General features: G+C 63.0%; 41 protein-coding genes (1 of these 41 running past the window's edge). 24 read left to right on the top strand and 17 right to left on the bottom strand.

Translation table 11 applies throughout. From position 1 onward, the window contains the following. Positions 1–178: 178 nt before the first annotated feature. The 5 genes from mscK to betI all read right to left on the bottom strand — a co-directional run bounded on the left by mscK (position 179) and on the right by betI (position 9,478). Positions 179–3,487: a mechanosensitive channel MscK gene (gene mscK / locus ACIPZG_RS16150; RefSeq protein ID WP_400715372.1), complete on the bottom strand. Its 3,309-nt coding sequence runs from the start codon at positions 3,485–3,487 to the stop codon at positions 179–181. Positions 3,488–3,522: 35 nt separating this feature from the next. Continuing rightward, positions 3,523–5,265 carry a potassium/proton antiporter gene (locus ACIPZG_RS16155; protein WP_400715374.1) on the bottom strand — a complete coding sequence of 581 codons (1,743 nt, stop codon included), beginning with the start codon at positions 5,263–5,265 and terminating at the stop codon, positions 3,523–3,525. A 271-nt stretch (positions 5,266–5,536) separates the two neighbouring features. Further along, positions 5,537–7,234, bottom strand: coding sequence for a choline dehydrogenase (betA, locus tag ACIPZG_RS16160; protein ID WP_400715376.1), 1,698 nt, complete (start codon positions 7,232–7,234; stop codon positions 5,537–5,539). A 76-nt stretch (positions 7,235–7,310) separates the two neighbouring features. Then, the gene (gene betB, locus ACIPZG_RS16165) at positions 7,311–8,783 is read right to left on the bottom strand and encodes a betaine-aldehyde dehydrogenase (RefSeq protein WP_400715378.1); all 1,473 of its coding nucleotides are present in this window, start codon (positions 8,781–8,783) and stop codon (positions 7,311–7,313) included. A gap of 38 nt (positions 8,784–8,821) precedes the next feature. Further along, a complete protein-coding gene (betI, locus tag ACIPZG_RS16170; RefSeq protein WP_400640218.1) occupies positions 8,822–9,478 on the bottom strand; it encodes a transcriptional regulator BetI in 657 nt (218 codons plus the stop codon). Between the two features lie 534 nt (positions 9,479–10,012). Here betI and ACIPZG_RS16175 point away from each other — a divergent pair. Both ACIPZG_RS16175 and ACIPZG_RS16180 read left to right on the top strand, forming a co-directional pair. Next, complete coding sequence (locus ACIPZG_RS16175; RefSeq protein WP_400715716.1) at positions 10,013–11,959, top strand: BCCT family transporter; 1,947 nt, start codon at positions 10,013–10,015, stop codon at positions 11,957–11,959. 123 nt (positions 11,960–12,082) lie between these two features. Beyond that, positions 12,083–16,696 carry a dermonecrotic toxin domain-containing protein gene (locus ACIPZG_RS16180; protein WP_400715380.1) on the top strand — a complete coding sequence of 1,538 codons (4,614 nt, stop codon included), beginning with the start codon at positions 12,083–12,085 and terminating at the stop codon, positions 16,694–16,696. Positions 16,697–16,730: 34 nt separating this feature from the next. Here ACIPZG_RS16180 and ACIPZG_RS16185 read toward each other — a convergent pair whose 3' ends face one another. The 4 genes from ACIPZG_RS16185 to gpmI all read right to left on the bottom strand — a co-directional run bounded on the left by ACIPZG_RS16185 (position 16,731) and on the right by gpmI (position 21,967). After that, positions 16,731–17,495 (bottom strand): divergent polysaccharide deacetylase family protein, encoded by a 765-nt coding sequence (locus tag ACIPZG_RS16185; RefSeq protein ID WP_400715382.1) that lies wholly within the window; start codon positions 17,493–17,495, stop codon positions 16,731–16,733. 8 nt (positions 17,496–17,503) lie between these two features. Next, entirely contained in the window at positions 17,504–18,823 is a 1,320-nt protein-coding gene (locus ACIPZG_RS16190; RefSeq protein ID WP_008093166.1) for a S41 family peptidase, read from the bottom strand. A gap of 80 nt (positions 18,824–18,903) precedes the next feature. Further along, positions 18,904–20,190, bottom strand: coding sequence for a peptidoglycan DD-metalloendopeptidase family protein (locus ACIPZG_RS16195; protein ID WP_400715384.1), 1,287 nt, complete (start codon positions 20,188–20,190; stop codon positions 18,904–18,906). A gap of 241 nt (positions 20,191–20,431) precedes the next feature. After that, positions 20,432–21,967, bottom strand: a complete 1,536-nt coding sequence (gene gpmI, locus ACIPZG_RS16200) for a 2,3-bisphosphoglycerate-independent phosphoglycerate mutase (protein WP_400715386.1) — start codon at positions 21,965–21,967, stop codon at positions 20,432–20,434. Positions 21,968–22,172: 205 nt separating this feature from the next. On the opposite strand from gpmI, the gene ACIPZG_RS16205 reads away from it, so the two are divergent. Genes ACIPZG_RS16205 through secB form a run of 3 tightly spaced genes read left to right on the top strand, consistent with a single transcriptional unit; the run spans position 22,173 to position 23,367 of the window. Further along, entirely contained in the window at positions 22,173–22,586 is a 414-nt protein-coding gene (locus ACIPZG_RS16205; RefSeq protein ID WP_400715388.1) for a rhodanese-like domain-containing protein, read from the top strand. A 1-nt stretch (position 22,587) separates the two neighbouring features. After that, a complete protein-coding gene (grxC, locus tag ACIPZG_RS16210; protein WP_317660782.1) occupies positions 22,588–22,842 on the top strand; it encodes a glutaredoxin 3 in 255 nt (84 codons plus the stop codon). 39 nt (positions 22,843–22,881) lie between these two features. Continuing rightward, positions 22,882–23,367, top strand: coding sequence for a protein-export chaperone SecB (secB, locus tag ACIPZG_RS16215; protein ID WP_400715390.1), 486 nt, complete (start codon positions 22,882–22,884; stop codon positions 23,365–23,367). Between the two features lie 66 nt (positions 23,368–23,433). Here secB and trmL read toward each other — a convergent pair whose 3' ends face one another. Continuing rightward, complete coding sequence (gene trmL, locus ACIPZG_RS16220; RefSeq protein ID WP_008093177.1) at positions 23,434–23,895, bottom strand: tRNA (uridine(34)/cytosine(34)/5-carboxymethylaminomethyluridine(34)-2'-O)-methyltransferase TrmL; 462 nt, start codon at positions 23,893–23,895, stop codon at positions 23,434–23,436. Between trmL and ACIPZG_RS16225 the strand changes: the two genes are divergently transcribed. Beyond that, positions 23,894–24,331, top strand: a complete 438-nt coding sequence (locus ACIPZG_RS16225; protein WP_400715392.1) for a hypothetical protein — start codon at positions 23,894–23,896, stop codon at positions 24,329–24,331. The two genes, trmL and ACIPZG_RS16225, sit on opposite strands and share 2 nt — an antisense overlap. A 384-nt stretch (positions 24,332–24,715) precedes the next feature. Here ACIPZG_RS16225 and ntrC read toward each other — a convergent pair whose 3' ends face one another. The 4 genes from ntrC to glnA all read right to left on the bottom strand — a co-directional run bounded on the left by ntrC (position 24,716) and on the right by glnA (position 29,589). Beyond that, positions 24,716–26,152, bottom strand: a complete 1,437-nt coding sequence (ntrC, locus tag ACIPZG_RS16230) for a nitrogen regulation protein NR(I) (protein ID WP_400640224.1) — start codon at positions 26,150–26,152, stop codon at positions 24,716–24,718. Then, a complete protein-coding gene (gene glnL / locus ACIPZG_RS16235) occupies positions 26,149–27,234 on the bottom strand; it encodes a nitrogen regulation protein NR(II) (protein WP_008095435.1) in 1,086 nt (361 codons plus the stop codon). Before glnL ends, ntrC begins: the two co-directional genes overlap by 4 nt. Positions 27,235–27,487: 253 nt before the next feature. Further along, positions 27,488–28,030 carry a chorismate mutase gene (locus ACIPZG_RS16240; protein ID WP_400715393.1) on the bottom strand — a complete coding sequence of 181 codons (543 nt, stop codon included), beginning with the start codon at positions 28,028–28,030 and terminating at the stop codon, positions 27,488–27,490. A gap of 152 nt (positions 28,031–28,182) precedes the next feature. Continuing rightward, a complete protein-coding gene (glnA, locus tag ACIPZG_RS16245) occupies positions 28,183–29,589 on the bottom strand; it encodes a type I glutamate--ammonia ligase (RefSeq protein ID WP_008095432.1) in 1,407 nt (468 codons plus the stop codon). A 410-nt stretch (positions 29,590–29,999) separates the two neighbouring features. Here glnA and thiI point away from each other — a divergent pair, with 410 nt between their 5' ends. The 3 genes from thiI (at position 30,000) to ACIPZG_RS16260 (ending at position 35,005) form a co-directional block, all read left to right on the top strand. Beyond that, positions 30,000–31,454, top strand: coding sequence for a tRNA uracil 4-sulfurtransferase ThiI (gene thiI, locus ACIPZG_RS16250; RefSeq protein ID WP_400715395.1), 1,455 nt, complete (start codon positions 30,000–30,002; stop codon positions 31,452–31,454). A 126-nt stretch (positions 31,455–31,580) separates the two neighbouring features. Continuing rightward, positions 31,581–33,401, top strand: a complete 1,821-nt coding sequence (gene typA, locus ACIPZG_RS16255; protein WP_016395395.1) for a translational GTPase TypA — start codon at positions 31,581–31,583, stop codon at positions 33,399–33,401. Between the two features lie 200 nt (positions 33,402–33,601). Next, positions 33,602–35,005: a PhoPQ-activated pathogenicity-related family protein gene (locus ACIPZG_RS16260; RefSeq protein ID WP_400715397.1), complete on the top strand. Its 1,404-nt coding sequence runs from the start codon at positions 33,602–33,604 to the stop codon at positions 35,003–35,005. Positions 35,006–35,421: 416 nt separating this feature from the next. Here the strand turns inward: ACIPZG_RS16260 and ACIPZG_RS16265 are convergent, their stop codons facing one another. Continuing rightward, complete coding sequence (locus ACIPZG_RS16265) at positions 35,422–35,826, bottom strand: YkgJ family cysteine cluster protein (protein ID WP_400715718.1); 405 nt, start codon at positions 35,824–35,826, stop codon at positions 35,422–35,424. Positions 35,827–36,013: 187 nt separating this feature from the next. On the opposite strand from ACIPZG_RS16265, the gene ACIPZG_RS16270 reads away from it, so the two are divergent. The 5 genes from ACIPZG_RS16270 to ACIPZG_RS16290 all read left to right on the top strand — a co-directional run bounded on the left by ACIPZG_RS16270 (position 36,014) and on the right by ACIPZG_RS16290 (position 41,298). Further along, positions 36,014–38,464, top strand: coding sequence for a glycogen/starch/alpha-glucan phosphorylase (locus tag ACIPZG_RS16270; protein WP_400715398.1), 2,451 nt, complete (start codon positions 36,014–36,016; stop codon positions 38,462–38,464). A 169-nt stretch (positions 38,465–38,633) separates the two neighbouring features. After that, positions 38,634–39,644: a class 1 fructose-bisphosphatase gene (locus ACIPZG_RS16275; RefSeq protein ID WP_008100945.1), complete on the top strand. Its 1,011-nt coding sequence runs from the start codon at positions 38,634–38,636 to the stop codon at positions 39,642–39,644. Between the two features lie 3 nt (positions 39,645–39,647). Then, positions 39,648–40,244 carry a DUF924 family protein gene (locus ACIPZG_RS16280; RefSeq protein WP_400715400.1) on the top strand — a complete coding sequence of 199 codons (597 nt, stop codon included), beginning with the start codon at positions 39,648–39,650 and terminating at the stop codon, positions 40,242–40,244. 230 nt (positions 40,245–40,474) lie between these two features. Then, positions 40,475–40,729, top strand: coding sequence for an outer membrane protein assembly factor BamE (gene bamE, locus ACIPZG_RS16285; RefSeq protein WP_008094623.1), 255 nt, complete (start codon positions 40,475–40,477; stop codon positions 40,727–40,729). Further along, positions 40,726–41,298, top strand: a complete 573-nt coding sequence (locus ACIPZG_RS16290; protein ID WP_008094621.1) for a lipocalin family protein — start codon at positions 40,726–40,728, stop codon at positions 41,296–41,298. Before bamE ends, ACIPZG_RS16290 begins: the two co-directional genes overlap by 4 nt. Positions 41,299–41,412: 114 nt before the next feature. On the opposite strand, the gene ACIPZG_RS16295 is transcribed toward ACIPZG_RS16290, so the two are convergent. After that, positions 41,413–42,777, bottom strand: a complete 1,365-nt coding sequence (locus ACIPZG_RS16295) for a formimidoylglutamate deiminase (protein WP_400715402.1) — start codon at positions 42,775–42,777, stop codon at positions 41,413–41,415. 143 nt (positions 42,778–42,920) lie between these two features. On the opposite strand from ACIPZG_RS16295, the gene hutC reads away from it, so the two are divergent. From hutC to hutG, 10 genes are all read left to right on the top strand, one after another. Then, on the top strand, positions 42,921–43,631 hold the full coding sequence (gene hutC / locus ACIPZG_RS16300) for a histidine utilization repressor (RefSeq protein WP_177324909.1): 711 nt from the start codon (positions 42,921–42,923) through the stop codon (positions 43,629–43,631). Next, positions 43,628–44,200 carry a HutD family protein gene (locus ACIPZG_RS16305; RefSeq protein ID WP_400715404.1) on the top strand — a complete coding sequence of 191 codons (573 nt, stop codon included), beginning with the start codon at positions 43,628–43,630 and terminating at the stop codon, positions 44,198–44,200. The genes hutC and ACIPZG_RS16305 overlap by 4 nt, the downstream gene beginning before the upstream one ends. 390 nt (positions 44,201–44,590) lie before the next feature. Next, entirely contained in the window at positions 44,591–46,270 is a 1,680-nt protein-coding gene (gene hutU / locus ACIPZG_RS16310) for a urocanate hydratase (RefSeq protein ID WP_400715406.1), read from the top strand. Positions 46,271–46,444: 174 nt separating this feature from the next. Then, positions 46,445–47,413, top strand: a complete 969-nt coding sequence (locus ACIPZG_RS16315; RefSeq protein WP_400640233.1) for an ABC transporter substrate-binding protein — start codon at positions 46,445–46,447, stop codon at positions 47,411–47,413. Between the two features lie 26 nt (positions 47,414–47,439). After that, positions 47,440–48,291: a proline/glycine betaine ABC transporter permease gene (locus ACIPZG_RS16320; RefSeq protein WP_008098126.1), complete on the top strand. Its 852-nt coding sequence runs from the start codon at positions 47,440–47,442 to the stop codon at positions 48,289–48,291. Continuing rightward, positions 48,288–49,118 (top strand): glycine betaine/L-proline ABC transporter ATP-binding protein, encoded by an 831-nt coding sequence (locus ACIPZG_RS16325; protein ID WP_400715408.1) that lies wholly within the window; start codon positions 48,288–48,290, stop codon positions 49,116–49,118. Before ACIPZG_RS16320 ends, ACIPZG_RS16325 begins: the two co-directional genes overlap by 4 nt. A gap of 8 nt (positions 49,119–49,126) precedes the next feature. Then, positions 49,127–50,650, top strand: coding sequence for a histidine ammonia-lyase (gene hutH / locus ACIPZG_RS16330; protein ID WP_008098131.1), 1,524 nt, complete (start codon positions 49,127–49,129; stop codon positions 50,648–50,650). Positions 50,651–50,670: 20 nt separating this feature from the next. After that, a complete protein-coding gene (hutH, locus tag ACIPZG_RS16335; protein ID WP_400715410.1) occupies positions 50,671–52,203 on the top strand; it encodes a histidine ammonia-lyase in 1,533 nt (510 codons plus the stop codon). A 103-nt stretch (positions 52,204–52,306) separates the two neighbouring features. Further along, positions 52,307–53,512, top strand: a complete 1,206-nt coding sequence (hutI, locus tag ACIPZG_RS16340; protein WP_400715412.1) for an imidazolonepropionase — start codon at positions 52,307–52,309, stop codon at positions 53,510–53,512. Positions 53,513–53,522: 10 nt separating this feature from the next. Beyond that, the gene (gene hutG, locus ACIPZG_RS16345; protein WP_400715414.1) at positions 53,523–54,326 is read left to right on the top strand and encodes an N-formylglutamate deformylase; all 804 of its coding nucleotides are present in this window, start codon (positions 53,523–53,525) and stop codon (positions 54,324–54,326) included. 6 nt (positions 54,327–54,332) lie between these two features. Here the strand turns inward: hutG and ACIPZG_RS16350 are convergent, their stop codons facing one another. Beyond that, positions 54,333–57,671: the 3' portion of a dermonecrotic toxin domain-containing protein gene (locus tag ACIPZG_RS16350; RefSeq protein WP_400715416.1), read on the bottom strand. 2,175 nt of this gene lie beyond the right edge of the window; the window shows 3,339 of its 5,514 coding nt (coding positions 2,176–5,514); its start codon lies off the right edge, out of view; its stop codon occupies positions 54,333–54,335.

A 57,671-nucleotide genomic window follows, 5' to 3' on the forward strand; every position in this document is an offset into this window, starting at 1 on the left:
GGCTTCGATGGCAGACAGCTTGAACTGCTTGGAATACTTGGTCATGTAAAACACCCCGGTGTTGGATGGGTGTCCAACATCCGGGGCGCAGTTCAGAACCCTGTAGGAGCGGATTTATCCGCGATCGAGGGCAAAGCCCTCGCCAGCATTTTGGGCGTTCATGCCCTATGGAGTCCACTCACACCGCTTGAGTGCCATCCCCTTTAGGCTGTTCCACCGGAATCAACTGCTGCTTGCCGCCGGTGGCGTCCATCAGGAACACCTCGACCTGGCGCACCGAAATCTTGATGTCGTGCGCCTTGAACTCGCGGCTGATGTAGCGGTTGATCTCGTCCAGCGTCGGGTTGCGGTCGCCCAGGTCGCGCACGTGCATGCGCAGCTCGTGGTCCAGCGAGCTTTCGCCGAAGTTGAGGAAGTACACGATCGGCTCCGGGTCCTTGAGCACCCGTGGGTTTTCGTGGGCGCCCTTGAGCAGCAGATCGCGTACCAGGTCCAGGTCGGAGCCGTAGTCGATGCCCAGTTTCAGCGTCACCCGGGTGACCGTGTCGGTCAGCGACCAGTTGATCAGCTGGCCAGTGATGAAGGTCTTGTTGGGGACGATGATGTCCTTGCGGTCGAAGTCGGTGATGGTGGTGGCGCGGATGCGGATCTTGCTCACCGTGCCCGACAGGTTGCCGATGGTGATGGTGTCGCCGATGCGCACCGGGCGTTCGAACAGGATCATGATGCCGGAGATGAAGTTGGCGAAGATCTCCTGCATGCCGAAGCCCAGGCCCACCGACAGCGCTGCGACCAGCCACTGCAGCTTGTCCCAGCTCACCCCGAGGGTCGACAGGGTGGTGACGATGCCGATGCCGACGATGATGTACGACAGCAACGTGGTGGTGGCATAGGCGCTGCCCTGGGCCAGGTTCAGGCGCGACAGCACCAGCACCTCCAGCAAGCCCGGCAGGTTGCGGGCCAGGGCGAAGGTGATGCCGACGATCACCAGCGCGCCGAGCAGGTCGCCAAGGCTGATCGGCACCATGCTGGCCGCGCTGCCGGTGCCGCTGGTGTATTCGTACAAGGTGAAGTTGTTGAGGTAGGCGAACACCGAGATCAGGTCCGCCCAGACCCAGTACAGACCGGCAATGAAACCACCCAGCAGGGCCAGGCGGATCAGGCGCAGCGACTGCTGGTTGACCTGTTCGATATCCAGCGTCGGCTCTTCGGTGATGACCTCGCCATCCAGCCCTTCCTTGGCCGCCGCGCGCTTGCTCAGGGCGCGCTGATAGGCCAGGCGCCGCGCCGCCACCGACAGGCCGCGCACGAAGGCGGCCTCGATCACCAGCCAGAACAGCAGCAGGTACAGGGTGTAGATCAACCGGTCGGTGAGCTTCAGCGCGGTGTAGTAGTAGCCGAAGCACACCGCCACGAACAAGGCGATCGGCAAGGCCGTGAAGGCGACCCCGACAGCGCGGCGGAACAACGAGGTATCACGGTGAGCGGGGCTGCTCAGCAACAGGCGGCTGAGCAACCAGGCCATCAGCGCATAGCAGGTCAGCACCACACCGATGCCCAGCACGTCGTCGGCCAGCGCCGAAGGCTGGTGCTCGGCCACCGCCACCACGCCAACCAAGGCCAGCACCACGGTGCCCAGCCGGCGTACCCAGCCACGCAGGAACTCGACTTGCGGCTTGTGCCAGCGGAAGTGGATTTCCGCCACCCCGCCGGGAGCGAGAATGCGGTAGGCGGTATAGAACACCAGCCAGGCCTGGGCCAGCTGCCACAGCGCCGCGCCAAGGTTGGCGTTCTGCCCGCGGGCGTCGATCTGCAAGGCGTAGCTGCACAGGGCAAGGCCCAGGCTGACCGGCATTGCCAGCAGGATGTTGATGAGGATGGCCTGGGGCGTGTGCCACTGGCTGTCACGGCGGAAATGGCCAATGTCCTGGTGCACCTTGCTCAGCCGCTGGTACAGATACTTGCGCCGCCACAGCAGGGCGCCGATCACCAGCAGCAAGGGCAGGAACAGCAGTGGGCGCTGGCTCAGGCCGTCGGTCAGCTCCTTGAGGCCGGAGCCCCAGGGCAGGTCGGCGACCTGCTTGGCGAAGCGTTCCGGCACATAGCGCAGCCAGTCCCAGTCCAGCGGTTTGTTGCTGGGGATCCAGAACATCTGCTCGTCGAGGGTGGTGCGCAGGCCCTGGGCAGTGCCCAGCAGCTGCTTCTGATTGAGCTGCAGGGTGATCGATTCGTTGAGCAGTGCCGACAGCTCGCGGTTCAGGCGTTCGAGCAGGTCGCTGCGGGTAATGGCGACTTCCAGCAAGGCCTTGCGCAGCGCCGGGTTCACGTCTTCCTGCGGCTGGTTGGCCAGCAGCTTGTCGACGTAGGTCACCGGGCTGCTCATCTGCTCACGTTGCTGGTTGACCTCGAACTGGTAGAGGCGGATGTCGGCGATCTGGTCGGCCAGGTCGCGGTCGAACTTCAGGTGCGGCAGGGCCTGCTTCTGCTTGTAGAGGATCTTCGACAGCAACAGGCTGCCCTTGAGCACGCTGATCTGTTCGTCCAGAGCCTGGTCGGCCTGGGTCAGGCTGTCGAGCTGCTGCTTGGTGCGCAGGTTTTGCTGGGTCAGTTCGTTGAGGCGGTCGGTACTCTTGAGCAGGTAGTCGGAAAGCTTGAGGTTGGCCGCGCTTTCGCTGGCCAGCAGGGTGCTGCCACCGGCCTTCTGCGCCTCGATCGACTGCTGGGTGACGGTCTGCTGGGACTGGGCCAGGCGCTTTTCGTTGATCAGTGTCTGCAGGTCCTGAATTTCCTGCTCCAGCCGCGCGGCACGGTCGATCAGCAGGTCGTGGCGGGCATTGCCGAGATCTTGCAGCACGCCGTTACCGGCCAGCTCCTGGCGGCGCAGCAGGGTCAGGGCATTGAGCGAGGCCAGCTCGGCGGTGAGCTGGTTGCGCTGGTCGGCATTGATTGCCTTGCCGCCGTCCTTGCCGCTCTTGAGGATGTTGTTGATCTGCTGACTGCGAGTCTGGTTGCTGCTGATCTCGGCCTGGGCACGCTCGGGGCGGGTTTGCGAGTTGATGATCAGGCTGTTGGCTTCCGACAGCGCTTTTTGCAGTTCACCTTGCAGCGTGTTGCGCTCGCTGAGCATCTGCTCCAGCTGCGGCACGCTGAGGTTGGCGTAGCGCTGGGCGACCGGTTGCGGCTTGCTGTCCTTGAGCTTGGCCAGCTCTTTCTGGCTGTCGCTGGTTTCTTTCGGCGCGTTGGCCAACTGTTGCTTGAGCGCAGCGAGCTTCTTCTCGCTGTCTTCCTTGCTGGCCAGCAGCGCAAGGGTTTGCTCCAGCACTTGCTGCAGGGCTTTCTGGTCGGCTTCGGGCAGTTTGCGCTCGGCGATCTTGTCGAGGCTGTTCTGGATGCTGGCAGTGGTCGGGGTTTCGGCCGCGGCAGCCGCGAACGAAAGGGACAGGCACAGCCCGAAGAGGGCTGTGCGAAGGTACACGCGCAGGGACATAGGCAGACTACTTGTGACTCGAGCGAAAACGGAGTTTAGAGGAACAATCCTGGTCCGGGTCGCGTTCCTTCGGGGAATCTGACGCCCACTTTCTGGATCTTGTTCCCGTCCATGGTCGCCACGGTCCAGATCGTGCCGTGCCATTCGACCTGGTCGCCTACTACTGGAGCGCCTCCGACCTTCTGTCGGATGAACTGCGCCAACGGCATTTTCGCGTCCAGGCCGTCGAGTTTCAGGCCATAAAGCGCGGCCACCGCGCCGAGTTCGGCATCGCCTTCGAGCACGAAGTCGCCGAAGAAGCGCAGGTCCAGGCCACGCTGCGGTGCCTGGCTGAACAGCTTGCCCAGGGCAGACAGGTTATGTTCGTGGCCGATCACGCAGAGCATGTCGCCGACCTCCAGTACGGTACTGCCCGACGGGTGCAGTAACTGCTCGCCCCGGAACAGGGCGGCGATGCGCGTGCCTTCAGGCATCTTCAACTCGCGCAGGGCGGCGCCGATACACCATTTTTCCGCGCCCAGCCGGTAGACGAACAGCTCCCACTCGCTGGTGACGTGCACCTCCAGCGCGGAGCGCGAGATGGGCGCCGGGTCCGGCGGTACCGTGACCTTCAGCAACTTGGCCATCCACGGCAGGCTGGTGCCCTGCACCAGCAGCGACACCAGCACGATGAAGAACGCCAGGTTGAAGAACAACTGGGCTTCCGGCAGCCCGGCCATGAGCGGGAACACCGCCAGAATGATCGGCACCGCGCCGCGCAGCCCGACCCAGGAAATGAAGGCTTTCTCGCGGCCATGGAAGGCCTTGAACGGCAGCAGCGCAGCGACCACCGACAGCGGCCGGGCAACCAGGATCATCCACAGCGCCAGGCCCAGCGCCGGCAGGGCGATCGGCAGCAGGTCGTGGGGCGTGACCAGCAGGCCCAGCACCAGGAACATGCCGATCTGCGCCAGCCAGGCCATGCCGTCGAGCATGTGCAGGATGCCGTGTCGGCTGCGGATCGGCTTGTTGCCCAGCACCAGGCCGCACAGGTACACGGCGAGGAAGCCGCTGCCATGCAGGGCGTTGGTCAGCGAGAACACCACCAGGCCGCCGGCCACCACCAGGATCGGGTACAGGCCGCCGGCCAGGTTGATTCGGTTGACCAGTTGCAGCATCAACCAGCCACCCCCCAGGCCGAGCAGGCCGCCAATGCCGAATTCGCGCAACAGGTGGGTCAGCAGGCTCCAGTGCAGGCCGGTCTGGCCGCTGGCGATCATGTCGATCAGGGTAACGGTGAGGAACACCGCCATCGGGTCGTTGCTGCCCGACTCGATTTCCAGCGTGGCCGTGACCCGCTCGTTCAGGCCTTTACCGCCGAGCAATGAAAACACCGCCGCGGCGTCGGTGGAGCCGACGATGGCGCCGATCAGCAGGCCCTGGATCAGGCTCAGGTTGAACAGCCAGGCCGCGACCAGGCCGGTCAGGGCAGTGGTGATCATCACCCCGATGGTGGCCAGCGAAAGGGCCGGCCACAACGCTACGCGAAAGCTCGCCACCCGCGTGCGCAGGCCGCCGTCGAGGAGGATCACCGCCAGTGCCAGGTTGCCCACCAGGTAGGCGGTTGGGTAGTTGTTGAAGATGATGCCGCCACCATCGACCCCGGCGACCATGCCGACAGCGAGGATGATGACCAGGATCGGGATGCCCAGGCGCGACGACAGCGAACTGACCAGGATGCTTGCGCCCACCAGCAATGCGCCGATCAGGAACAGGCTGTTGATGGTGCTGGCATCCAAAGGCAGGTACTCCGGTACATCGCGGGGGAAGGGACTTGCGAGAATGAACTAGCAGGTCGCGTGCCAATTGATTCTAACCTGATGAATTGGCAGGCTGTAAAGCGTTTCTGCAGATGTAGAAAAGGCACCGCGGAGGGTGCCTTTTCTGAGTTGTCGCTGTTGCGAGGGCTGCGCCCTCGATCGCGACGCAAGGCCGCTCCTACAAGGAGTACGTGGATCCCTGTAGGAGCGGCCTTGTGTCGCGAAAGGGCCGCAAAGCGGCCCCAGTGCCTTACCCCTGCTTCACTTCACGCATCGGCTTGCCTTTCACCGGCGCACCGTTAGCCACGTAGTACTTGGCGGTGCTGCGCGGCAGCGACTTGCGGCCACGGATCTTGTCCGAGATTTTCTCGGCGATCATGATCGTGGTGGCGTTGAGGTTGCCGGTGATGATGATCGGCATGATCGACGCATCGACCACACGCAGGCCCTTCATGCCATGCACGCGGCCTTCGTTGTCGACCACCGCCATGTCGTCGGTGCCCATCTTGCACGAGCAGGATGGGTGGAAGGCGGTTTCGGCGTGCTCGCGGATGAACTTGTCCAGCTCTTCATCAGTCTGCACGTGCTCGCCCGGGCTGATCTCGCGACCACGGTACGGGTCCAGCGCCGGCTGGGCCATGATCTCGCGGGTCAGGCGGATGCCGTCGCGGAACTCCTGCCAGTCCTGCTCGGTAGCCATGTAGTTGAACAGGATGCTTGGGTGCTGGCGCGGGTCCTTGGATTTGGCCTGGATACGCCCACGGCTTGGCGAACGCATCGAGCCCATGTGCGCCTGGAAGCCGTGTTCCTTCACGCCGTTGGAGCCGTTGTAGTTAATGGCCACCGGCAGGAAGTGGTACTGAATGTTCGGCCATTCGAACTCAGGGCGAGTGCGGATGAAACCGCCGGCCTCGAACTGGTTGCTGGCGCCGATGCCGGTACCTTTGAACATCCACTCGGCACCAATGGCCGGCTGGTTCCACCACAGCAGCGATGGGTACAGCGAAACTGGCTGGGTGCAGGCGTACTGCAGGTACAGCTCCAGGTGGTCCTGCAGGTTCTCGCCGACGCCTGGCAGATCGTGGACCACCGGGATGTCGAGGCTTTCCAGCAGGGCGCGTGGGCCAACACCGGAGCGCTGCAGCAGCTGCGGCGAAGCGATGGCGCCGGAGCTGACGATGACTTCCTTGCGGGCGCGGGCTTCGACGCGCTCTTCGCTGTCGCCGACCAGGTAGGTCACGCCAATGGCGCGCTTGCCGTCGAACAGCACGCGGTCGCTCAGGGCGTGAGTGACGATGGTCAGGTTCGGGCGCTTCTTGGACTGGTCCAGGTAGCCGCGTGCGGTGCTGGAGCGGCGACCTTGCTTGGTCACGGTGCGGTCCATCGGACCGAAGCCTTCCTGCTGGTAGCCGTTCAGGTCTTCAGTGCGCGGGTAACCGGCTTGCACGCCGGCTTCGACCATGGCGTGGAACAGCGGGTTGTTGCCGGCTTTCGGGGTGGTCACGCTGACCGGGCCTTCGCCACCGTGGTAGTCGTTCGGGCCGATGTCGCGGGTTTCCGCCTTGCGGAAGTACGGCAGGCAGTCCAGGTAGGTCCAGTCTTCCAGGCCTGGCAGTTTTGCCCAGCCGTCGAAGTCCATGGCGTTACCGCGGATGTAGCACATGCCGTTGATCAGCGAGGAGCCACCCAGGCCCTTGCCGCGGCCACATTCCATGCGGCGGCCGTCCATGTGCGGCTCCGGGTCGGTCTCGTAGGCCCAGTTGTAGCGGCGGCCCTGCAGCGGGAAGGCCAGGGCGGCTGGCATCTGGGTGCGGAAGTCGAAGCGGTAGTCAGGGCCGCCAGCTTCCAGCAGCAGCACGGTGACGCCGGCGTCTTCGGTCAGGCGGGTGGCCAGGGTGTTACCGGCGGAGCCTGCTCCGACGATGATGTAATCGAATTCTTGGGACATGTAAGTACCCTCGTTTGGCGGTGATCAGGGAGCGAAAACGCCCGTGCGCGGTGGCACGGGCGTGGCTAGACAGGGTTTAGAAAACCGAGTTGTAGCCGCCCAGCTCGACCTGGACCGACTTGATGCGAGTGTATTGAGCCAGCGAGCTGACGCCGTTCTCACGGCCGACGCCCGACTGCTTGTAGCCACCGACCGGCATTTCGGCCGGCGATTCACCCCAGGCGTTGATCCAGCAGATGCCGGCTTCGAGCTTGTGGATGATGCGGTGGGCACGGGTGATGTCGTTGGTGCACACGCCCGCGGCCAGACCGTATTCGGTGTCGTTGGCGCGGCGGATCACTTCTTCTTCGGTCTCGTAAGCGAGGATGCTCATTACCGGGCCGAAGATCTCTTCCTTGACGATGGTCATGTCGTCGGTGCAATCGGTGAACACGGTCGGGGCCACGAAGGCGCCCTTGGCGAAGTCACCGGCGGTCAGACGCTCACCACCGCACAGTACGCGGGCACCTTCTTCCTTGCCCTTGGCGATGTAGCCCAGCACGTTTTCCATGTGTGGGAAGCTGACCAGTGGGCCGAAGTTGGTGTTCTCGTCTTCCGGGTTGCCGACACGGATGCGGGCTACGCGCTCGGCGATCTTGGCTTCGAAGGCGGCTTTCATCTCGGTAGGGATGAACACGCGGGTGCCGTTGGTGCAGACCTGACCGGAGCTGTAGAAGTTGGCCATCATGGCGATGTCGGCAGCCTTGTCCAGGTCGGCGTCGGCGCAGATGATCAGTGGCGACTTGCCGCCCAGTTCCATGGTCACTTCCTTCAGCGAGGAGCTGGAGGCGCTGGCCATGACTTTCTTGCCGGTGGTGGTGCCGCCGGTGAAGGAAACTTTTTCGATGCGCGGGTGCTCGGTCAGCCAGGTGCCGACTTCGCGGCCGCTGCCGGTCAGGACGTTGAACACGCCGTCCGGCAGGCCGGCTTCGGTGTAGATCTCGGCCAGTTTCAGGGTGGTCAGCGAGGTGACTTCCGACGGCTTGAAGATCATCGCGTTGCCAGCGGCCAGGGCCGGGGCGGATTTCCACAGGGCGATCTGGATCGGGTAGTTCCAGGCGCCGATACCGACGGTCACACCCAGCGGCTCGCGGCGGGTGTAGACGAAGGAGCTTTCACGCAGCGGGATCTGCTCGCCTTCGATGGCCGGTACCAGGCCTGCGTAGTATTCCAGCACGTCGGCGCCGGTGACGATGTCGACGTAGCGGGTTTCCGAGTACGATTTGCCGGTGTCCAGGGTTTCCAGCATGGCCAGCTCGTCGTTGCGCTCACGCAGGATGTCGACGGCGCGGCGCAGGATGCGCGAACGCTGCATGGCGGTCATCGCTGCCCAGACTTTCTGGCCGCGCTCGGCGCTTTCGACGGCTTTTTCGACATCGGCCTGAGTGGCACGTTGCACGTGGGCGAGGACTTCGCCGGTAGCCGGGTTGATGGCTTCGAAGGTGGCATCGGTGCCAGCGTCGACGTATCCGCCATCAATGTAGAGTTTTTGCGTTCCGAAACGGGCCATAGTGTCCTCGCAAGTGCAGTGTGTGAATGGCGTATCCGTCACGCTCCTGCCGTGTTGGCAAGCGCCGTGCGCGGTGATTCAGCGGCCTGGTCGTCTGTTGCCAGGGTGTGCTGTTTAGCCAGTTGTAGATCCATGTATTCGTAAGCAATCCGAATCGCCTGATCGGTGTCGAATGCATCACCCGACAGCGCTCCACGCAACCACAAGCCATCGATCAGGGCTGCCAGGCCGCGGGCTGCCTTGCGTGCATGGTAGAGCGGCAAGACGCGGCGGAACTGGCAACACAGGTTGGAGTACAGGCGGTGGTCGTTGATCCGCTGCAACCTGTGCAAATCGGGCTGGTGCATGCTGGAAGCCCAGAAGGCCAACCAGGTTTTCATTGCCGGGCCGTTCACCTGGCTGGCATCGAAGTTGCCCTCGATGATCACTTTCAGGTGGGCTCGCGGGCTGTCATCGGTCAGTGCCTGACGACGCGCCCTCACGCCCTCGTTGAGCATGCTCATGATGTAACCCATCGTCGCTGCGATCAGGCCGTTCTTGTCCCGAAAGTAGTGACTGATGATGCCGTTCGACACGCCGGCCAAACGGGCAATCAGCGCAATGCTGGCGTCCCCCAGTCCGACCTGATCGACCGCTTGCAGCGTGGCTTCGATCAATTGCTGGCGGCGGATGGGTTGCATACCGACCTTGGGCATCTTGCTATCTCCTCAGGCCTGCGAGCAGACGACGGGCGGCTGACTCGGCGAAGGCCAGTCTATTTTGTTTTGATTGAACGTTCAATCAATAAAGAATAAGCTCTGCGACAATTTGTGCCATTGACAGTTTTTCAGGCTGCTTCGAAGGCACGAACTGACACCCCAGGAAATCGTGTAACCCCCGGAATACAAGGCGTTGACGGGCTAGTGCGAAGCAAGATTCAGATTCTGCCCAACGGTCATTGACCCGGCGGCGGGCCCTTGGAGCGGGCGGGGTGCTCTGTGACGAATGCGCGCACCTCCTACGAGGCGTGGCATTTTTTGCAGGCCACCTGTCTGTTTTTTTGCAACGTATCGATTCGGGATCACGGTTTCCAGGGTGCTTTTATAACACCTGTAGCAGTGGGGCTATTGCACCAATTGCTCGGGAAAAGACTGATTAGCCTCCAAAGCCGTACTGCCCGGAGCATTCGTGCAATGAGTTCTGCCTCCCTTACCAAACCCCCCGCCGAGAGGGTACGGGTCAACCGCGTCGTGTTCTTCATCTCCGCGCTGATGATCCTTGTTCTGACTGCCTTGCTGATCGCTGTACCCGAAGCCGCAGGCCAAGTGCTGGGCGTGGCCCAGAAGTGGCTGACGCGCACCTTCGGCTGGTACTACATGCTGGTGATCTGCAGTTACCTGGTGTTCGTCGTCTACCTGGCTTTCTCCGACTACGGCAAGCTCAAGCTTGGCGGCAAGGACGACCAGCCCGACTTCAGCTACGGCGCCTGGGCCGGCATGCTGTTCTCTTCCGGTATCGGTATTTCGCTGCTCTACTTCGGCGCTTCCGAGCCGCTGGACCACTATTTCAACCCGCCGGAAGGCACCCCAGCCAGCCTTGAGGCCGCGCGCCAGGGCTTGCAGCTGACCTTCCTGCACTGGGGCCTGCATGGCTGGGCGATCTACGCCTTGGTCGGCCTGGCCGTGGGTTATTTCGCCTACCGCCACAACCAGCCCCTGGCACTGCGCTCGGCGCTGTACCCGCTGGTCGGTGAGCGCTGGGTCAAGGGCGCCGCTGGCAATGCCGTGGACATCTTCGGCATGTTCGTCACCCTGCTGGGCCTGGTGACCAACCTGGGTATTGGCTCGATGCAGGTGTCTTCGGGCCTGGAATACCTGTTTGGCATGGACCACAGCAAGACCAACCTGCTGGTGGTGATCCTGGTCATGGCCGGCGTGGCCACCGTGGCTGCGGTGTCGGGTGTGGAGAACGGTATCCGCCGCCTGTCCAACCTGAACATCATGCTGTTCAGCGGCCTGCTGATCTTCGTCCTGCTGGGCGGCGAAACCCTGCACCTGCTCAACGGCTTCGTGCAGAACGTCGGTGACTACCTCAACGGTATCGTGCTCAAGACCTTCGACCTCTATGTCTACGAGGGCGAAGCCGGCAAGTCCGAGCGCTGGCTGGGCCTGTGGACCGTGTTCTACTGGGCCTGGTGGATTTCCTGGGGCCCGTTCGTCGGCATGTTCATTGCCCGTATTTCCAAGGGCCGCACCGTGCGCCAACTGGTCAGCGGCGTGCTGCTGATCCCGCTGGGCTTCACCCTGGCCTGGCTGTCGATCTTCGGCAACACCGCGCTGGACCTGGTGATCAACCAGGGCGCCGTGGAACTCGGCAAGACCGCGCTGGAACAGCCGTCGATGTCGATCTACCAGCTGCTGGAATACTTCCCGGCCGCCAAGATCGTGATCGGTGTGGCGGTGTTCGTCGGCTTCGTGCTGTTCCTCACCCCGGCCGACTCGGGCGCTGTGATGATGGCCAACCTGTCGTGCAAAGGCGGCAAGGTCGACGAAGACGCCCCGCACTGGATGGTGGTGTTCTGGTCGGTGATCATCACCCTGGTCACCATCGGCCTGCTGTTCGCGGGTAACTTCGAAGCCATGCAGACCATGGTGGTGCTGGCCGGCCTGCCGTTCTCGGTGGTGCTGGTGCTGTTCATGTTCGGTCTGTACAAGGCCATGAAGCAGGACGTGGCGGTAGAGGGCGAGCGCGCCGAGCTGGCCGCCCGTGGCCGTCGTGGCTTCAGCGAGCGCCTGGGCCAGCTGGAGCTGCAGCCGACCCAAGCGGTGGTGCAGCGGTTCATGGACAAGCATGTCAGCCCGGCGCTGAAAGAAGCTGCCGCGCAGTTGCAGACCCTGGGCTTCGAGGTGGAAACCCGTGTCGGCCAGTCGCGCAACATGATGGGCCTGCGGGTGATGATGGATGAGGGCAACCCGTTCGTCTACGAAGTGAGCCTGGACGGCTATATGGCCGCGCCGAGCGAAGCGCCGGTCGAGGGCGAGCCGGAGGTACGCCAGCGCTTCTACCGCGCCGAGGTGTACCTGCACGATGGCAGCCAGGAGTATGACCTGATGGGCTTTGCGCCTGAGCAGATCGTGCGTGATGTGCTCGATCAGTTCGAGAGCCACCGGCAGTTGCTGGGTCGCGTCTACAGCTGAGCTGCACGACGGTGACAGAAAAGGGTCCCGCCGCAATGGCGGGGCCTTCGTTGACTTAGATACCCCCTTGCCTGCGTGGGTGCTGAACATCCTTGTGAATTACCTTCACCAGGAGCCACCCGCATGCCTTCTCAGCAAATAACCAGCACGGACCTGCCAACGGCTGTCCGCGCGATGTTCGCCAACCGTCCCACTTTGCGCCAGGTGGTCGACCAGCAGCTTATGCAACTGGTCCAGGCGCACTACCCGTCGATCGCCAGGCGTCGACCTCAGTTGAAGTCGGCCGAAGCGCTGTTGCTGCTTGCGCCGCACGGCCCTGCACGGCCGTTGCTGGATGTCGTGCTGCAAGCCATGCTCGAGGCGAGGCCGCTGGATTTTTCCAGCGTGAATGGCGCCGACTACAGGTTCCAGGGGGAGCCGGCCGAGGGTGACGTGGTAGAGCCAAAGGTGCTCGCCGCCAGCCTCAATCAATTACTGCCATGGCTGCCCGAGCACTTTTACCAGGCGCAGATCGCTTTCTGGAATGGCAGCGGTGAGGACATCGACCGCGACCTCTGGCTGCAGCAGATGTTGCGTGCGAGCCTGTTCGACAGTTTGCGCGCCGCCAACCTGGGGGGCGACGAGCGCACCTGCCTGCAAGATGTACTGTTGGGCAGGCTGGCGGGCATCACCGTGCAGGCCGTGCGGGTGCACTTGCACGCTGGGCCAACGACATACAGTGAAATCTTGCCCGATCTCCTGATCACCGCCAGCGATGAAGTACGCAAGATGATCTTGAGCTGCATACCGGGCGGCCAGGTAAAAAGCTTTAACTCTCTGGAGCAATGGGCGTTCGCCTTGCAGCGGCGCATGGGCCAGCGCTTTGCCTTCGAGAGCATGAGCTGGGAGCTGTTCACGGGTGATGGCGATGCGTTCGCCCTGCAGAGTGCACTCTTGCTGGAGTGCCTGTTGGCAGATGTCGCGCGGCTGCGGCGCAGCCGTATAACTACGGTTGCCCAGCTGGAGCAGTTATATGCCCAGGCGAGCGAGCCTGCGAAATTCTTTGCGCCGCTCTCGCGTGATGCCGATGCGTTGCCAGCCTTGCGCTTTCCGACAAAGCTCAGAGAGGCCGAGCAGCAGGTCCGGACAGCCGTTGCCCAGGCTTTGATCGACCTCACGGTGCTGCAGTCGGCGTTCAAGACTGACGACGACCGGCTTCTGGTCGAAGACCTGAAAACCTACGCTGCGCGGCGCCTGCGCGAAGAGATGCTTGCTGATCATCCGGTGGATGCCAACTATTTTCCCGATGACCTGTTGCTGACGGTCGACACCTTCGTCAACGACCAGCATGACCTGGGCATCGGCCAAATGATCGACAGCAAAACGATTACCTTGACCGAATTGGCCATTGCTCGGTTGATGGCAACGAATGACGGCGTGATTGTCCATATCGGGCACCGTGAAGACCAGTTGATCATGGACTGGATGAACACGCGCTACGTGCACGAATTGGTGAGCCGGATCGACATCGGCAGTACCTACCCGATCTATGTCAAAGGGTTGCTGGGCGACGAGGCGCTGCGCGAGCAGCGGATTGCCAGCTTTGCCGGGCAATGGCGGCTTACGCTGCTGTTCGATGGGTTGCGAGCACGGGTACTCAACCAGCTCGACCAAGCCAGCTATCACGCGCTTGGGCGCTTCTGTCGGCAGGGCGCTGATGATAGTGCCGGCGTCAGGGTCGCACCCTTGGCATTCAGGCGCTCGCCCACCTCCCAGTTTACCGAGCGCGTGCACGGCATGTATGTGATCGAGGTGCGCGAAGTACCGGCATTGTTGCTGTATTGCCCATTGCTCCCGAACAGCCTCTTTCAGTTCGAGGATGCCAAGACCTTGCTGGCCGCCATCTGTGAGCCTGGCAATCTGCAGCGTGCGGTGCTGGTGTGGTTTGAGCAGTCACAGCGGGCGATCTACGACAATGGCGGCTTCAACGAACCGCATTTACCGAACCTGTCGCTGGACCCGTTCAGTCCGTCGGACAAACCAGCGCCCGCCGTGCTGCAGCTCGATTACTGGGACACAGAGCTGGACACGTGCCTGTTCTGCGCCCGGCAGGCGCTGTTGCTCGAGATCGCCGACCGCAGTGCCATGAGTAATAGCCAGGAGCGCTGGGGCTTGCTTGGCCAATTTGCCTGGAGTCTGTTCCACGTTGTCACGCCTGTGTTGCCAGGTCCGTTGGCTACGGTGATCTGGTTGTATGCCGGTATCGAGGAGGTGATCAGCGATGTCCAGGCTTTGAGCGAAGGCGGCGAGCCGATGCTCGAGGCGATCGTCGATGTGCTGGGCAACAGTCTGATGGCGGTGGTTCATCTGCAGGTGCCGGAACTACGACCTGCCGCAGCCGCTGAGCCAGCCCTGCAACCTTGGCTCGATGCGCTGCCAGGCGCTGACGGCCCCGATGTGCGTGTGCTGCCAGCGCCCACGCCGGGTGAGACCGCACCCCTGGCAGAGTTGCAGGCCAAGGCCGACACCTTGCTGGACTTTTCCTGGTGCGGAGTGGGAGGCATCAACGGCCTGTCGCCGTCCCAGCGCGGCAGGCTACGCCAGCTGACCGCGAAGATCTCACTCTCGGGTCTGATGCCCGTGCATTCGAGCCGGGGGGCCGGGTTGTACCAGCAGGGGGCGCATTACTATGCAAAGTTGGGTGGCGATGTGTACGAGGTACTGGTCGAGGACGATGGCGTGCGCATCGTCGGCACGGATCAGACGGTTGGACCGGCATTGGTGGCTGAGCATGGTGTCTGGCGCGTCAAGGCCGGGTTGTTCGGTGGTAGTGGCAGGGGTGTGGGAGAGCGTTTGAGTCGAAAGCTCGAACAGCGTGTGACCGGTCCGTTGAAAGCATTGCAGCGCCATGTACTTGCCATCAAGCAAAAGGAATCGGGTTATGAAACGCTATCCAGTGAGCTGAATGAGTTGCATGCTTCGTTGAGAAAGCTCAAGCCTCTGCTTGAGCAGGAGCCACCGTTGCAACCCGTTGAACGCGAGAAATTCGACAAGCTCCAGGCGCTTTACCGCGAGAAGCAAGCGCAACTTGAACAGCAAGTGCTGAACAAGCGGCGTCAACGGCTGGAGTTGGTGAAGCAGCTTGAAAAGGAGCACCTCGGCGCCGAGCAGGCCCTGGTAGCGCTGCACGACAACCCGAACTACATTCCGAAGCCCGCGCGGGCTGCACAGGAACGCGAGACGCTGACAGGGCTGCGACAGAACCTCATCGCCTACCAGATGATCATCATCGACGAAATGGTGGGCCTTGGTAGTTTCGGGCGATATGGGCCGGCATTGGATGCCTACCAGGCCGCACCTGAGCAGCAGAAGCCCGCTTTGCTGCAGCGTGCGCGAGCTGTGCTCGAAGAAGCGGTCAATGACCTGCCTGCGATGATCGATGCGTCCCTGCAACTCGATCGTTTGATTGCGCTCAGTGATGGCCAACTGCCGATCCCCTACACAGGGCGCAGAATCCCGCTTGATGAGCTCCTCCCGAAAAGACAGAAATCGACAGTGGCGCTTTGTTACCTGCAGGCGATGCACCTTGCCGAGCTTGGCTTGCAGATGCGCAAGCTCAGCAATGAGCAGTTTCTCGGCCTGCGCGACGCGGTCGCGAGCAAGCGCTTGCGTGTGGCGGCCAGCGCGCACGACTTGTCGTTCTACTGCAACCTGCCGGTGGCCGAACGAATCGAATTGTTGCAGACGGCCTGGGAGGAGTATGTCGCGGCCTGGCTCAATGTCGAACGGCTCAAAGGTTTGAGCAAGCAGGTGGTTGATATCAAGTGGCTGCTGGCCTACCAGCAGCAGATGCAGCAATTGAAAACGCTGGCGGGGGACGCCCTGGTGGCAGCCATGCGTGAGCAGGCCTCAGGGCAAATTGTGGCGCCGCCCCGACCGGTGTACGCACGCATGGCTCTGCAAGTGGCACATACGCGGGATGGGCAGATTGTTCTCGGTGTCGAAAAGGTGGTGGGGGGGCAGGCGCAATTGCAGGCCAGCGATCCGCTTGGGACAGAGATTCTCCACCGGTTCCACCGTGAGCACGGGGTATGGGTCGAAGAAGTGGCGGTTGAAGAGGCCGAATCGCAGGACCCGTTGCCAGAGGTCGATGCAATGACCGCAGCTGTTGCCCAAGAGCTTCTGCAGGGTAACGGCAAGGTTATCGAGCGCGCTGAAAACATGGCCGAAAACGATGCGGACGACGGGTCGCTGACCGACACCCTGAACGGGCAGATCAGCGATCTCGAGCATTTCGCTCGGCTGCTCGACGCTGATAGCCAAAGAGCGGAGCTCGTACATGAGCTGCACGAGGGCGTTGCCGCACTGCGTCAGAAGCGAGTCGATCTGCTGGAGAAACTCTACACGTGCACCGCCTATCCCAGTGCGCGAGGGCTGCGCTTCCTGCATGAGCAAGGTTTGATCACTGTCGAGTACGTAGGGCCACGCCAGCAGGACTCGGATGGCTATCTGGACGAATACAGAATCAGCCAGAAGGGCAAGCCGGGTAGCAAAGGCAGGTCGCTATGGGCGGCGCATTTTCATTTTGCCGAGGCGCAGGCTGCGCCTACGGATTTCGAGAAAGGCCATCTCAAGCTATGGAGTCAGCGCCGCCAAGGTTACAAGGATCAGATGATCGCGGCGCAATCGGGGGAAGTGCTGAGGATCTACCGCGGCAACCTGACGCTGCCCCAGGCCATCGGCATCATTCCTTTCTAAACGTTGGGCTGATGGCTGAAGCAAACCGGTAGGTTCACCGGTTGCTGTAGATACCATGCCTGCCGTGTCCTGGCATGGCTTGGTTACTGCGTTCAGCGATCATCTGCTTGAGGCCGATCAGGGTGATGCCCTGGCTCCGGAGCCGGGGCAGTTCCTGCTCCAGAATGGCCAGCGTCTGCGGATAGGGATGGCCGATCAGCACGGCCGAACCCTGGCGTCGTGCCAGCTCCACGCCGAGCCGAAGTTGCCCGGCGATGGCCTCGGGCGTGCGTGTGTCGTCAAGGAACACATCGCGCGAGACGTGGGCCAGGCCGGTGCGCTGGGCTTCGGCGGCGGCCACGGTGGCTGCGCTGGTACGGCTGTCGACGAAGAACAGATGCCGCTGTTGCAGCTCGCCCATCAACCAGGCCATCGGCTCGCGCTGGGCGGTCATGCGGCTGCCCATGTGGTTGTTGATGCCAGCCGCATAGGGGACTTTGGCCAGGGCGGCCTGGAGCCTGTTGGCAAGTTCGGGCAGCGGCGTGCCGGGGTGCCAGGCGTAGGGGCCGGTGGCCGGATCCATCGGCATGTGCAGGATCACCGTCTTGCCGGCCTTGTGCGCCTGCCGGGCGAAGTCGCTGGCATGCGGGGTGTCGGGCATGATCGCCATGGTGACCGGGCCGGGCAGGGCCAGGGTGCGGCTGTCCCGCTCGCTGCTTTGCCCCAGGTCGTCGATGATGATGCTCATGTAGGCCTTGGCTGGCGCCGCATGCGCGGTGCCAGCCAGCAGGCAGAACAGCGTGAACAACAGATAACGCATGGCAGGTATCAGTGGCCGCCCTTGGTGATGTTCAGGCCCTTGAGCAGGCTCAGCGCCTGGCTCAGCTGGAAGTCATCGTCCTGTGGCCGCTCCTTGCGCTTGCTGCTGCTGGTCGGACGGTCGGCGCCGCCGTTGCCGTTGCCCAAGTGGCCCTGCAAGTCGGCTTCCTTGAAGTTCTCGGTGTCGGCCTCGGCCGTGAGCTTGGCGGGGCGTACCTCGATGTCCGGCACGATGCCCTGGGCCTGGATCGAGCGGCCGTTGGGCGTGAAGTACAGCGCGGTGGTGAGTTTTAGTGCGCGGTCGTTGGCCAGCGGCAGCACGGTTTGCACCGAGCCTTTGCCGAAGCTGTCGGTGCCCATCAGCACGGCGCGTTTCTGGTCTTGCAGGGCGCCGGCGACGATCTCCGAAGCCGAGGCGCTACCGCCATTGATCAGCACAACCAATGGCACACCGTCGCTGGCATCGGCCGGGTCGGCGGAGAAACGCAGCTCGGAGTTGGCGATGCGGCCCTTGGTGTAGACGATCAGGCCTTTGGTCAGGAAGTGGTCGGCCACTTCCACCGCCGACTGCAATACGCCGCCTGGGTTGTTGCGCAAGTCGAGCACAACGCCGCGCAGTTTCTTGCCGTTGTCCTTGCGCAACTTGGCCAGGGCCTTACCCACTTCCTCGCCGGTCTTGACCTGGAACTGGGTGATGCGGATGTAACCGTAGTCGTTTTCCAGCAGCTGGCTCTTCACGCTCTTGACCTGGATGACCGCGCGGGTCAGCGTCACGTCGAACGGATTGCCGCCGTCCCGCACCAGGGTCAGGGTGATCTTCTCGCCAACCTTGCCACGCATCTTGTCCACGGCTTCGGTCATGCTCTGGCCGCGGGTCGGGGCGCCGTTGATCTTGACGATCAGGTCGCCCGCCTGGACGCCGGCACGCGAGGCCGGGGTGTCATCGATGGGCGAAACCACCTTGATGAAACCGTCTTCCTGGCCGACTTCTATCCCTAAGCCGCCGAACTCGCCGCTGGTGCTTTCCTGCAGTTCCTGGAAGTCTTCAGGGCCAAGGTAGGCCGAGTGTGGGTCGAGGTTGCTGAGCATGCCCTTGATGGCGTTTTCCAGCAGGGTCTTGTCATCCACAGGTTCCACGTAGGCTGCTTTGATGCGGTCCAGGACCTCGGCGAAGGTGCGCAGCTCTTCCAGCGGCAGCGGCGCCTTGGAGGTCGCCTCGGTAGCCGGCACCGCGGCAGGCTTGGCAGGCTCGGCGGCGTTGGCCAAGGGCGCGCCGACCGACAGGGCAATGGTCAGGGCCAGCTGGGTGAGGCGAGGCGAGTGCAGCATGTCGAACGAACTCCTGATCCTGTAGACGCTCCCTGGGGAGCATCGGCGCAGCGCCTGGCGCTACGCCGTAAAAAATGAACTCAACCTCTGCACCACTGCGCAGGGTCGGTGGGCCGGCCCTGCTGGCGGATGGCGAAGTACAAACCCGCGCTGTCCTGGCCACCGCTGTCGCCAACGGTGGAAATGGCTTCGCCGGCCTTGACGATGTCACCGGCGCTCTTGAGCAGACTCTGGTTATGGCCATACAGGCTCAAGTAACCATTGCCATGGTCGAGAATGACCAGAAGTCCGGCGCCACGCAACCAGTCGGCGAACACCACGCGCCCGCCGTGCACGGCGCGCACCTGGGTGCCTGGGTTGGCGCTGATCATCACACCGTCCCACTTGGCGCGGGCATCGCTGCCGCGGGCATCGCCGAAGCGCGCCAGCAATCGACCATTGACGGGCCAAGGAAGTTTTCCCCGCGCGGCGGAAAATGCACCGCCGTAGCTGGCGCCGTCGCCGGAAACAATCGGGCCGAGGGTGGTGCGGGCCTTTTTCGGTGGTTCGTCTTCGTCGCGGGCGGCCAGGGCTTGTTGCTGGCGACGCTTCTCGGCTTCCTGCTGGGCGAGCAGGGCTTTCTTGCGTGCTTCCTCGGCCTCGCGGGCCTGGCGGGCCAGGGTTTCCTCGATGGTCTTGAGTACTTTGCCCAGATCGGCCTGGTCCTGTTCGCGGGCCTGCAGCTTAAGGCCGCGGTCCTTCACGTCGCTGTTGAGCTTGGCCAGCACTTGCTGGCGCTTGCTGCGTTCGGCCTCCAGGGCCTGGCGGCGGCCGTCGAGGTCGGCGCGCTGGCTCAGCAGCTGTTCTTGCTGGCGGCCGATGTCCTGTTCGACGTTGCCCAGCTGGCGCAGGGTCTCGTTGAAGGCGCGCAGTTGCTCCGTGCGCGCCTTGCTCAGGTAATCGTAGTAGGAGAGGGTGCGGGCGAACTTCTCGGGATTCTGCTGGTTGAGCAGCAGCTTGATGTATTCCTCGCGGCCATTGTTCTGGTAGGCGGAACGGGCCTGGATGGCGATCAGTCGCTGCTGTTCAATACGGGCGCTCTGGAGTTTTTTTTTCTCGGTATCAAGGCGCTCCAGCTCGCCCTCGGTCTTTTTTAGTTCTTGCTGCAGTGCCTCCACCTGCTTTTCGAGGTTGCCGATGTCGGTCTCGGTGGACTTGAGGTCTTTCTGCACGCCGGCCTTTTCTTCCTGGAGCTTGCCCAGCATCTTCTTGAGCTCGGCGATGTCCTGGCGGGTGGCGTCCAGTTGTTGCTGGGTCTGTGCGCGCTCATCGGCAAAGGCCGGACTGAGCAGGCAAGACAGGGCGAGTAGGATCAGGGCGCGGAGCATGGGGTTTGGCGTACCAGGGATGGAGACTGGCCTAGTATGCCCGCGCGGGCCTGCAAAAAAAACGCCTCGCTGCGGGTGCGGCGAGGCGTTTGTCCGGAATTCATCTGTATGGGGGCTGCTTTGCAGCCCATTCGCGGGGCAAGCCCGCTCCCACAGGGACTGCACAAGACGTGAATGCTTTGAAGCACCTGTGGGAGCGGGCTTGTCCCGCGAATGGGGCGCAAAGCGCCCCCAGTGCCAATCAGGCGTCGACCAGAATCGAAGTACCGGTCATTTCCACCGGCTTCTCCAGCCCCAGCAGCTCGAGCATGGTCGGTGCCACGTCGGCCAGCACGCCGCCTTCGCGAACCTTGACCTTGCGCTTGCCGACATAGATGAACGGCACCGGCTCGGTGGTGTGGGCGGTGTGCGCCTGGCCGGTGCACGCGTCTTCCATCTGCTCGACGTTGCCGTGGTCGGCGGTGATCAGCGCTTCGCCGCCCACCTTGTCCAGCGCCTCGACGATGCGCCCGACGCAACCGTCGAGTGCCTCGACCGCCTTGACCGCGGCATCGAACACGCCGGTGTGGCCAACCATGTCGCCGTTGGCGTAGTTGACCACGATCACGTCATAGCGCTGCTGCTCGATGGCCTCGACGATACGGTCGGTGACCTCAGGTGCGCTCATTTCTGGCTGCAGGTCGTAGGTGGCGACCTTCGGCGACGGGATGAGGATGCGCTCTTCGCCTTCGAAGGGTTCTTCGCGGCCGCCCGAGAAGAAGAAGGTGACGTGGGCGTACTTCTCGGTTTCGGCGATACGCAGCTGGGTCTTGCCGTTCTTCGCCAGGTATTCACCCAGCACGTTGTTCAGGCTGGCAGGTGCGAAGGCCGCAGGGGCCGGAATCTTCGCCGAGTACTGGGTCAGGCCGATGTAGGCCGCCAGTTTCGGCAGACGCGCCCGCGGGAACTCGTTGAAATCGGCCTCGACGAACACACGCGACAATTCGCGAGCGCGGTCGGCGCGGAAGTTCATGAAGATCACGGCGTCGCCGTCTTCGACCTTGACCGCTTCGCCGATGCGCGTGGCTTTGACGAACTCGTCGCTCTCGTCACGTGCATAAGCCGCTTCGAGGCCGGCCACGGCGCTGTCGGCGCTGTAATCGGCAACGCTGTCGACGATCAGGTTGTAGGCGGCGCTGACGCGGTCCCAGCGGTTGTCACGGTCCATCGCGTAGTAGCGGCCGATCAGGCTGGCGATACGGCCCTTGCCGAGCTTGGCGAAGGCCGCATCGAGCAGTTCGATGGACGACTGAGCGCTACGCGGTGGGGTGTCACGGCCATCGAGGAAGGCGTGCAGGTAGATGTTCTCGGCGCCACGCTGCGCGGCCAGTTCGGCCATGGCGACCAGGTGGTCCTGGTGGCTGTGCACGCCGCCGTCGGAGAGCAGGCCGAGGATATGCACGGCCTTGCCGGCACCCACAGCCTTGTCCACCGCGCCGGAGAGTACCGGGTTGTGGAAGAACTCGCCGTCGCGGATGGCCTTGGTCACCCGGGTGAAGTCCTGGTAGACGACGCGGCCGGCGCCGAGGTTCATGTGACCGACTTCGGAGTTGCCCATCTGCCCGTCCGGCAGGCCGACATCCATGCCTGAGCCGGAGATCAAGCCATGCGGCTGGCTGGCGCGCAGGCGGTCATAGACCGGTGTGTTGGCGGCATAGATGGCGTTGTATTCGGGGCTTTCGCTGTGGCCGAATCCATCCAGGATGATCAGCACCAGGGGTTTGGGCGTACTCGTCATCAATCAAACTCACGGTTGTTCAAAGATGATAAAGACACGCATTTTAGGGCAAATACGCCACCTGCGGCGAATAATCGTCCTATCGCCTGACCGGCGAGCCCTGTCTGGAACATGAAGTGACTCTCCCGCCCGGCCTGTCGGGCTTTGGCGGTCATGGGGGGCTGTGTATACTGGCCGGCATTTTCAATCGCCTGGAACACCGCTGATGGTTGCTCACCTGATTCAATTCGCGACAGATCACTACATCCTGGTTGCCATCTTCGTCGTTTTGCTGGTTGCCTTGCTGGTCAATGAAATTAGCCGCGGCGGCCAGAGCCTGAGCAATGGCCAACTGACCGCGCTGGTCAACGCCGACAAGGCCCTGGTCATCGATATCCGCCCGTCCAAGGATTATTCCGCCGGCCACATCGTCGGTGCAGTGAGCATCCCGCAGGACAAGCTGGCCAACCGCATGGCCGAGCTGGACAAGCATAAAGAGAAGACCCTGATCATCGTCGATGCGATGGGCCAGCAGTCCGGCACGGTCTGCCGTGATCTGCTCAAGGCTGGTTACACCGCCGCCAAGCTCAGCGGTGGCGTTTCCAGCTGGAAAGCCGATAACCTGCCCCTGGTGAAGTGATATGAAGCCCGTCATCGTCTACTCCAGCGACTATTGCCCCTACTGCATGCGCGCCAAGTACCTGCTCGAGAGCAAGGGCGTGGCCTTCGAGGAAATCAAGGTCGACGGCAAGCCGCAGGTGCGCGCCGAGATGAGCCAGAAAGCCGGCCGTACCTCGGTGCCGCAGATCTGGATCGGCACTACCCACGTTGGAGGCTGCGATGACCTCTATGCCCTGGAGCGCGCCGGCAAGCTCGACGCGCTGCTGGCGGCCTGATTTGCACTGCATTCAAAAACATTAGGATAAGGACCTGCCATGACTGACCAACAGACCAACGGCGCAGCCGCCGAAGACAACAGCCCTCAGTTCTCCCTGCAGCGCATCTACGTGCGTGACCTGTCGTTCGAGGCGCCGAAAAGCCCGCAGATCTTCCGCCAGCAGTGGGAGCCGAGCGTTGCCCTGGACCTGAACACCAAGCAGAAAGGCCTGGAAGGCGACTTCCATGAAGTGGTGCTGACCCTGTCGGTGACCGTCAAGAACGGTGACGAAGTGGCCTTCATCGCCGAAGTGCAGCAAGCCGGTATCTTCCTGATCAAGAACCTCGATGCCTCTTCGATGAGCCACACCCTCGGTGCGTTCTGCCCGAACATCCTGTTCCCGTATGCACGCGAGACCCTGGACAGCCTGGTGACCCGTGGTTCGTTCCCGGCCCTGATGCTGTCGCCGGTGAACTTCGACGCCCTGTACGCGCAAGAAATGCAGCGCATGCAGGAAGCTGGCGAAGCGCCGACCGTGCAGTAATTCTGCTGTTAGTAAAAAAAGGCGACCCTCGTGGTCGCCTTTTTATTGGCCGGTACAGGCCGTGTATCAACTCCCGGCAAACCCTTGTTGCCGCCACGCCTCATACACCGTCACCGCCACGGTATTGGACAGGTTCAGGCTGCGGCACCCCGGCCGCATCGGCAGGCGCAGGCGCTGCTCGGCCGGCAGGCTGTCCAGCACTTCGGCCGGCAGGCCACGGCTCTCGGGCCCGAACAAAAATGCATCACCCGGCTGATAGGCCACTTCGTGGAACGGATGCGAGCCCTTGGTGGTAAAGGCGAACAGCCGCGGATTGCCCAGGCTTTCCAGGCATCCGGCCAGGCTTTCGTGGCGCTTGAGCGTGGCATACTCGTGGTAATCCAGCCCAGCGCGGCGCAGGCGTTTGTCGTCCAGCTCGAAACTGATCGGCTCGATCAGGTGCAGGTCGCAACCGCTGTTGGCGCACAGGCGGATGATGTTGCCGGTATTCGGCGGAATTTCTGGTTGAAAGAGGATGACGTGAAACATGCACGGCTCCAAGCATGAAGATGGCGAGCATTCTACCCCTGAAGCGGACCTGCGATCGAAGGGCTTCCCGCGTGTGCTGCTGTCCCTTGCGATCGTCGGCGTGATGGTGGGGCTGATGATCGGTCGCCTGACGTCGCCGGATGAGCGTGTCCTGGAACAGGTGGACGTGGTGCAGGATGGTCTTGACCTGTGGTTCAACGAAGAGCCGAAGCTGCACGGTGAGCATGTCGAGGGGACGGTTGCGGTGTTGTTCGAAGCCCAGGGCAAGGCCCAGCGCGGGCAATTGAGCCTGCAGGGCAAGCCGGTGGGTTGGCGTTTGCAGAAGAGTGAAGAGGGGTTGCTGTTGACCCTGGTGGCCGCGCGCCCCCTGCACGGCGAGTGGGCCGGTGCAGAAGACGCTGGGCGTTGGCGTGTGCAGGTACGGCTGCACGAATAAAAGAGGGGATTTCCCGGCCTGCCTGTACCGAGGTCCCCAAAACTTGCGCGGACTGCGAATAAAAGAGGGGTTCACCCGGCCTGCCTGTACCGAGGCCCCCGAAACTGGAGATGTCTTGGTTATTGCAGGGGGCGTGCCAGTTTTGCAAAGCCCGGGAATATTGGGCTTTTAGGGGGATTTGGTCGGGATTCGGGGGGATTTGTGCCTTGGGGCGGTGCAGGGGGCACAGGATCGGTGCATGGGTCTCAAATGGCTGGGGCCGCTTTGCGGCCCTTTCGCGACACAAGGCCGCTCCTACAGGGACTGCGTTGCTTCTGTAGGAGCGGCCTTGTGTCGCGAAAGGGCTGCGCAGCAGCCCCAGCAATCAAGCTGACCTATCAGGCCTTAATGTTCATCCCCCTCATCATCATCCCCACCATCCACATTCATCCCCAGCTCCTTGATCTTGCGGGTCAGGGTATTGCGTCCCCACCCCAGCAGCACCGCCGCATCACGACGTCGTCCCGCCGTATGCTTGAGCGCGGTCTCGATCATGATCCGTTCGAAACTGGGCACGGCGCTGTCGAGCAGGTTCGACTGTCCGCGTGCCAGGGCCTGGTCAGCCCACTGGCGCAGCGCCTGTTCCCAGTTGGTGACCGGGGCGGCGTCCTGGGGCAGGTTCAGTAGCTCGGGCGGCAGGTCGCCGATCAGCACTTCGCGGCTGGAGGCCATCACGGTGATCCAGCGGCAGGTGTTTTCCAGCTGGCGAACGTTACCGGGCCAAGGCAGGTTGCGGATGAATTCTTCGGTTTCCGGCTTCAGCAGCTTCGGCTCGACGGCCAACTCCTGCGCGGCGCGGCCAAGGAAGTGCCGGGCCAGGGCCGGAATATCCTCGCGGCGGTCGGCCAGCCGGGGGATATGAATGCGGATGACGTTGAGCCGGTGGAACAAGTCCTCGCGGAACTTGCCCGCCTGTACCAGCGACTCGAGATTCTGGTGAGTCGCAGCGATGATTCGCACATCGACCTTCACCGGTACATGGCCGCCGACGCGATAGAACTCGCCATCGGCCAGCACCCGCAGCAGGCGGGTCTGGGTATCGGCCGGCATGTCGCCGATCTCGTCGAGGAACAGGGTGCCACCGTCCGCCTGTTCGAAGCGACCGCGACGCAGGTTGGCTGCACCGGTGAACGCGCCTTTCTCGTGGCCGAACAGCTCCGACTCCATCAGGTCCTTGGGAATAGCGGCCATGTTCAGCGCGATGAACGGCGAGGCCGCTCGTGGGCTGTGGCGATGCAGGGCATGCGCCACCAGCTCTTTGCCGGTACCCGACTCACCGTTGATCAACACGGTGATATTGGAATGGCTGAGCCGGCCAATGGCACGAAACACCTCCTGCATCGCTGGCGCTTCGCCGATGATCTCGGGGGTGCGGGCCAGCGCCTGGGGGACGTCGAGGCCTTGCTGTTCCTGGGCGTGCTGGTTGGCGCGCTTGACCAGCGACACCGCTTCGTCGACATCGAACGGCTTGGGCAGGTACTCGAAGGCGCCGCCCTGGTAGGAGGCCACGGCGCTGTCCAGGTCGGAATGGGCGGTCATGATGATGACCGGCAGACGCGGGTGCTGTTCGCGGATCTGCGCCAGCAGGTCCAGGCCACTGGCGCCGGGCATGCGAATGTCGGAAATGATCACGTCCGGCTGCTGCCGAGCCAGGCGGCCCATTACGCCATCTGCGCTGTCGAAGCTCTGGGTCGTCATGCCTTCCTGTTGCAGGGCTTTTTCCAGGACCCAGCGGATGGAGCGATCATCGTCGACGATCCATACGGTTTCACTTCGGCTCATGAGGCGGTGACTCCTTGTTCCAGAGGCAGGAAGATCGAGAACGCGGTGTGGCCCGCGTGGCTTTCACATTCGATCAGGCCCTGGTGCTGGCTGATGATGTTCTGGGTGATGGCCAGGCCCAGCCCGGTACCGTCCGGGCGTCCACTGACCATGGGATAGAAGAGGGTGTCCTGCAGTTCCGCCGGAATGCCCGGGCCGTTGTCGATGATCTCGACCCGGGCCACCAGGCGGTGACGCACATGGCCGATGGTGAACTGACGCACCGCACGGCTGCGCAGGGTGATGCGGCCCAGGCGCAGCTCGTTCTGCGAGCTGATGGCCTGCATCGCGTTGCGCACGATGTTCAGTACCGCCTGGATCATCTGCTCGCGGTCGATGAGCAGGTCCGGCAAGCTGGGGTCGTAATCGCGCACCAACGTGATGCATCCCTGGCTTTCGGCGTCGACCAGGCTGCAGACGCGCTCCAGCACCTCGTGGATGTTGGTCATGGCCAGTGACGGCAGCTTGTTCGAACCGAGCATGCGGTCGACCAGGTTACGCAGGCGGTCGGCTTCCTCGATGATCACGTTGGTGTAGTCGCGCAGCCCGTCTTCGGGCAGCTCGCGCGCCAGCAACTGCGCTGCGCCACGGATGCCGCCCAGTGGGTTCTTGATTTCGTGGGCCAGGCCACGCACCAGCATCTTGGTGGTTTCCTGTTTGCTCAGCTGGGCTTCTTCCTTGGTGATGCGCAGCAGGCGGTCGCGCGGGTGCACCTCCAGCAGCAGCAGGGTATTGCCCTGGTGCAGGATCGGCGTCACCGCGTAGTCGACGGTGATGGTCTGCCCGGTCAGTGAGGTCAGTTGCGCTTCACGCTTGGTGAAGGGGTGCGCATGTTCCACCGCCTGACGCAAGGAATTGAGCGCCTCGGTCGACTCGGTGAACAGCTCGCTGATGAATTGCCCGTGGCTGCGTTGACCGCTGACAGCCAGCAGCATTTCGGCGGCCGGGTTCATGTACTCCAGGCGCAGCTCTGCGTTGAGCAGAAGCGTGGCGGTGGTCAGGTTGTCCAGAAGCAGACGGTGCTGTGCATCGCTGATGGTCATAAGGCGTCGGTGACCTCTTTTGGCGCTGGCAGCCCCCGGCGTGACCTGGGGCGGGCGCGCTATGGATCCGCAGATGCCAGGAAAATGCAAGAAACAAACCAAGGCTCCGAAAAGAAGCGGAATAAGCCGAAAAAGGCCTGCAATTGCGCAAATTCGGACCAGAATGCCCTGGTTTAACGTTTTTTGTGGTCCATTTTGGGCTGCACCGAAGGTCCACACTCAATCGGATGCACCAATATAGAGCATAGAGGTTTCAGGGTTTATCGCACAGTTGGCCGGTGGCGCGGATCAGTGCGTTGCGGGTCAGGTTGTCCACCGGGCGGCTGGCCAGGGCATCAGCCAGTCGGGCGGCGCAGGCGCGTGGCGGGTGCTGCTCGAATGCGGCCAGTTGCCCTAGCAGCGTGGCCTGCAGTTGATCGAGCTGCGGGCGCAGCTGTTGCTGCAGGTCCTGGCGTGGTGTGTCGGGCGCCACACCCTGGCGATGCCAGCGGGAGAGCAAGGTGTACTGCACCAGTTTGTTGGCTTCGATCTGGTCGGCGAAGAAGGCTTCGGCGCGGTTCGGGACCAGGCCATAAGCGGGTGCGGCCGCGCGGACATGCGCAAGCACCTGCTGTTCGCGCTGCGTTGCCTGCACCGGTTGGCCCTGGTCCCACTTGTGCAGCGCAACGGCCTCGGCCAGGCTCAAGCGTTGTTCGATGGCGTCGAGTAGGGGGACGAGCGCGGGGCTGTCTGTCGAGGTTGTGGTGCACCCTGCAAGGCTCAAGGCGACAAGGGCGACGAGGGGAAAAGGACGCATGGCAAGTCTCCAGTGGGCGAAGCGTCGAGTGTGGAGAAGCTGCCGTGTTTCTCGGGTAGGAACCTTCCGAAATTGCTGAAGGTAGAAACAGAAACGGCCTCCCGAAGGAGGCCGTTTCATGTGACGTTGATCAGCGCCAGGCGCCGATCAAATCAGCAGCTGTAGTACAGCTCGTATTCCAGCGGGTGTACGAAGGTGCGGACCTTGATCTCTTCTTCCGACTTCAGCTCGATGAAGGCATCGATGAAGTCGTCGGAGAACACGCCGCCCTTGGTCAGGAACGCACGGCCTTTATCCAGCTCTTCCAGGGCTTCTTTCAGGCTGCCGCAAACTTGCGGGATGTCCTTGGCCTCTTCAGGTGGCAGGTCGTACAGGTTCTTGTCGGCAGCATCGCCTGGGTGGATCTTGTTCTGGATGCCGTCCAGGCCAGCCATCAGCAGGGCCGCGAAGGCCAGGTACGGGTTGGCCGATGGGTCCGGGAAGCGTGCTTCGATACGACGGGCTTTCGGGCTGCCGACGTAAGGAATACGGATCGAGGCGGAACGGTTGCGAGCCGAGTAGGCCAGCATTACCGGGGCTTCGAAGCCTGGGACCAGACGCTTGTAGGAGTTGGTCGACGGGTTGGTGAAGCCGTTCAGGGCCTTACCGTGCTTGATGATACCGCCGATGAAGTACAGGGCGGTGTCGGACAGGCCGGCATAGCCTTCACCCGAGAAGGTGTTCTTGCCGTCTTTCCAGATCGACATGTGCACGTGCATGCCCGAGCCGTTGTCGCCGTACAGTGGCTTCGGCATGAAGGTGGCGGTGCGGCCGTAAGCGTCGGCAACGTTGTGCACGACGTATTTCAGGGCCTGTACTTCGTCAGCCTTCTTCACCAGGGTGTTGAACTTGACGCCGATTTCGTTCTGGCCGGCAGTCGCCACTTCGTGGTGGTGAACTTCAACGGTCTGACCCATTTCTTCCAGTGCGTTGCACATGGCAGTACGGATTTCGTGGTCGTGGTCGAACGGCGGAACCGGGAAGTAGCCGCCTTTCACGCCTGGACGGTGGCCTTTGTTGCCGCCTTCCACGTCAGCACCGGTCATCCACGAGCCTTGCTCGGAGAAGATCTTGAACATCGAGCCGGAGATGTCCGACTGGAACTTCACTTCGTCGAAGATGAAGAACTCTGGCTCTGGGCCAGCGAATACGGTGTCACCGATGCCGGTGCTCTTCAGGTACTCTTCGGCGCGCTTGGCGATGCCACGCGGGTCGCGATCGTAGCCCTGCATGCTCGACGGGTCGACGATGTCGCAGGTGATGATCAGGGTCGGTTCTTCGGTGAACGGGTCCAGTACGGCGGTGTCGTCGACCGGCATGAGGATCATGTCGGACGCTTCGATGCCTTTCCAGCCAGCAATGGAGGAACCGTCGAACATCTTGCCGACTTCGAAGAAGTCTTCGTCCAGGCCATCACGCGCCGGCATGGTCACGTGATGCTGAATGCCTTTGGTGTCCGTGAAACGCAGATCAATCCACTTGACGTCATGATCTTTGATGAGTTGAACCGACTTCGACATGTTGTCCTCCGGAGGGTCTAGAGCGCGGTGGGCCGCCGCCCTGGAAAAAGGGTGTTGCTGGGCGCGGATAGTCGGCCAAGCTTACCTGCCTCACAAGGGAGCAAATTGCATGCCAGTGCCCGAAAATGGCGAGGTTGGGATAAAAAGGGGCGTTTGCGGGCATCCCGGGGTGTGGGGCTGGCAAAAAATGCACTCTTAAGATGCGGATTTGGGTAGGCGAGCACCAAAAAGGTGCATTCGGTCGGGTTTGTGCTTCCTTTGAGGGCCTCATCGCCGGCTTGCCGGCGATGAGGCCGGTGCGGGCAAACATAAATCCAACCTTCTGTACAAAAGTTGGTCAAATCCTGAGCAATTTCCGATATAATTCGCGCCCCTCATTTTCGGCAGGCCCTGCGCGCGCTGTTAAACCAATGAAACTTATCGTCAAAGTCTTCCCAGAGATCACCATCAAGAGCCGGCCGGTGCGCAAGCGCTTCATCCGCCAGCTCGGCAAGAACATCCGCAACGTGCTCAAGGACCTCGATCCTGAGCTCGCGGTCGATGGTGTCTGGGACAATCTCGAAGTGGTTACCCGCGTCGAGGACGAGAAGGTCCAGCGCGAGATGATCGAGCGCCTCACCTGCACGCCGGGTATCACCCATTTCCTGCAGGTCGAGGAATACCCGCTGGGCGACTTCGACGACATCGTCGCCAAGTGCAAGCAGCACTTCGGTCACCTGCTGGAAGGCAAGCGCTTCGCCGTGCGCTGCAAGCGTGGCGGCCACCACGACTTCACCTCGATGGACGTCGACCGCTACGTCGGCAGCCAGTTGCGCCAGCAGTGCGGCGCCGCCGGCATCGACCTGAAGAACCCTGAAGTGCTGGTGCGCATCGAAATCCGCAACCAGCGCCTGTACGTCATCCACAACCAGCACCAGGGCATTGGCGGCTACCCGCTGGGCGCCCTGGAGCAGACCCTGGTGCTGATGTCCGGTGGTTTCGACTCCACCGTGGCGGCCTACCAGATGATGCGCCGTGGCCTGATGACCCACTTCTGCTTCTTCAACCTCGGCGGCCGCGCCCACGAGCTGGGGGTGATGGAAGTCGCCCACTACCTGTGGAAGAAATACGGCAGCAGCCAGCGCGTGCTGTTCATCAGCGTGCCGTTCGAAGAAGTGGTTGGCGAGATCCTCAACAAGGTCGACAACAGCTACATGGGCGTGACCCTCAAGCGCATGATGCTGCGCGGCGCCGCGCACATGGCCGATCGTCTGGAAATCGAAGCGCTGGTGACCGGCGAGGCGATCTCCCAGGTCTCCAGCCAGACGCTGCCGAACCTGTCGATCATCGATTCGGCGACCGACAAGCTGGTACTGCGCCCATTGCTGGCCAGCCACAAGCAGGACATCATCGACCAGGCCAACGAGATCGGCACCGCCGATTTCGCCAAGCACATGCCTGAATACTGCGGCGTGATCTCGGTGAACCCGACGACTCATGCCAAGCGTCATCGCATGGAGCATGAAGAGAAACAATTCGACATGGCCGTGCTGGAACGCGCCCTCGAACGCGCCAAGTTCATCTCCATCGACCACGTGATCGACGAGCTGGGCAAGGACGTGGAAGTCGAGGAAGTACGCGAAGCGCTGCCAGGCCAGATCGTCATCGACATCCGTCACCCCGACGCCCAGGAAGACGACCCTCTGGTGCTCGAGGGCGTTGAAGTCCAGGTGATGCCGTTCTACGCGATCAACAGCAAGTTCAAGCAGCTGGATGAAACCCGCCAGTACTTGCTGTATTGCGACAAAGGTGTGATGAGCCGACTGCACGCACACCACCTGCTCAGTGAGGGACATGCCAATGTGCGTGTTTATCGTCCGGCATAAGATGCCAGGGCTGTATGGCGGCAGCATCCGCCATCGCCCTCCCGACCGCCGGGCCCGCTGAGCCTTTTAACTTCATATTGGCCGCCTAGACTGGCGGCAACCGAATCCTCTGATCGAGATACAGTTGTGATCGAAAATCTGCGTAACATCGCCATCATCGCCCACGTTGACCATGGTAAAACCACCCTCGTCGACAAACTCCTGCGTCAGTCCGGCACTCTGGAGCGTAACGAGCTCAACGACGAGCGCGTCATGGACTCCAACGACCAGGAAAAAGAGCGCGGCATTACCATTCTGGCGAAGAACACCGCCATCAACTGGAACGGCTACCACATCAACATCGTCGACACCCCCGGCCACGCCGACTTCGGTGGCGAGGTTGAGCGTGTAATGTCGATGGTCGACTCCGTGCTGCTGCTGGTCGACGCCCAGGACGGCCCGATGCCGCAAACCCGCTTCGTGACCAAGAAGGCCTTCGAAGCCGGTCTGAAGCCGATCGTCGTGATCAACAAGGTCGACCGTCCGGGCGCGCGTCCTGACTGGGTTCTGGACCAGATCTTCGACCTGTTCGACAACCTCGGTGCCACCGACGAACAGCTGGACTTCAAAGTTGTGTACGCCTCGGCCCTGAACGGCATTGCCGGCCTGGACCACACCGCCATGGGCGAAGACATGACCGCGCTGTACCAGTCGATCGTCGACAACGTACCAGCACCGGACGTCGACCGTGACGGTTCGTTCCAGATGCAGATCTCCGCACTGGACTACAACAGCTTCCTCGGTGTTATCGGCGTTGGCCGCATCGCCCGTGGTCGCGTCAAGCCGAACACCCCGGTTGTCGCCATCGACACCAACGGCAAGAAGCGCAACGGCCGTATCCTGAAGCTGATGGGTCACCACGGCCTGCACCGTGTTGACGTCGAAGAAGCCCAGGCCGGCGACATCGTCTGCATCAGCGGTTTCGACGAGCTGTTCATCTCCGACACCCTGTGCGCCCCGGACGCGGTAGAAGCGATGAAGCCGCTGACCGTCGACGAGCCGACCGTTTCGATGACCTTCCAGGTCAACGACTCGCCGTTCTGCGGCAAGGAAGGCAAGTTCGTCACCAGCCGTAACATCAAGGACCGTCTGGACAAGGAGCTGCTGTACAACGTTGCTCTGCGCGTTCAGGAAACCGATTCCCCTGACAAGTTCAAGGTATCGGGCCGTGGTGAGCTGCACCTGTCGGTACTGATCGAAACCATGCGCCGTGAAGGCTTCGAGATGGCCGTAGGCCGTCCTGAAGTGATCATCCGCGAAGTCGACGGCGTTAAGCAGGAGCCGTTCGAGAACGTCACCATCGACATCCCTGAAGATTCGCAGGGCAAAGTCATGGAAGAAATGGGTCTGCGTAAAGGCGACCTGACCAACATGGTTCCGGATGGCAAAGGCCGTGTGCGCCTGGAGTACAACATTCCAGCCCGTGGTCTGATCGGTTTCCGTAACCAGTTCCTGACCCTGACCAACGGTGCAGGCATCCTGACCTCGATCTTCGATCGCTACGACACCATGAAGTCGGGCCAGATGTCCGGCCGCCTCAACGGCGTACTGGTTTCGGTCGAGACCGGCAAGGCACTGACCTACTCGCTGGAAACCCTGCAGGCGCGTGGCAAGCTGTTCGTCGAGCACGGTCAAGAGATCTACAACGGTCAGATCATCGGCCTGAACAGCCGCGACAACGACCTGGGCGTGAACCCGACCAAAGGCAAGAAGCTCGACAACATGCGTGCTTCGGGCAAAGACGAAGTCATCGCCCTGGTTCCGCCAGTTCGCCACACCCTGGAACAGGCCCTGGAATTCATCCAGGACGACGAGCTGTGCGAAGTCACGCCGAAGTCGATCCGTCTGCGCAAGAAGATCCTGGACGAAGGCGAGCGTACCCGCGCTGCCAAGAAAGCCAAGAACTGAGTTAGCTCAGGCTGAATGAAAACGCCCCCGGTCGAAAGACCGGGGGCGTTTTTGTTTGCCTTGTGGAAAGTGGCTGTAGGAAGCGGCTGTGTTTTGCGGCTGCATGTTCGACTGTGAATTCAGCCACCTTGTGGCACTTGGACCCGTTGCCTACGTTGCCGGCTCTTTCCCATGGAGCACGGAGCATGAACTGTCGCTATTTGCTGGTAATCCCCTGTCTCGCTGTCTGTTTCCAGGCCAGTGCCCAGCAGGACTGCCGCGGGCTGCGCCCGCAGGAAGTGGCCCGCTGTCATGTCGAAAAGGTAAGGCAGGCGCCGCTGCAGTACCAGCTTGAGCAGAGGACACCCGCGCAGGGCTATACCCTTTATCAGTACCGGATGACCTCGCAGACCTGGGCGCCTGAACCGGTGGTCGAACCCCGCTTGTGGGAGCACCGCGTCGAGCTGTATGTGCCCGACGCTGCCTTGCAGGAAAAGGCGCTGCTGGTGGTGAATAACGGTGTGAGGTTTGGTGAGGAACAACAAACACCCGACTACTCGTCCGAGGCGCTGAGTGCGGTGGCTGTGCAGACGCAGACCGTTGTGGCAATGATCAGCGACGTGCCCAACCAGTACGTGACCTTCAGCGATGCACAAGCGCCGATGCGCGAGGATCATGCCGTGGCCCACACTTGGGCGCATTCGCTGCGCAGCGAAGCCGCCGCGCCGGAGCTACCCCTGCAGGTGCCGATGGCCGCCGCCGCGAGCAGGGCCATGAACCTCACGTCAGCAGCACTTCCCGAGTTGCGCATCGAGCGCTTCATCATCACAGGAGCATCCAAGCGCGGTTGGAGTGCGTGGCTGACAGCCATGGCCGATGAGCGGGTGATCGCCATCGTGCCTGGTGTCATCGATATTGCCGACACCACCGATATGTTGACCGGCTTGCGCAAGCGCTACGGTGGTGCATGGCCGCTGGCGCTTTGGCCCTATCAGGCAGCGGGTGTCTTGCAGCAGTTGGGCAGCCCAGCCTTCGAGCGGCTGATGGGGCTGATGGACCCGATGCAGTACCTGGATGAGCCGGGCGCTCGCCTGGAAATACCCAAGTACCTGGTATCCGCCAGCGGGGATGATTTCTTTGCGCCCGACCACGCCACCGACTACCTGCAGCGCCTGCCGGGCCAGACAAGCCTCAGGGTGCTGCCGAATTCGGACCATGGCGGCGTGCGCGCGCATGTTGCCACTACGCTCGTACCTTTTGTTAAGCGTATCCAGGCGGGTCGGCCTCTGCCTGGCGTGCAGGTGTTGTCGGGCGAGGAGGTGGGGCGTTTGCAGGTGCGCTTATCTGAAGTGCCTGTAGCTATGAAGGTCTGGACTGCGCACAACGGCGAGGACCGGGATTTTCGGCATGCTTGTGGCGTTCGCTACACATCCCAGACATTAGTGCCCAGCGAAGCTTTCAGCCTGGATTGGACTGCGCCGTCGCAAGGGTGGCAGGCGCGGTTCGTGGAAGCGCAGTTTGCTGATGGATTCGTCGCCACCAGCCCGGTGACGGTGTTGCCTGAGACCTTCCCGAGCCATCCGCCGAAGGACAATGGCCAGGCCTGCAGAACCTTCCCCAACTGACCCCGCAGGGTCGCTGTAGGAGCGGCCTTGTGTCGCGAAAGGGCTGCAGAGCAGCCCCAGCAACTGATGCAGCGCTGCCGAGGCCCTGGGGCCGCTTTGCGGCCCTTTCGCGACACAAGGCCGCTCCTACATCGGCGGAGCAGGAAGGAGGGCGCTTTCTGAAACTTCCCCGCTTGCGATCAGCGCATCATGCCCAGCTCAGCATCGTCCAACAGCGCCTTGGCCAATGCGCTCAAGTAGTGCCGTCTGGCAGGTCAAAATGGTGGGGCGGATCGGGGACTAACTTTTTCATTGAGATTGCATGCGGGCCAGTAGGCGCCTGTCGCGACATCTTCAGCGCCCATGAGATCGAGCGCCGCCCGCGCGGCGCTCGATTTACGCCCCGGCACAAAATCCGAGACGTGCGCATGGAACCGTCAACGCCCAACCACTTTCGGCTTGTACGCGCAGTAGCCCGGCCGCGGCCCGATCTTCGGATGGTTCCGGCAGGTATCCGGGCGCTTGTCATAAATGGTGCACAGCCGGCTCTTACGATCCAGATAGAGGCAATCGTCATTGCTCATGCGGGTCAGGGTGAAGATCCCCGACTTCTGGTTGAAGCGCTCGATGATGCCGTCTTTCTGCAGGCGTTTGGCGATGTTCTTCGGCGGCTCGTCCTTCTCGAACTCGTCCACCACGCCAATGCGGATCAGGTCTTTGATCTTCACTTCCACCGGCAAGGTGCAGCACGTCGAATGGCAGCCTCCGCACATGTGGCTGGCATAGCGCTGCCAGGTTTCCAGGCGGTCGACTTCGGCCGCGGCAATCAGGGTCGTTTTCATCGTTATAGAGAGCTGGATCACGGTCTTGGGGCGCGCGATCATACCGGAGTTGTTCAATTTGTGAACAACCTTTTGCCGGATTCACCCAGCAGGCACGAAATCTGCGAACCGTAATCGTCACTCCCTGTCGAAGGGTCTAGTCTCAACACTCTCCCTGCGCTTTCGTCAACTTGCCCGAGGATGCCGCATGTCCCAGGAACCCAAAGCTCGTGACGCCGAGGTGGCCGATTTTCGCGCCGCTGTACTGGACAAGCTGACCTACGCGGTCGGCAAGGACCCCGAGCACGCCTTCGACCACGACTGGTTCGAAGCCATCGCCCTGGCTGCCCGCGACCACATGGTCGACCACTGGATGGACCACACCCGCCGGGCCTATCGACGCAGCCAGAAGCGGGTGTACTACCTCTCCCTGGAATTTCTCATTGGCCGACTGCTGTACGACAGCCTGAGCAACCTTGGCTTGCTGGACGTTGCCCGCGAGGCGCTGCAAGGGCTGGATGTGGACCTGGAGCGCATTCGCCTGCTCGAACCGGATGCAGCGCTGGGCAACGGCGGCCTCGGCCGGCTGGCAGCGTGCTTCATGGAAAGCATGTCGACCCTCGGTATCGCTGCCCACGGCTATGGCATTCGTTATGAGCATGGCCTGTTCCGCCAGGCGGTGGTCGATGGCTGGCAACAGGAACAGACCGAGAACTGGCTGGACTTCGGCAACCCCTGGGAGTTCGAGCGGGCGGAAGTGATCTACCCGATCAGCTTCGGCGGCAGTGTCGAGACGCTGAACGACGCCGATGGCGCCCAGCGTCAGGTCTGGACGCCGGGCGAAACGGTGCGGGCGGTGGCGTACGATACGCCGGTGGTCGGCTGGCGTGGCGCCAGCGTCAACACCCTGCGGCTGTGGCGTGCGCGGGCGCTGGAAGAGCTGCATCTGGAGCGCTTCAATGCCGGCGACCACCTGGGCGCGGTGGCGGAAGTGGCGCGGGCCGAGAGCATTTCGCGGGTCCTGTACCCGGCCGACAGCACCGAGGCGGGGCAGGAGTTGCGCCTGCGCCAGGAATACTTCTTCGTCTCGGCTTCGTTGCAGGATCTGCTGCGCCGTCACCTGAACATGCACAAGGACCTGCTCAACCTGCCCGATGCGGCGGCCATCCAGCTCAACGACACCCACCCCTCGATCGCTGTGGCCGAGCTGATGCGACTGCTGGTCGACCAGCATGAAATCCCTTGGGAAAAGGCCTGGGAGCTGACCGTTGGGACGCTGGCCTACACCAACCACACCCTGCTGCCCGAAGCGCTGGAAACCTGGCCGGTGGCACTGATGGAGCGCATGCTGCCGCGGCACATGCAGATCATCTACCTGATCAACGCCTTCCACATCGATGCCCTGCGGGCCAAGGGCCTGCACGATTTCGACGTGCTGCGCGCGGTGTCGCTGATCGAGGAAGAAAACGGTCGCCGGGTGCGCATGGGCAACCTGGCGTTCCTCGGCTCGCACAGCGTCAACGGCGTGTCGGCGCTGCACAGCCAGCTGATGAAAAGCACGGTGTTCGCCGAACTGCACAAGCTCTACCCGAAACGCATCAACAACAAGACCAACGGCATCACCTTCCGCCGCTGGTTGTACTTGTCCAACCCGCAACTGACGGCGATGCTGGTCGAGGCTGTGGGCCCCGAGCTGCTGGACGACCCGCAAGGTCGCCTGGCCGACCTGGTGCCTTTCGCCGACAAAAGCAGCTTCCGCAAAGCCTTCGCCGCCCAGCGGCTGCACAGCAAGCGCGCGCTGGCTAGCATCATCCAGGACCGGGTCGGGGTCACGGTGAACCCTGAAGCGCTGTTCGATGTGCAGGTCAAACGGATCCACGAGTACAAGCGCCAGCTGCTCAACCTGTTGCATACCGTCGCCCTGTACCAGGCCATTCGCAACGACCCCAGCACCAACTGGGTGCCGCGGGTGAAGATTTTCGCCGGCAAGGCGGCGGCGAGCTACCACCAGGCCAAGCTGATCATCAAGCTGGCCAACGACATCGCCCGCGTGGTCAACAACGACCCGACCGTGCGCGGCCTGCTCAAGGTGGTGTTCCTGCCCAACTACAACGTCAGCCTGGCCGAGAGCATCATCCCGGCCGCGGACCTGTCCGAGCAGATATCCACCGCCGGCTACGAGGCTTCAGGTACCAGCAACATGAAGTTCGGCCTCAACGGTGCGCTGACCATCGGCACCCTGGACGGCGCCAACGTGGAGATGTGCGAACACGTGGGGGCCGACAACATGTTCATCTTCGGCCTGACTGCGCAGCAGGTCGAGGCGCGCAAGCGGGCCAACGATTTTGGTGCCGGGGCCGCGATTGCCAGCTCCCATCGGTTGAACGATGTGCTTCAGGCGATTCGCAGTGGGGTGTTCTCGCCGGACGATCCTGGGCGCTACGCGGGGCTGATCGACGGGCTGGTGGCTTATGACCGGTTCCTGGTCTGCGCCGATTTCGATGCCTACTGGGATGCCCAGCGCAGGGTCGAGGAGTTGTGGCATACGCCGCAGGAGTGGTGGCGGATGGCGGTGCTGAACACGGCGCGGATGGGCTGGTTCTCTTCGGACCGGACCATTCGCGAATATGCTACCGAGATCTGGAAGGCGTTGGATTGACTTACTGGGGCTGCTGCGCAGCCCCAACTGACAACCGGCCTGGCAAGCGCTGAACTACCGACCTATTGTGCCGTCTGACAGCCCAGGCAAGTCTCATCGCTCGCTAGCTTGCAACTCTCCCTGTAAACTGCGGGGGTTTTTCTCCCCCCCAACCCTTTCGGAGCAATACATGTCCCGCGTTACCCTGAGTCGCTATCTGATTGAGCAGACCCGCAGCAACAATACCCCTGCCGATCTGCGCTTCCTGATCGAAGTGGTGGCGCGTGCGTGCAAGGAAATCAGCCACCATGTGTCCAAGGGTGCCCTTGGCGGTGTGCTGGGCAGCATGGGCACTGAAAACGTGCAGGGCGAAGTACAGAAGAAGCTCGACGTGATTTCCAACGACATCCTGCTCGAAGCCAACGAGTGGGGCGGCCACCTGGCCGGCATGGCGTCCGAGGAAATGGACAACGCCTACCAGATTCCGGGCAAGTACCCGAAAGGTGCCTACCTGCTGGTATTCGACCCGCTGGACGGTTCGTCGAACATCGACGTCAACGTTTCGGTCGGCACCATCTTCTCGGTGCTGCGTTGCCCTAACGAATACCTGAGCCAGAACGAAACCCTCAACGAAAACGCCTTCCTTCAGCCAGGCACCGAGCAGGTCGCCGCCGGTTACGCGATCTACGGTCCTCAGACCATGCTGATCCTGACCCTGGGCAACGGCGTCAAGGGCTTCACCCTGGACCGCGAGCTGGGCAGCTTCGTGCTGACCCACGAGAACATCCAGGTGCCGGCAACCACCGCCGAATTCGCCATCAACATGTCCAACCAGCGTCACTGGGAAGCCCCGGTACAGCGCTACGTGGGCGAGCTGCTGGCCGGTGAGACCGGTCCGCTGAAGAAGAACTACAACATGCGCTGGATCGCCTCGATGGTTGCCGACGTGCACCGCATCCTGACCCGTGGCGGCCTGTTCATGTACCCGCGCGACGCCCGCGAGCCGAGCAAGCCGGGCAAGCTGCGTCTGATGTACGAAGCCAACCCGATGTCGTTCATCATCGAACAGGCCGGCGGCGCGTCCACCAACGGTTACGATCGCATCCTCGACATCAAGCCCGAGAGCCTGCACCAGCGCGTGTCGGTGATCCTTGGCTCGAAGGAAGAGGTCGAGCGCGTGACCGCCTACCACAAGGAGTAAACCATGCTCGCACCTTGGCAGCCGTTGCTGGAATGGTGGTTCGGTTGGGGTACCAGTGCCCAGGCCGTGGCTGACGAGCAGAGCACGCTATGGTTCGGCAAGCATCACGATGCCGAAGCCCAGGCGCTGTTTGGCGACTTGGTCGAGCATGCCCTGGCGGGCGGGCTCGACGAGTGGCAGCAGAGCCCCCAGGGCTGGCTGGGTCTGCTGATCCTGCTGGATCAGCTGCCGCGCATGATCTACCGCGACACGCCGCGCGCCTTCGAAGGCGACCGGCGGGCCCAGGTAGTGGCCATGCAAGGGCTGCAGAAGGGCTGGGACTACCAGTTGCTGCCGATCCAGAGGGTGTTCGTGCTGCTGGTGCTGGAGCATGCCGAGGTGCTGGACTGGCAGAACCTGAGCGTCGAGCGTTACCAGATCCTGCTGGACGAGCAGCCGGAAGCGAACCGTCGACTGTTCGAAGGCTTCCTCGATTACGCCGAGCAGCACCAGCGAGTGATTGCCCGCTTCGGGCGATTCCCGCATCGCAATCTGATGCTGGGCAGGCCTAGCACCAGTGATGAGATGGACTTCTTGCTGGAGCCTGGCTCCAGGTTCTGAGTCGTCTGCTTCACCCTCTTCGCGGGACAAGCCCGCTCTCACAGGACCGCCGTGGTGGCCCTGTGAGAGCGGGCTTGTCCCGCGAAGTGCTTTCCACATCCTGAAACGCCCTGCCAGCCGACCAACGGTGTAGAACGAAAGGGGGGGTGGCAGGGAACCAGGGAGGGATTTTCCCGTCGAAGGTCACTGCAGGCCACTCGCCTGTACCCACCTTTCAGGAGTGTTCCTTCATGTCGTTGCGTTCCCTCGCCCTGTTGTCCTTGTGCGTCGTCCTGACTGCGTGCAGCAAGATCAATCAGGAAAACTATTCCAAGCTCAAGGCCGGCATGAACAAGGCCGAGGTCGAGCAACTGCTCGGCACACCTGCCGAGTGCTCCGGTGCGCTCGGCATGAGCAGCTGCACCTGGGGGGACGAGAAGAGCTTCATCAGCGTTCAGTACGCCGCAGACAAGGTGCTGATGTATTCAGGGCAGGGCCTCAAATGACGCGTGTGCACCTGCTGCTGGGGATGTGCCTGGTGATGCTGCTGGGTGGCTGCGCCACCTCGGCCAACGACCCGCTGGCGCCGAAGACCGCCGGCAATGTCGACCTCAAGCGCTATCAAGGCAAGTGGTTCGAGCTGGCGCGCCTGCCGATGCCATACCAGAGTGAATGCGCCCAGTCCGAGGCGCATTACAACCTCAAGCCCGATGGCTCGTATGGCGTCCTCAACCGCTGCCGCACCATCGGCGATGAGTGGCTGCGCGCGGAGGGCCATGCCAGCATCCAGGAGCCGGGGCACACCGATAGGTTGTGGGTGGAGTTCGACAACTGGTTCACCCGAGCGGTGCCGGGCCTGACCAAGGGGGAGTACTGGATCCTGTACGTGGATGATCGCTACCGCACGGCGATCGTCGGCAGCCCGGATCGCAAGTACCTGTGGATACTTTCGCGTACGCCGACACTACCTGCCTGGGAGCGCGAGAACCTGTTGTCCAAGGCACGGCAGCAAGGTTATGACACCAGCCGGCTGATCTGGCGCACGCCGGACCAGCAGATCGTACAGATGCATTGAGGCTGTTTGTGGGAGCGGGCTTGTCCCGCGAGCACGGGCGAAGCCCGTGCCAGGCCACTCCAGTGTCTGGGCCGGCCTCTTCGCGGGGCAAGCCCGCTCCCCCAAAATCCCCTGCTAACCCAGCAACTGACGCAATACCTCAACGAACGCCCGCGCACTTTCCTCTTCCTGTGCATGCCGCCCCTGGCGCACCACCCACTGCCCATTGACCATCACATCGCGCACCTGGCGATCCGAGCCTGCAAACAACCAGCGGTTGAGAATCGCATCGCCCTGGGCCATGGCGATGTACGGATCCTGCCCGTCCAGCACCAGCCAATCGGCACGCTTGCCGACCACCAGTTCACCCACTGGGTGCCCCAGTGCCTGTGCGCCGCCCGACAGTGCCGCGTCATACAGCGTGCGCCCGACCATCGGCTGGTCCTCGCGGTACAGACGGTTGCGCCGCTGGTCCCGCAGCCGCTGGCCATATTCCAGCCAGCGCAGTTCCTCGACCACGCTCAATGACACATGGCTGTCCGAGCCAATGCCCATGCGTCCGCCCTGGGCCAGGTAGTCCACTGCCGGGAAGATACCGTCACCCAGGTTGGCCTCGGTGGTCAGGCACAGGCCGGCCACAGCCCCGCTGCGCGCCATGGCCGAGACTTCATCCTGGTCGGCATGGGTGGCGTGCACCAGGCACCAGCGTGAATCCACATCGACATGCTGGTACAGCCACTGCAGCGGACGCTGGCCGCTCCAGGCCAGGCAGTCGTCGACTTCTTTCTGCTGCTCGGCGATATGAATGTGGATCGGGCATTGCTGATCGCTTGCGGCCAGTACTTCGGCAATCTGGGCTGGCGTTACCGCACGCAGCGAGTGGAAGCACAGGCCCAGTTGCTGTGCCGGCTGTGCGGCCAGCAGCGGGGCGAGTTGTTCTTGCAAGCGCAGGTACTGCTCGGTGGAGTTGATGAAGCGCCGCTGCCCGTCGTTGGGCGCCTGTCCGCCGAAGCCGGCATGGCTGTACAGCACCGGCAGCAAGGTCAGGCCAATGCCGCTGCTGGCAGCGGCAGCGCTGATGCGGCGGGACAGCTCGGCAGGGTCGGCATAGGCCTTGCCGGCCTGGTCATGATGCACGTAGTGGAACTCGGCCACCGAGGTGTACCCAGCCTTGAGCATCTCGATGTACAGCTGGCGAGCGATGACCTGCAAGTGCTCCGGCGTGACCTTGCCCACCAGCCGATACATCAGCTCGCGCCAGGTCCAGAAGCTGTCGTTGGGGTTGCCCGCCACTTCCGCCAAGCCCGCCATGGCGCGCTGGAAGGCATGCGAGTGCAGGTTGGGCATGCCAGGCAGCAAGGGCCCGTTCAGTCGCTCGGCACCCTCGGCGCTGGCATCGGCCTCGATGGCGGCCAGCCGGCCATCGGCAGTTACTTCAAGGCGGACATTGTTGGCCCAACCGCTGGGCAGCAGGGCACGTTCGGCAAAGTAGGCGGGCATTGCGCTATCCTGTTATTGTTTAACTTGTATATACATATACAGCCGTTTGCCTGCCGGGTAAACTCCGGCAAGCTACCGTCAATCAACTCGCACAAGGATCAAACGCCGTGCCGACACCTCCTGTCTCCGCGCTGGTAGCCCAGATGGGCGAGGGCCCGGCGCCGCTGTATGCCCGGGTCAAGCAGATGATCGTCCAGCAGATCGAAAATGGCAGCTGGCCGCCACACCACCGGGTCCCTTCCGAGAGCGAGCTGGTCAGCGAGCTGGGCTTCAGCCGCATGACCATCAACCGTGCCCTGCGCGAACTGACCGCCGAGGGGTTGTTGGTGCGCATGCAGGGTGTGGGTACTTTCGTCGCCGAGCCGAAGACCCGCTCTGCGCTATTCGAGGTCAACAACATCGCCGACGAGATTGCCGCGCGTGGCCACCAGCATAGCTGCCAGGTCATCGTCCTGGCCGAGGAAGCGGCCGGCTCGGAGCGCGCCCTGGCGCTGGACATGCGCGAAGGCCAGCGGGTGTTCCATTCGCTGATCGTGCACTTCGAGAACGGCGTGCCGGTGCAGATCGAAGACCGCTACGTCAATGCGCAGATCGCCCCGGACTACCTCAAGCAGGACTTCACTCGGCAGACGCCCTACGCCTACCTGTCGCAGGTGGCCCCGCTGACCGAAGGCGAGCACGTGGTCGAAGCCATTCTCGCCGAGCCCGATGAGTGCCAGCTGCTGCAGATCGAGCGGGGCGAGCCTTGCCTGTTGATCCGCCGGCGTACCTGGTCCGGTCGCCAGCCGGTGACTGCTGCGCGCTTGATCCACCCCGGTTCCCGTCATCGCCTGGAAGGACGTTTCAGTAAATGAGCCAGTTGCAGTGCTTGCGTGCCCAAGACTACCCGCGAATGCCGTGGAAGAACGGCGGTGGGTTCACCGAAGAGATCACCCGCGATGCCGGCGATGGACTGGACGGCTTCGGCTGGCGCCTGTCGATCGCTGATATCGAGTCGTCTGGCGGGTTCTCCAGTTTCGCCGGTTACCAGCGGATCATCAGCGTGCTGCAGGGCGATGGCATGCAGTTGACCGTGGACGGCGAGCCTGGCCGGCCACTGCTGCCCTTCGATGCCTATGCCTTCAAGGGTGAAAGCCAGGTGAGCTGCGCGCTGTTGGGTGGGCCGATTCGGGATTTCAACCTGATCTATGCGCCTGCCCGTTACCGGGCGCGGCTGCAATGGTTCAACGGTGGTAGCCGGCTGTTCAGTGCGGCCAGTACGGTGCTGGTGTTCAGTGCCCAGGCGGACTTGCAGGTGACAGTCGATGGCCAGGTGCAGTCGCTGGGGTTGTATGACTGCCTGCAGCAGAGCGGTAACGACCGTTTGCTGGAAGTGGCTGTGCAGGGGCGCTGCTGCGTGATCGAGCTGATCCAGATTTCATAGTGGCTTTGCCGGCCTATCGCGGATAAATCCGCTCCTACAGGGTTTGTGATGTACCTGTAGGAGCGGATTTATCCGCGATAGGGCCAGTACAACCACCACAAAAGTTACCCGGTAACGCTTCCAAACGGAGCAGCCTGTTACCGATCGCCCCAAGATGGCGCAACGCCGTCAAACCGCTGATCCACTCCACCAGATCCGCCTCAGATTTTTTTCCCGCCTCCTGATCCCCGGTTTCTCTGGGCTGTACTCCTTTCCCATACCCCGTAATGCCCCCCCGATCAGCTACTTGGCAATTCAATTGCATATGCTTGTATGTACAAGTAAAGCCAAGTGCGCGAAAGTGGATAGGCCGTCCCCATTCGCGCTGTACGCACCCGAGGAGCACTTTTCGTGACTGACAACAAACTGAACAAATTCCGTGACGTCGAGATCCGCGCCCCGCGTGGCAACAAGCTGACGGCCAAAAGCTGGCTGACCGAAGCGCCGTTGCGCATGCTGATGAACAACCTCGACCCGCAGGTTGCCGAGAACCCCAAAGAGCTGGTGGTTTACGGCGGCATCGGCCGCGCCGCGCGCAACTGGGCCTGCTACGACAAGATCGTCGAGAGCCTGACCAACCTCAACGACGACGAAACCCTGCTGGTGCAGTCGGGCAAGCCGGTCGGCGTGTTCAAGACCCACGCCAACGCCCCGCGCGTACTGATCGCCAACTCCAACCTGGTACCGCACTGGGCCAACTGGGAACACTTCAACGAACTGGATGCCAAGGGCCTGGCCATGTACGGCCAGATGACCGCCGGCAGCTGGATCTACATCGGCAGCCAGGGCATCGTCCAGGGCACCTATGAAACCTTCGTCGAGGCTGGCCGCCAGCACTACGGCGGCAGCCTCAAGGGCAAGTGGGTACTGACCGCCGGCCTCGGCGGCATGGGCGGCGCCCAGCCACTGGCCGCGACCTTGGCCGGCGCCTGCTCGCTGAACATCGAATGCCAGCAGAGCCGTATCGACTTCCGCCTCGATACCCGCTATGTCGACGAGCAGGCCACCGACCTCGACGACGCCCTGGCCCGCATCGCCAAGTACACCGCCGAAGGCAAGGCGATCTCCATCGCCCTGCACGGCAACGCTGCAGAGATCCTGCCGGAGCTGGTCAAGCGTGGCGTGCGCCCGGACATGGTCACCGACCAGACCAGCGCCCACGACCCGCTCAACGGCTACCTGCCATCCGGCTGGACCTGGGAGCAGTACCGTGACCGTGCGCAGACCGAGCCGGCTGCCGTGGTCAAGGCCGCCAAGCAGTCCATGGCCGTACACGTGCAAGCCATGCTGGACTTCCAGAAACAAGGTGTGCCGACCTTCGACTATGGCAACAACATCCGCCAGATGGCCAAGGAAGAGGGCGTGACCAATGCCTTCGACTTCCCAGGCTTCGTGCCGGCCTACATCCGTCCGCTGTTCTGCCGGGGCATCGGCCCGTTCCGCTGGGCTGCGCTGTCGGGCGATGCCGAAGACATCTACAAGACCGACGCCAAGGTCAAGGAACTGATCCCGGACGACGCCCACCTGCACCGCTGGCTGGACATGGCCCGCGAGCGCATCAGCTTCCAGGGCCTGCCGGCGCGTATCTGTTGGGTTGGCCTGGGCCTGCGTGCCAAGCTGGGCCTGGCGTTCAACGAAATGGTGCGCAGCGGCGAGCTGTCGGCGCCGATCGTGATCGGCCGTGACCACCTCGACTCGGGTTCGGTGTCCAGCCCCAACCGTGAAACCGAAGCCATGCAGGACGGTTCGGATGCGGTGTCCGACTGGCCGCTGCTCAATGCCCTGCTCAACACCGCCAGCGGCGCTACCTGGGTGTCCTTGCACCACGGCGGCGGCGTCGGCATGGGCTTCTCGCAGCACTCTGGCATGGTGATTGTGTGTGACGGTACCGATGAGGCGGCCGAGCGGATTGCCCGCGTGCTGACCAACGACCCGGCCACCGGGGTGATGCGTCATGCCGATGCGGGTTATCAGATTGCGATTGATTGCGCCAAAGAGCAGGGGTTGAACCTGCCGATGATTACTGGCTGATAGGCCCTTGGGGCTGCTGCGCAGCCCATCGCGCATGAATCCGCTCCTACATGGACAGCGCTGAACCCTGTAGGAGCGGATTCATCCGCGAAGGGCCGCAAAGCGGCCCCTGATCGGCCATTTTTCCTTGCAAGGACTGCCGATTTCCACTTTCAAGTTTGGGAGCGTCACGCAATGAAAACCAACAAGACCTTGCTCGCCTCGCTGTTCGCCCTCGGCCTGCTCGGCGCTGCCGGCAGCAGCCAGGCCGCTGGCTGGTGCGAGTCCGGCAAGCCGGTGAAGTTCGCCGGGCTGAACTGGGAAAGCGGCATGCTGCTGACCGACGTGATGCAATTCGTATTGAAAAACGGCTACGGCTGCGAAACCGATAGCCTGCCCGGCAACTCCATCACCATGGAAAACGCCTTGGGCACCAACGATATCCAGGTCTTCGCCGAGGAGTGGGTAGGCCGCAGTGAGGTCTGGAAGAAGGCCGAGGCCGCCGGCAAGGTGGTCGGTGTCGGCGCCCCGGTGGTGGGCGCGGAAGAAGGCTGGTACGTCCCCCGTTACGTGATCGAGGGCGACCCCAAGCGCAAGCTCGAAGCCAAGGCACCGGACCTCAAGAACGTCGCCGACCTGGGCAAGTACGCCAGCGTGTTCAAGGACCAGGAAGAGCCGAGCAAAGGCCGTTTCTACAACTGCCCGGCCGGTTGGACCTGCGAGCTGGACAACAGCAAGATGCTCAAGGAATACGGCCTGGAGAGCAGCTACACCAACTTCCGCCCTGGCACCGGCCCGGCACTGGATGCCGCGGTACTGTCGAGCTACAAGCGCGGCGAGCCTATCCTGTTCTACTACTGGACCCCAACCCCGCTGATGGGCCAGGTCGACCTGGTCAAGCTGCAGGAGAAAGAGGGTGTGGACAAGTCGGTGTCGATCAAGGTTGGCCTGTCCAAGACCTTCCACGAACAAGCCCCCGAACTGGTTGCGGTGCTGGAAAAGGTCAACCTGCCAATCGACCTGCTCAACCAGAACCTGGCGCGCATGACCAAGGAGCGGATCGAGTCGCCCGCACTGGCCAAGGCGTTCCTCAAGGAACATCCTGAAGTCTGGCAGGCCTGGGTCAGCGAAGACGCTGCCAAGAAGATCAACGCGGCGCTTTGAGCGTCCTCAGCTGATGAGTGGAACCTATGTTTCCTGACAACCTGACATTCTCCATCGCCGACTGGGTCAATGGCTGGGTCGACGCCCTGGTGACCAACTACGGCGATGTGTTCCGGCACATTTCCGACACCTTGCTCTGGGCCATCGTCAGCCTCGAAGGCGCGCTGCGCGCTACCCCGTGGTGGCTGATGCTCGGCGTGGTGGCCCTGATCGCCTGGCACGCCACCCGGCGCATCCTGCCGACCCTGGTCATCACCGGGCTGCTGTTCCTGGTCGGCGCCGTCGGCCTGTGGGACAAGCTGATGCAAACCCTGGCACTGATGCTGGTGGCCACGCTGATCTCGGTGCTGGTGGGCATCCCGCTGGGCATCCTCTCGGCCCGCAGCAACCGCTTGCGCGCGGTGCTGATGCCGCTGCTGGACATCATGCAGACCATGCCCAGCTTCGTGTACCTGATCCCGGTGCTGATGCTGTTTGGCCTGGGCAAGGTGCCGGCGATCTTCGCCACGGTGATCTACGCCGCGCCGCCGCTGATCCGCCTCACCGACCTGGGGATTCGTCAGGTCGACGGTGAAGTGATGGAAGCGATCAACGCCTTCGGTGCCAACCGCTGGCAGCAACTGTTCGGTGTCCAGCTGCCGCTGGCGCTGCCAAGCATCATGGCCGGCATCAACCAGACCACCATGATGGCCCTGTCGATGGTGGTGATCGCCTCGATGATCGGTGCCCGTGGCCTGGGCGAGGACGTACTGGTCGGCATCCAGACCCTCAACGTCGGCCGCGGCCTTGAAGCAGGTTTGGCCATCGTCATTCTCGCGGTGGTGATCGACCGCATTACCCAGGCCTATGGCCGGCCACGCCATGAGGTGAGCAAATGAGCACGCAGGCGATCAGCAAGATCGAAGTGAAGAACGTCTTCAAGATCTTCGGCGACCGCGCCGACGAGGCCCTGCAGTTGATCCGCAACCAGCAGAGCAAGGAGCAGGTGCTGGCGCAGACCGGTTGCGTGGTGGGGGTCAACGACCTGTCGCTGTCCATCGGCAGCGGCGAGATATTCGTGATCATGGGCTTGTCCGGGTCCGGCAAGTCGACCCTGGTGCGCCACTTCAACCGCCTGATCGACCCCACCAGCGGGCAGATCCTGGTCGATGGCGAAGACATCCTGAAGTACGACATGGAAGCCCTGCGCGAATTTCGCCGGCGCAAGATCAGCATGGTGTTCCAGAGCTTCGGCCTGCTACCGCACCGCAACGTGCTGGACAACGTCGCCTATGGCCTGAAGGTGCGTGGCGAGAGCAAGCAGCTGTGCGCCGAGCGTGCCATGCAGTGGATCGAGACCGTGGGCCTGAAGGGCTACGAGAAGAAGTACCCGCACCAGCTGTCGGGCGGCATGCGCCAACGCGTCGGCCTGGCCCGGGCGCTGGCGGCGGACACCGACATCATCCTCATGGACGAGGCGTTCAGCGCCCTCGACCCGCTGATCCGCGCGGAAATGCAGGACCAGCTGCTGGAGCTGCAGAAGACCCTGCACAAGACCATCGTGTTCATCACCCATGACCTGGATGAAGCGGTGCGCATCGGCAACCGCATCGCCATTCTCAAGGACGGCCGCCTGATCCAGGTCGGCACGCCCCAGCAGATCCTGCACAACCCGGCCGACGAATACGTCGACCGCTTCGTCCAGCGCCGCGCGATCGCGGTATGAGGAGCCCCATGTCGCAAGTTGCAACCGTGGTCATCACCGGCGCCGCGCTGCGCTGGCAGGACATCGCCGCCGTGGCCCGCCATGGCGCGCGGCTGGAGCTGGCGCCGCAGGTCTGGGCGCGTATCGACAATGCCCAGGCCATCGTGCGCCACATCGTCGACAGCGGCGAGCGTGCCTATGGCGTCAACACCGGGCTTGGCGCGCTGTGCAACGTGTCGTTGCAGGGTGAGCAGCTTGCTGCGCTGTCGCGCAACACCCTGCTCAGCCACGCCTGCGGAGTGGGTCCGGCGCTGCCCGACGAGCAGGCCCGGGCGATCATTTGCGCGGCCATCGCCAACTACAGCCACGGCAAGTCCGGCATCCAGCGCGGCGTGGTCGAGGCGCTGCTGGCGCTGCTCAACCACGGCATCACTCCGCAGGTGCCGTCCCAGGGCTCGGTCGGCTACCTGACCCACATGGCCCATGTCGGCGTGTGCCTGCTGGGCATCGGCAAGGTCAGCTACCGCGGGCAAATCGTCGAGGCCGCCGAAGCGCTGGCCGCCGAAGGCCTTGAGCCGGTTCAGCTGGGCGCCAAGGACGGCTTGTGCCTGGTCAACGGCACGCCGTGCATGACCGGCTTGGCCAGCCTGGCGCTGGACGACGCCAGCCGCCTGCTGCAATGGGCCGATGTGATCGGCGCCATGAGCTTCGAAGCCTTGCGTGGGCAGATCGCCGCCTTCGACCCGGAAATCATCGCGCTCAAGCCGCACCCGGGCATGCAGGTGGTGGGCGAGAACCTGCGCGCCCTGCTCGAAGGCAGCGAAGTGATCGCCGCCAGCAAGGGTATCCGCACCCAGGACGCCTTGAGCATCCGCTCCATTCCGCAAGTACACGGTGCCGCCCGTGACCAGTTGGCCCACGCGGCCCGACAGATCGAGGCGGAACTCAACGGCGCCAACGACAACCCGCTGTTGCTGGGGACCCCGGACGACTTCCGGGTGGTGTCCCAGGCCAACCCCCACGGCCAGTCGGTGGCCATGGCCGCCGACCTGCTGGCGATCGCCATGGCTGAGATCGGCTCGATCGCCGAGCGGCGCCTGGACCGTCTGGTCAACCCGCACGTCAGTGGTCTGCCGGCATTCCTGGTCAGCAACCCTGGGGTCAACTCGGGGATGATGATCGTCCAGTACGTCGCGGCCTCGCTGTGCGCGCAGAACCGCCAGCTGGCGCAACCGGCGGTGCTCGACAACTACGTCACCTCGGGCCTTCAGGAAGACCACCTGAGCATGGGCACCAATGCCGCGCTCAAGCTGCACCAGGTGCTGGAAAACTGCACCCAGATTCTGGCCATCGAATACCTGCTGGCCGCCCAGGCCTTCGAATTCCTCAAGGCGCAGCGCTTTGGCGCGGGTACCGATGCCGCCTGGCGCTTGCTGCGCGAGCAGGTGCCGGCCTACCTTGAAGACCGCTGGCTGGCCCCCGACATCGCTCGCGCCGCCGCGCTTCTGAAAGCTTCGCAAGGGCCGCAGCCAGTGCTGCCGGCACTGCGCTGATCACGCAAAGGAGTCTGAACATGGAAGCTTTGAATCTGGTTCCTGGCCGCCTGACCCTGGCCCAACTGCGCCGTATCCACCTGGCCCCGGTGCAGTTGAGCCTGGATGCGAGTGCCGGCGCGGGCATCGACGCCAGCGTTGCCTGCGTCGAGCGGATCATCGCCGAAGACCGCACGGCCTACGGCATCAACACCGGTTTCGGCCTGCTGGCCTCGACCCGTATTGCCAGCCATGACCTGGAGAACCTGCAGCGTTCGCTGGTGCTGTCCCATGCCGCCGGCATCGGCGCGCCGCTGGACGACGCCATGGTGCGGTTGATCATGGTGCTGAAGATCAACAGCCTCAGCCGGGGCTTTTCCGGTATCCGCCGCAAGGTCATCGATGCACTGATCGCCTTGGTCAATGCCGAGGTCTACCCGCACATTCCGCTCAAGGGCTCGGTGGGCGCTTCCGGTGACCTGGCGCCCCTGGCGCACATGTCGCTGGTGCTGCTCGGCGAAGGCAAGGCGCGGCATCGCGGCGAATGGCTGTCGGCCAACGAAGCCCTGGCCGTGGCCGGGCTCGAACCGCTGACCCTGGCAGCCAAGGAGGGCCTGGCGCTGCTCAACGGCACCCAGGCATCCACCGCTTACGCCCTGCGCGGCCTGTTCCAGGCTGAAGACCTGTTCGCTGCCGCCATCGCTTGCGGCGGCTTGACCGTCGAAGCCGTATTGGGCTCGCGTTCGCCGTTCGATGCGCGCATCCATGCAGCCCGAGGCCAGCTGGGCCAGATCGATACCGCGGCGTGCTTCCGCGACCTGCTGGGCGAGTCCACCGAGGTGTCCCAGTCGCACAAGAACTGCGGCAAAGTCCAGGACCCGTATTCGCTGCGTTGCCAGCCGCAAGTCATGGGCGCCTGCCTGACCCAGTTGCGCCACGCCGCCGACGTGCTGGGCATCGAGGCCAACGCGGTGTCGGACAACCCGTTGGTATTCGCCGCCGAGGGCGACGTGGTATCGGGCGGTAACTTCCATGCCGAGCCGGTCGCCATGGCCGCCGACAACCTGGCCTTGGCCATCGCCGAGATCGGCGCGCTGAGCGAGCGGCGCATCTCGCTGATGATGGACAAGCACATGTCGCAGCTGCCACCGTTCCTGGTGGAAAACGGCGGTGTCAACTCCGGCTTCATGATCGCCCAGGTCACCGCGGCAGCCCTGGCCAGCGAGAACAAGGCCCTGTCACACCCGCACAGCGTCGACAGCCTGCCGACCTCGGCCAACCAGGAGGACCATGTGTCCATGGCCCCGGCTGCCGGCAAGCGGTTGTGGGAGATGGCCGAGAACACCCGTGGGGTGTTGGCCATCGAATGGCTGGGCGCCTGCCAGGGCCTGGACCTGCGCGAAGGGCTGAAAACCTCGGTGAAACTGGAGCAGGCGCGCCAGGTGCTGCGCCGCGAAGTGCCGCACTACGACCACGACCGCTTCTTCTCGCCGGATATCGAGGCGGCCAGTGCCTTGTTGGCCGAAGGCAAGTTGACCGCGCTGCTGCCGGCTGGCGTGTTGCCAAGCTTGTAGGAGCGGATTTATCCGCGATGAATTCAACACAGGACTTGGCACCGGCTGCGCCGGTGATCGCGGATGAATCCGCTCCTACAGGATCAAACATCGGAGTTTGTGTATGAGAACCCTTTGGCAAAACTGCCACGCGGCAACCATGGCCCAAGGTAGCTATTCGGTCATCGAAGACGCCGCTATCGTCAGCAACGCCGGCCTGATCGAATGGATCGGCCCGCGTGCCGACCTGCCTGCACTGGAAATCGCCCGCACGGTCGACCTCAATGGCGCCTGGGTCACGCCAGGCCTGATCGACTGCCACACCCACGCGGTATTCGGTGGCAACCGCAGCGGCGAGTTCGAACAGCGCCTGCAGGGCGTGAGCTATGCCGAAATCGCCGCCCAGGGCGGGGGTATCGCCAGTACCGTACGGGCCACCCGCGCGGGCAGCGAGGATGAACTGTTCGCCAGCGCCCGCCAGCGCGTGCAGGCGCTGATGCGCGATGGCGTAACCACGATCGAGATCAAGTCCGGCTACGGCCTGGACCTGGCCAACGAACGCAAGATGCTGCGCGTGGCGCGGCGCCTGGCCGACGAGCTGCCGCTGGCGGTGCGCGCCACCTGCCTGGCCGCACATGCTTTGCCGCCGGAGTACACTGGTCGGCCAGACGACTACATCACCCACATCTGCGACGAAATGCTCCCGGCGCTGGCCGACGAAGGGCTGGTGGACGCGGTCGATGCCTTCTGCGAGCACTTGGCGTTTTCCCCCGCGCAGGTCGAGCGGCTGTTCATCAAGGCGCGTGAACTGGGACTGCCGGTCAAGCTGCATGCCGAGCAGCTGTCATCGCTGCACGGCTCTAGCCTGGCGGCGCGTTATCAGGCGTTGTCCGCTGATCACCTGGAGTTCATGACCGAGGAAGATGCCATTGCCATGGCTGAAGCAGGCACCGTCGCCGTGTTGCTGCCGGGCGCCTTCTACTTCCTGCGCGAAACCCAGTTGCCACCGATGGAGGTGTTGCGCCGTCACCGCGTGAAGATCGCCCTGGCCAGCGACCTCAACCCCGGCACCTCTCCGGGGCTGTCGTTGCGGCTGATGCTGAACATGGGCTGCACGTTGTTCCGCATGACCCCGGAAGAGGCCTTGGCCGGTGTCACCGTGCATGCCGCCACCGCGCTGGGCCTGGGCGACAGCCATGGTTCGCTGGAAGCCGGCAAGGTGGCGGACTTCGTCGCCTGGCACATCGAACGCCCTGCCGACCTGGCCTACTGGCTGGGCGGCGACCTGCCCAAGCGTGTGGTGCGCAAGGGCCACGAGATTTCCAACTGAGCGAGGCAAGATGGACAAGGTACTGAGTTTTCACCAGGGCCATTTGCCCCTGTTGATCAGCATGCCCCATGCGGGGCTGAAACTGACCCCTGCTGTGCAGGATGGCCTGGTCGACGCAGCGCGCAGCCTGCCCGATACCGACTGGCACATCCCGCGCCTCTACGATTTCGCCCGTGAGCTGGGCGCCAGCGTGGTGGCGGCAGAGTACTCGCGTTTCGTCATCGACCTGAACCGGCCGGAAGACGACCAGCCGTTGTATGTCGGCGCGACCACGGGGCTGTACCCGGCTACGTTGTTCGAGGGCGAGCCGCTGTTCAAGGAGGGGCAGGTGCCCTCGGCGCAGGAGCGCGCCCTCTACCTGGAACAAATCTGGCGGCCTTATCACGACACACTGCGCAACGAGCTGCAGCGCCTGCGCGAGCAATTCGGCTATGCGCTGCTGTGGGATGCCCACTCGATCCGCTCGCACATTCCGCACCTGTTCGACGGCAAGCTGCCGGACTTCAACCTCGGCACCTTCAATGGTGCCAGCTGTGATGCGCAGCTGGCCGAGCGGCTACAGGCGGTTTGCCGCGAGGCGACGGATTTCAGCCACGTACTGAACGGGCGCTTCAAAGGCGGTCACATCACCCGCCACTATGGTCAACCCGGCCAGAACATCCACGCCGTGCAACTGGAGCTCGCCCAGAGCACCTACATGCAAGAGCAGGAACCCTTCGCTTACCGTGAAGCGCTTGCGCAGGACACCCAGCGGGTACTGCGCAAGCTGCTGCATTCCACGTTGGCCTGGGGGGCTGAACGCTACGGGCGTTGAGTGGGGTCACTCGCTCGCCGAGCGTGGCCTGCGGTCCGGGTCGGCGAAGGCGGTGAGTTCGCGGATCAGGTGTGATTCGCGGACCTGCCGCCTTCGTGCCAAGGCGTTGAACTCGGCCGTCAGGGTATCCAGCGGGCGGTCCGGGTATCGCTCCTGCAATTCGATCACCTGGGCCTGGTAGGTCCTTTCGATCTGCGCGAAGCGCTGCGCGTAGGCCTGGCGCAAGTGCCGGACCCACAGTTCATTGCTGGCGGCAAAGCGCAGGAACGCTTCGCCGAGTTCGCCCCGCTGGACCTGCAACTGCGCATCGATCAACTCTTCGACGGTGGGGTTGATCGGATAGCGCAGGCTGTCCACTGGCTGGCCTAGCTGCAGTGGCGCGTTCAGTTCGCGCAGGTAGGTGAGGCGGACCTCGGCCTCATCACGGCCGTTGGCCTCACGGTTGGCAATCTCGTCCACCGCGTGCAGGCGATACAGGCGGCGCATCTCTCGGTACAGGTTGGCCTCGCTGTCCGCGCCATCGAACTGCACGTGCTCGCTGGCGATGTAGAGCTCGATGCTCTTGAAGGTCAGCAGCGCACCGTCCTGGCAGGTCTGATGGCCGTCCGACTGGGTCAAGGCTTCCCTGGCCTGGATGTTGAACAGCGCCAGATCGTCAGCATCGACCAATGCCCGGACCAGGACCTTGCGTACCCGTTGGCAGAACGCCAGGCGGGTATCGCTGTGGCGGTAGGAGGCGGTGTTTTTCAAGCGGCCCACCAGCGCGAGCAGGTCTTGTGCCTGCCCTGAGTCCTGAAGCTGTTGCCAGGCATCGTGCAGGGCTTGGTTCTCCACCTCGGACGCCAGCAACCAGTCCGTGAGCCTGGGGGTATCGTCGATGACCAGGTATTCGGGGTCGTCAAGGTATTCGTTGAGGATGTCCTCGTCCCATTCATCGGGGGCATCGAACCTGAACGTGAAGCTGCTCTGGCTTTCCGAGACCGCACGAGCCCGGTAGGTGGTCTCGGCCGATAAGGGATTGCCCTCGACGCCGATCCGGATATTGAGGTCGTTGATGTCAACGCCACCCCGAAGGTGCGCGGGCAGCTCGGTGAGATGGTTGTTACCCAGTTCCAGCGCCTGCAGGCGGCGCAGGCTGTCCACCCAGTCTGGCCATCGATCGAGGTCCATGCCGTTGAGGTCAAGGCGCCGCAATGACTGCAACGATGGCGGGGCATGGTCGATAGCCCCTGCGCGGTTGTTACTCAGGTCCAGTGTATCCAGGTTGGGTAGTACGCCCAGCGCGTCGATGAAGTGTTGATCGACCTCCAGGCCTATGTTGCGCAGGGTCAGGTTACGCAGGCCGGGGCACTGCTGCAGCGCCGTCGGCAGATCCTGTTGCGCGCGAACATAGATGTCCAGGGTCAGCTGGGTCATGCGCGGAAAGCGGCTGAACAGGTTTTGCAGCTGCACCGTGGAGCCGCTGACCTGTTCGAGCCTCAGGTGATGTACCCGCTCGGTGAGAAATGCGGGCAAGCGAGTCGGGAACAGCTCGAGCGCAATGTTATCGAAACGTAGCGGGGCAGCGGTCAGGCCGATTTCCTGATTTTGCCAGAACTGCCTGAGCGCCGTGGAAATGCGCGACCTGCCCGCCAGCACTGGCGGGCTGGGCATGGCGGTGGAAGACGAGGCATTGACGTAGTTGTCGAGCAGGTCGTCCAGCTGCCGGCGCAGCGCCAGTTCCTGGTTCAGGCGCTCACGGAAAGCCGCAGGCTGGTCCATCTCGAAGCGTGATCCGCGACCGTCCTGGTTGAGCAGCACGCGTAGCATTTGATCGTCGTTGATGGCATTGCCTTGCAGTGACAGCTGCGGATGTTGGGTGATGCTGATCCTGGCTTCCGCGAGGAAGTCTGGCAGTAACCTGATGGCGTTGCCGCGCAGGCAGATCTGCTGCATCTGGGCGGCAACATCCTGGCCCAGACCGTCCGGCCAGTGCTCCAGCTGCATGTTGTCCAAACCCAGGTAGTCCAGGCTCAAACCGCCGAAATCAGGGGGGTAGTCATCGGAGAAGCGGTTCCCGCTCAGGTCCAGGCGACGCAAGTGGGCCAGGCTCGCGAGGCTGTCGATATCGGCCGTGGAAATCACCAGGTTCTGGTGGGTCAGGCTCAGCGACTGCAGCGCGGGCAAGTGTTCTGCGATCAATGGCAGGCTGAACTGAAAGGGCGAAGGCGGTGCGTCCGGGCGGTAGGTGCGGGTTATTTCCAAGGTCCTCAACTGGGTGAACTGGCGCAGCATGCTGTTCAGGCGTGGGGCATGCTGGCGCACGCCTTCGAACGCTTCGGGCTGGGTCTCGAACAGTTGCAGGTCAGTGATGCCCGCGGTGAAAAAACTCGGCAGTTCCAGCGGAAAGTCGAGCAGGGACAGGCGCTCCAGGCGCAAGGGCAGGGTAAGGTCGCCGGGCGCCGCAAAGGCACGATCGTACCAATACTGCGACACGGTATAGGCCAGTTGCTCGAAGTCATAGGCGGCCTGGTTGGGCAGCAAGGCCGCCATCTGCCGCCAGTTGCCCAGGCTCGTCTGCAGCTGGTTGCGCTGCTCCAGCAGATTGCCGAGCAGGTCGTTGATCGCGTCACGGTCGAGGTTGCGGTTCTCCAGCGCGCTCAGCGTCTGCTCGGCCGGGCGCGGCTGGGGGGCATGCAGGCCGACCTGCCTGATCCTGGCCAGCAGCGTTTGCCGCGAAATGCTGGTGACACGGGGTCGGGTGCCGCCCAAGGGGTAGCCGATACGCCCGTCGGCCAGGCGCATGGGGGAGCGGTAACCAGGCAGCACCGGCTGCATGCCCAGCAGCTGCCTCAGCACCGGGCGTGGTAACCAGGGGGCTTGTTGAACCTGTGTCTTGAGCGCCAGCGCGTCGTCGACCCCAAGCGCCGCGCGTTGTGCTTCGCTGAGCGCTTCGAACAGGGCGCCATGCAGCGAGGGGTGGGCGACCAGCGGCGCATCGGCGGTCTCGCTGTGCATGAGCACGTAGCCGGCCCGGGCGCTGACGATCAAGGTGCTTTGCCCGGCATCGCCGGGGCCGATGCGGGTGTTCTGGTTGGGCGAGTAGCCGCGTTGCTCCAGGGTGATGCTGATGTCTGCAGGCCAGCCGGGCAACTGCCCAAGGGTATGCAGGATCAGTTGATCGGTGTCCCAGTTGCGCAACTGGTCCAGGTAGAGCCCCTCGTATGCACGGTTGAGCCTGACCTGTTGCTGGAGCAGCCGCACTTCATCGGCCAGGCGCCTGGGCACCTTGCCGTCGCCAAGCTCGGCCAGTTCGCTGGCGACGCTGTTGTCCAGCAACTCGTCGATGACCGGCGAGGGGAGCTG

This window comes from Pseudomonas sp. NPDC089395 (assembly GCF_044749525.1).
Classification (GTDB): Bacteria; Pseudomonadota; Gammaproteobacteria; order Pseudomonadales; family Pseudomonadaceae; genus Aquipseudomonas.

Coding starts and splice junctions, on each gene's coding strand:
- ACIPZG_RS16195 (WP_400715384.1), bottom strand. CDS start 20,190: ATGCTCCGCGCCCTGATCCTACTCGCCCTGTCTTGCCTGCTCAGTCCG.
- hutI (WP_400715412.1), top strand. CDS start 52,307: ATGAGAACCCTTTGGCAAAACTGCCACGCGGCAACCATGGCCCAAGGT.
- hutC (WP_177324909.1), top strand. CDS start 42,921: ATGGGCGAGGGCCCGGCGCCGCTGTATGCCCGGGTCAAGCAGATGATC.
- hutH (WP_400715410.1), top strand. CDS start 50,671: ATGGAAGCTTTGAATCTGGTTCCTGGCCGCCTGACCCTGGCCCAACTG.
- ACIPZG_RS16295 (WP_400715402.1), bottom strand. CDS start 42,777: ATGCCCGCCTACTTTGCCGAACGTGCCCTGCTGCCCAGCGGTTGGGCC.
- glnA (WP_008095432.1), bottom strand. CDS start 29,589: ATGTCGAAGTCGGTTCAACTCATCAAAGATCATGACGTCAAGTGGATT.
- ACIPZG_RS16315 (WP_400640233.1), top strand. CDS start 46,445: ATGAAAACCAACAAGACCTTGCTCGCCTCGCTGTTCGCCCTCGGCCTG.
- ACIPZG_RS16265 (WP_400715718.1), bottom strand. CDS start 35,826: ATGAAAACGACCCTGATTGCCGCGGCCGAAGTCGACCGCCTGGAAACC.
- glnL (WP_008095435.1), bottom strand. CDS start 27,234: ATGACCATCAGCGATGCACAGCACCGTCTGCTTCTGGACAACCTGACC.
- hutH (WP_008098131.1), top strand. CDS start 49,127: ATGTCGCAAGTTGCAACCGTGGTCATCACCGGCGCCGCGCTGCGCTGG.
- ACIPZG_RS16270 (WP_400715398.1), top strand. CDS start 36,014: ATGTCCCAGGAACCCAAAGCTCGTGACGCCGAGGTGGCCGATTTTCGC.
- hutG (WP_400715414.1), top strand. CDS start 53,523: ATGGACAAGGTACTGAGTTTTCACCAGGGCCATTTGCCCCTGTTGATC.
- bamE (WP_008094623.1), top strand. CDS start 40,475: ATGTCGTTGCGTTCCCTCGCCCTGTTGTCCTTGTGCGTCGTCCTGACT.
- betB (WP_400715378.1), bottom strand. CDS start 8,783: ATGGCCCGTTTCGGAACGCAAAAACTCTACATTGATGGCGGATACGTC.
- ACIPZG_RS16290 (WP_008094621.1), top strand. CDS start 40,726: ATGACGCGTGTGCACCTGCTGCTGGGGATGTGCCTGGTGATGCTGCTG.
- ACIPZG_RS16185 (WP_400715382.1), bottom strand. CDS start 17,495: ATGCGTTATCTGTTGTTCACGCTGTTCTGCCTGCTGGCTGGCACCGCG.
- ACIPZG_RS16275 (WP_008100945.1), top strand. CDS start 38,634: ATGTCCCGCGTTACCCTGAGTCGCTATCTGATTGAGCAGACCCGCAGC.
- ACIPZG_RS16320 (WP_008098126.1), top strand. CDS start 47,440: ATGTTTCCTGACAACCTGACATTCTCCATCGCCGACTGGGTCAATGGC.
- ACIPZG_RS16205 (WP_400715388.1), top strand. CDS start 22,173: ATGGTTGCTCACCTGATTCAATTCGCGACAGATCACTACATCCTGGTT.
- ACIPZG_RS16280 (WP_400715400.1), top strand. CDS start 39,648: ATGCTCGCACCTTGGCAGCCGTTGCTGGAATGGTGGTTCGGTTGGGGT.
- secB (WP_400715390.1), top strand. CDS start 22,882: ATGACTGACCAACAGACCAACGGCGCAGCCGCCGAAGACAACAGCCCT.
- thiI (WP_400715395.1), top strand. CDS start 30,000: ATGAAACTTATCGTCAAAGTCTTCCCAGAGATCACCATCAAGAGCCGG.
- ACIPZG_RS16305 (WP_400715404.1), top strand. CDS start 43,628: ATGAGCCAGTTGCAGTGCTTGCGTGCCCAAGACTACCCGCGAATGCCG.
- ACIPZG_RS16180 (WP_400715380.1), top strand. CDS start 12,083: ATGCCTTCTCAGCAAATAACCAGCACGGACCTGCCAACGGCTGTCCGC.
- mscK (WP_400715372.1), bottom strand. CDS start 3,487: ATGTCCCTGCGCGTGTACCTTCGCACAGCCCTCTTCGGGCTGTGCCTG.
- ACIPZG_RS16240 (WP_400715393.1), bottom strand. CDS start 28,030: ATGCGTCCTTTTCCCCTCGTCGCCCTTGTCGCCTTGAGCCTTGCAGGG.
- grxC (WP_317660782.1), top strand. CDS start 22,588: ATGAAGCCCGTCATCGTCTACTCCAGCGACTATTGCCCCTACTGCATG.
- ACIPZG_RS16225 (WP_400715392.1), top strand. CDS start 23,894: ATGCACGGCTCCAAGCATGAAGATGGCGAGCATTCTACCCCTGAAGCG.
- gpmI (WP_400715386.1), bottom strand. CDS start 21,967: ATGACGAGTACGCCCAAACCCCTGGTGCTGATCATCCTGGATGGATTC.
- ntrC (WP_400640224.1), bottom strand. CDS start 26,152: ATGAGCCGAAGTGAAACCGTATGGATCGTCGACGATGATCGCTCCATC.
- betA (WP_400715376.1), bottom strand. CDS start 7,234: ATGTCCCAAGAATTCGATTACATCATCGTCGGAGCAGGCTCCGCCGGT.
- ACIPZG_RS16190 (WP_008093166.1), bottom strand. CDS start 18,823: ATGCTGCACTCGCCTCGCCTCACCCAGCTGGCCCTGACCATTGCCCTG.
- ACIPZG_RS16325 (WP_400715408.1), top strand. CDS start 48,288: ATGAGCACGCAGGCGATCAGCAAGATCGAAGTGAAGAACGTCTTCAAG.
- betI (WP_400640218.1), bottom strand. CDS start 9,478: ATGCCCAAGGTCGGTATGCAACCCATCCGCCGCCAGCAATTGATCGAA.
- trmL (WP_008093177.1), bottom strand. CDS start 23,895: ATGTTTCACGTCATCCTCTTTCAACCAGAAATTCCGCCGAATACCGGC.